Annotated in this window: 56 protein-coding genes and 2 pseudogenes; 25 read left to right on the top strand and 33 right to left on the bottom strand. The window is 63.8% G+C overall.

All coding sequences use genetic code 11. The features are described 5' to 3' along the window. Positions 1-128 (top strand): annotated as a pseudogene (locus tag BN1132_RS09550) (VOC family protein); the annotation flags it as partial. 130 nt (positions 129-258) lie between these two features. Here BN1132_RS09550 and gdhA read toward each other — a convergent pair. Then, complete coding sequence (gdhA, locus tag BN1132_RS09545; protein ID WP_042077077.1) at positions 259-1,602, bottom strand: NADP-specific glutamate dehydrogenase; 1,344 nt, start codon at positions 1,600-1,602, stop codon at positions 259-261. Positions 1,603-2,152: 550 nt separating this feature from the next. Between gdhA and rluF the strand changes: the two genes are divergently transcribed. Beyond that, the gene (gene rluF, locus BN1132_RS09540) at positions 2,153-3,136 is read left to right on the top strand and encodes a 23S rRNA pseudouridine(2604) synthase RluF (RefSeq protein WP_042077075.1); all 984 of its coding nucleotides are present in this window, start codon (positions 2,153-2,155) and stop codon (positions 3,134-3,136) included. Between the two features lie 94 nt (positions 3,137-3,230). Here the strand turns inward: rluF and BN1132_RS09535 are convergent, their stop codons facing one another. Further along, a complete protein-coding gene (locus BN1132_RS09535) occupies positions 3,231-4,469 on the bottom strand; it encodes an MFS transporter (RefSeq protein ID WP_042077073.1) in 1,239 nt (412 codons plus the stop codon). After that, positions 4,462-4,965, bottom strand: a complete 504-nt coding sequence (locus BN1132_RS09530; RefSeq protein WP_042077071.1) for a nucleoside deaminase — start codon at positions 4,963-4,965, stop codon at positions 4,462-4,464. Before BN1132_RS09530 ends, BN1132_RS09535 begins: the two co-directional genes overlap by 8 nt. 121 nt (positions 4,966-5,086) lie before the next feature. Between BN1132_RS09530 and BN1132_RS09525 the strand changes: the two genes are divergently transcribed. Next, complete coding sequence (locus BN1132_RS09525) at positions 5,087-5,929, top strand: LysR family transcriptional regulator (protein WP_042077082.1); 843 nt, start codon at positions 5,087-5,089, stop codon at positions 5,927-5,929. Between the two features lie 22 nt (positions 5,930-5,951). Here the strand turns inward: BN1132_RS09525 and BN1132_RS09520 are convergent, their stop codons facing one another. The 5 genes from BN1132_RS09520 to BN1132_RS09505 form a co-directional block, all read right to left on the bottom strand. Then, entirely contained in the window at positions 5,952-6,419 is a 468-nt protein-coding gene (locus BN1132_RS09520; protein ID WP_042077069.1) for a GyrI-like domain-containing protein, read from the bottom strand. A 19-nt stretch (positions 6,420-6,438) separates the two neighbouring features. Next, a complete protein-coding gene (gene rsmS / locus BN1132_RS19555; protein ID WP_084202766.1) occupies positions 6,439-6,594 on the bottom strand; it encodes a pleiotropic regulatory protein RsmS in 156 nt (51 codons plus the stop codon). 76 nt (positions 6,595-6,670) lie between these two features. Beyond that, entirely contained in the window at positions 6,671-7,141 is a 471-nt protein-coding gene (locus tag BN1132_RS09515; protein ID WP_042077068.1) for an acyl-CoA thioesterase, read from the bottom strand. 20 nt (positions 7,142-7,161) lie between these two features. Further along, the gene (locus BN1132_RS09510; RefSeq protein WP_042077067.1) at positions 7,162-7,464 is read right to left on the bottom strand and encodes a hypothetical protein; all 303 of its coding nucleotides are present in this window, start codon (positions 7,462-7,464) and stop codon (positions 7,162-7,164) included. Beyond that, positions 7,461-8,312: a DMT family transporter gene (locus BN1132_RS09505; RefSeq protein ID WP_042077065.1), complete on the bottom strand. Its 852-nt coding sequence runs from the start codon at positions 8,310-8,312 to the stop codon at positions 7,461-7,463. Before BN1132_RS09505 ends, BN1132_RS09510 begins: the two co-directional genes overlap by 4 nt. Before the next feature lie 62 nt (positions 8,313-8,374). Between BN1132_RS09505 and BN1132_RS09500 the strand changes: the two genes are divergently transcribed. Both BN1132_RS09500 and BN1132_RS09495 read left to right on the top strand, forming a co-directional pair. Next, a complete protein-coding gene (locus BN1132_RS09500) occupies positions 8,375-9,025 on the top strand; it encodes a tellurite resistance TerB family protein (protein WP_042077064.1) in 651 nt (216 codons plus the stop codon). Positions 9,026-9,188: 163 nt separating this feature from the next. Further along, entirely contained in the window at positions 9,189-9,647 is a 459-nt protein-coding gene (locus BN1132_RS09495) for a GNAT family N-acetyltransferase (protein ID WP_042077063.1), read from the top strand. Between the two features lie 71 nt (positions 9,648-9,718). On the opposite strand, the gene BN1132_RS09490 is transcribed toward BN1132_RS09495, so the two are convergent. The 5 genes from BN1132_RS09490 to BN1132_RS09465 all read right to left on the bottom strand — a co-directional run bounded on the left by BN1132_RS09490 (position 9,719) and on the right by BN1132_RS09465 (position 13,803). Further along, positions 9,719-10,423 (bottom strand): hypothetical protein, encoded by a 705-nt coding sequence (locus BN1132_RS09490; RefSeq protein ID WP_042077061.1) that lies wholly within the window; start codon positions 10,421-10,423, stop codon positions 9,719-9,721. Continuing rightward, the gene (locus BN1132_RS09485; RefSeq protein ID WP_042077059.1) at positions 10,408-10,950 is read right to left on the bottom strand and encodes an RNA polymerase sigma factor; all 543 of its coding nucleotides are present in this window, start codon (positions 10,948-10,950) and stop codon (positions 10,408-10,410) included. The genes BN1132_RS09490 and BN1132_RS09485 overlap by 16 nt, the downstream gene beginning before the upstream one ends. Positions 10,951-10,957: 7 nt before the next feature. Further along, positions 10,958-11,377, bottom strand: coding sequence for a COG4315 family predicted lipoprotein (locus BN1132_RS09480; RefSeq protein ID WP_052447014.1), 420 nt, complete (start codon positions 11,375-11,377; stop codon positions 10,958-10,960). 53 nt (positions 11,378-11,430) lie between these two features. Then, positions 11,431-12,237, bottom strand: a complete 807-nt coding sequence (locus BN1132_RS09470) for a substrate-binding domain-containing protein (RefSeq protein ID WP_042077056.1) — start codon at positions 12,235-12,237, stop codon at positions 11,431-11,433. A gap of 147 nt (positions 12,238-12,384) precedes the next feature. Continuing rightward, positions 12,385-13,803, bottom strand: a complete 1,419-nt coding sequence (locus BN1132_RS09465; RefSeq protein WP_042077055.1) for an aminotransferase-like domain-containing protein — start codon at positions 13,801-13,803, stop codon at positions 12,385-12,387. Positions 13,804-13,923: 120 nt separating this feature from the next. Here BN1132_RS09465 and BN1132_RS09460 point away from each other — a divergent pair, with 120 nt between their 5' ends. From BN1132_RS09460 to cydX, 3 genes are read left to right on the top strand one after another with little or no spacing between them, the layout of a single operon-like run. Beyond that, positions 13,924-15,495: a cytochrome ubiquinol oxidase subunit I gene (locus BN1132_RS09460; RefSeq protein WP_042077053.1), complete on the top strand. Its 1,572-nt coding sequence runs from the start codon at positions 13,924-13,926 to the stop codon at positions 15,493-15,495. Next, positions 15,495-16,622, top strand: coding sequence for a cytochrome d ubiquinol oxidase subunit II (cydB, locus tag BN1132_RS09455; RefSeq protein WP_042077052.1), 1,128 nt, complete (start codon positions 15,495-15,497; stop codon positions 16,620-16,622). The genes BN1132_RS09460 and cydB overlap by 1 nt, the downstream gene beginning before the upstream one ends. Positions 16,623-16,646: 24 nt before the next feature. Further along, on the top strand, positions 16,647-16,760 hold the full coding sequence (gene cydX / locus BN1132_RS09450; RefSeq protein WP_005310033.1) for a cytochrome bd-I oxidase subunit CydX: 114 nt from the start codon (positions 16,647-16,649) through the stop codon (positions 16,758-16,760). Positions 16,761-16,829: 69 nt separating this feature from the next. On the opposite strand, the gene BN1132_RS09445 is transcribed toward cydX, so the two are convergent. The 5 genes from BN1132_RS09445 to BN1132_RS09425 all read right to left on the bottom strand — a co-directional run bounded on the left by BN1132_RS09445 (position 16,830) and on the right by BN1132_RS09425 (position 20,584). Further along, entirely contained in the window at positions 16,830-18,002 is a 1,173-nt protein-coding gene (locus tag BN1132_RS09445) for an MFS transporter (RefSeq protein WP_042077050.1), read from the bottom strand. Positions 18,003-18,420: 418 nt separating this feature from the next. Next, positions 18,421-19,224, bottom strand: a complete 804-nt coding sequence (dkgB, locus tag BN1132_RS09440) for a 2,5-didehydrogluconate reductase DkgB (RefSeq protein ID WP_042077049.1) — start codon at positions 19,222-19,224, stop codon at positions 18,421-18,423. Positions 19,225-19,315: 91 nt separating this feature from the next. Then, entirely contained in the window at positions 19,316-19,606 is a 291-nt protein-coding gene (locus tag BN1132_RS09435; RefSeq protein ID WP_042077048.1) for a putative quinol monooxygenase, read from the bottom strand. 191 nt (positions 19,607-19,797) lie between these two features. Next, positions 19,798-20,157, bottom strand: coding sequence for a VOC family protein (locus BN1132_RS09430; RefSeq protein WP_042077047.1), 360 nt, complete (start codon positions 20,155-20,157; stop codon positions 19,798-19,800). Positions 20,158-20,197: 40 nt separating this feature from the next. After that, entirely contained in the window at positions 20,198-20,584 is a 387-nt protein-coding gene (locus BN1132_RS09425) for a DUF6404 family protein (RefSeq protein ID WP_042077045.1), read from the bottom strand. A gap of 190 nt (positions 20,585-20,774) precedes the next feature. Here BN1132_RS09425 and BN1132_RS09420 point away from each other — a divergent pair, with 190 nt between their 5' ends. Next, positions 20,775-21,677 carry a LysR family transcriptional regulator gene (locus BN1132_RS09420; protein WP_042077044.1) on the top strand — a complete coding sequence of 301 codons (903 nt, stop codon included), beginning with the start codon at positions 20,775-20,777 and terminating at the stop codon, positions 21,675-21,677. A 182-nt stretch (positions 21,678-21,859) separates the two neighbouring features. Here BN1132_RS09420 and glpK read toward each other — a convergent pair whose 3' ends face one another. Together glpK and BN1132_RS09410 are read right to left on the bottom strand one after the other, a co-directional pair. Next, the gene (glpK, locus tag BN1132_RS09415; protein WP_042077080.1) at positions 21,860-23,362 is read right to left on the bottom strand and encodes a glycerol kinase GlpK; all 1,503 of its coding nucleotides are present in this window, start codon (positions 23,360-23,362) and stop codon (positions 21,860-21,862) included. Between the two features lie 43 nt (positions 23,363-23,405). Then, positions 23,406-24,254: an MIP/aquaporin family protein gene (locus BN1132_RS09410; protein ID WP_042077042.1), complete on the bottom strand. Its 849-nt coding sequence runs from the start codon at positions 24,252-24,254 to the stop codon at positions 23,406-23,408. 490 nt (positions 24,255-24,744) lie between these two features. Here BN1132_RS09410 and glpT point away from each other — a divergent pair, with 490 nt between their 5' ends. The 6 genes from glpT to tyrA all read left to right on the top strand — a co-directional run bounded on the left by glpT (position 24,745) and on the right by tyrA (position 32,809). Further along, the gene (glpT, locus tag BN1132_RS09405) at positions 24,745-26,100 is read left to right on the top strand and encodes a glycerol-3-phosphate transporter (protein ID WP_042077040.1); all 1,356 of its coding nucleotides are present in this window, start codon (positions 24,745-24,747) and stop codon (positions 26,098-26,100) included. Positions 26,101-26,201: 101 nt separating this feature from the next. Next, positions 26,202-26,960: a DeoR/GlpR family transcriptional regulator gene (locus BN1132_RS09400; protein ID WP_042077039.1), complete on the top strand. Its 759-nt coding sequence runs from the start codon at positions 26,202-26,204 to the stop codon at positions 26,958-26,960. A 483-nt stretch (positions 26,961-27,443) separates the two neighbouring features. Next, positions 27,444-28,931, top strand: coding sequence for a glycerol-3-phosphate dehydrogenase (glpD, locus tag BN1132_RS09390; protein ID WP_042077036.1), 1,488 nt, complete (start codon positions 27,444-27,446; stop codon positions 28,929-28,931). Between the two features lie 101 nt (positions 28,932-29,032). After that, positions 29,033-30,112: a glycerophosphodiester phosphodiesterase gene (gene glpQ, locus BN1132_RS09385; RefSeq protein ID WP_042077034.1), complete on the top strand. Its 1,080-nt coding sequence runs from the start codon at positions 29,033-29,035 to the stop codon at positions 30,110-30,112. Positions 30,113-30,477: 365 nt separating this feature from the next. After that, positions 30,478-31,551 (top strand): 3-deoxy-7-phosphoheptulonate synthase, encoded by a 1,074-nt coding sequence (locus BN1132_RS09380; protein WP_011705545.1) that lies wholly within the window; start codon positions 30,478-30,480, stop codon positions 31,549-31,551. Between the two features lie 118 nt (positions 31,552-31,669). Then, entirely contained in the window at positions 31,670-32,809 is a 1,140-nt protein-coding gene (gene tyrA, locus BN1132_RS09375) for a bifunctional chorismate mutase/prephenate dehydrogenase (protein ID WP_042077033.1), read from the top strand. A gap of 74 nt (positions 32,810-32,883) precedes the next feature. On the opposite strand, the gene hdfR is transcribed toward tyrA, so the two are convergent. The 6 genes and pseudogenes from hdfR to BN1132_RS09345 all read right to left on the bottom strand — a co-directional run bounded on the left by hdfR (position 32,884) and on the right by BN1132_RS09345 (position 37,501). Next, positions 32,884-33,774 (bottom strand): HTH-type transcriptional regulator HdfR, encoded by an 891-nt coding sequence (gene hdfR, locus BN1132_RS09370; protein ID WP_042077031.1) that lies wholly within the window; start codon positions 33,772-33,774, stop codon positions 32,884-32,886. After that, complete coding sequence (locus tag BN1132_RS09365) at positions 33,774-34,130, bottom strand: MaoP family protein (RefSeq protein ID WP_042077029.1); 357 nt, start codon at positions 34,128-34,130, stop codon at positions 33,774-33,776. Before BN1132_RS09365 ends, hdfR begins: the two co-directional genes overlap by 1 nt. Before the next feature lie 292 nt (positions 34,131-34,422). After that, on the bottom strand, positions 34,423-34,905 hold the full coding sequence (gene eco / locus BN1132_RS09360; RefSeq protein ID WP_005328180.1) for a serine protease inhibitor ecotin: 483 nt from the start codon (positions 34,903-34,905) through the stop codon (positions 34,423-34,425). Between the two features lie 194 nt (positions 34,906-35,099). Continuing rightward, a pseudogene (locus BN1132_RS09355) lies at positions 35,100-35,298 on the bottom strand (DUF1566 domain-containing protein); the annotation flags it as partial. Positions 35,299-35,382: 84 nt separating this feature from the next. Continuing rightward, positions 35,383-37,230, bottom strand: coding sequence for a DUF3413 domain-containing protein (locus BN1132_RS09350; RefSeq protein WP_042077026.1), 1,848 nt, complete (start codon positions 37,228-37,230; stop codon positions 35,383-35,385). A 43-nt stretch (positions 37,231-37,273) separates the two neighbouring features. After that, a complete protein-coding gene (locus tag BN1132_RS09345; RefSeq protein WP_042077023.1) occupies positions 37,274-37,501 on the bottom strand; it encodes a YejL family protein in 228 nt (75 codons plus the stop codon). Positions 37,502-37,574: 73 nt separating this feature from the next. Between BN1132_RS09345 and yejK the strand changes: the two genes are divergently transcribed. The 5 genes from yejK to BN1132_RS09320 all read left to right on the top strand — a co-directional run bounded on the left by yejK (position 37,575) and on the right by BN1132_RS09320 (position 44,144). Further along, the gene (yejK, locus tag BN1132_RS09340) at positions 37,575-38,636 is read left to right on the top strand and encodes a nucleoid-associated protein YejK (protein ID WP_042077022.1); all 1,062 of its coding nucleotides are present in this window, start codon (positions 37,575-37,577) and stop codon (positions 38,634-38,636) included. Between the two features lie 396 nt (positions 38,637-39,032). Further along, positions 39,033-40,214: a maltose/maltodextrin ABC transporter substrate-binding protein MalE gene (gene malE, locus BN1132_RS09335; protein ID WP_042077020.1), complete on the top strand. Its 1,182-nt coding sequence runs from the start codon at positions 39,033-39,035 to the stop codon at positions 40,212-40,214. Positions 40,215-40,285: 71 nt separating this feature from the next. Further along, positions 40,286-41,941, top strand: coding sequence for a maltose ABC transporter permease MalF (gene malF, locus BN1132_RS09330; RefSeq protein WP_042077019.1), 1,656 nt, complete (start codon positions 40,286-40,288; stop codon positions 41,939-41,941). Between the two features lie 12 nt (positions 41,942-41,953). After that, on the top strand, positions 41,954-42,844 hold the full coding sequence (gene malG, locus BN1132_RS09325) for a maltose ABC transporter permease MalG (protein ID WP_010674251.1): 891 nt from the start codon (positions 41,954-41,956) through the stop codon (positions 42,842-42,844). Between the two features lie 163 nt (positions 42,845-43,007). Further along, positions 43,008-44,144 carry an ABC transporter ATP-binding protein gene (locus BN1132_RS09320; RefSeq protein ID WP_042077017.1) on the top strand — a complete coding sequence of 379 codons (1,137 nt, stop codon included), beginning with the start codon at positions 43,008-43,010 and terminating at the stop codon, positions 44,142-44,144. Positions 44,145-44,352: 208 nt separating this feature from the next. On the opposite strand, the gene ppk2 is transcribed toward BN1132_RS09320, so the two are convergent. Next, entirely contained in the window at positions 44,353-45,192 is an 840-nt protein-coding gene (gene ppk2, locus BN1132_RS09315; protein ID WP_042077015.1) for a polyphosphate kinase 2, read from the bottom strand. Between the two features lie 179 nt (positions 45,193-45,371). On the opposite strand from ppk2, the gene BN1132_RS09310 reads away from it, so the two are divergent. Beyond that, positions 45,372-46,181 carry an alpha/beta fold hydrolase gene (locus BN1132_RS09310; protein ID WP_042077014.1) on the top strand — a complete coding sequence of 270 codons (810 nt, stop codon included), beginning with the start codon at positions 45,372-45,374 and terminating at the stop codon, positions 46,179-46,181. A 71-nt stretch (positions 46,182-46,252) separates the two neighbouring features. On the opposite strand, the gene BN1132_RS09305 is transcribed toward BN1132_RS09310, so the two are convergent. The 3 genes from BN1132_RS09305 to BN1132_RS09295 all read right to left on the bottom strand — a co-directional run bounded on the left by BN1132_RS09305 (position 46,253) and on the right by BN1132_RS09295 (position 48,654). Continuing rightward, positions 46,253-47,062 (bottom strand): MipA/OmpV family protein, encoded by an 810-nt coding sequence (locus BN1132_RS09305; protein ID WP_042077013.1) that lies wholly within the window; start codon positions 47,060-47,062, stop codon positions 46,253-46,255. Positions 47,063-47,303: 241 nt separating this feature from the next. After that, a complete protein-coding gene (locus tag BN1132_RS09300) occupies positions 47,304-48,374 on the bottom strand; it encodes an AI-2E family transporter (protein ID WP_042077012.1) in 1,071 nt (356 codons plus the stop codon). A 22-nt stretch (positions 48,375-48,396) separates the two neighbouring features. Next, the gene (locus BN1132_RS09295; RefSeq protein ID WP_042077011.1) at positions 48,397-48,654 is read right to left on the bottom strand and encodes a sulfurtransferase TusA family protein; all 258 of its coding nucleotides are present in this window, start codon (positions 48,652-48,654) and stop codon (positions 48,397-48,399) included. A gap of 127 nt (positions 48,655-48,781) precedes the next feature. On the opposite strand from BN1132_RS09295, the gene bepA reads away from it, so the two are divergent. After that, positions 48,782-50,236 carry a beta-barrel assembly-enhancing protease gene (gene bepA, locus BN1132_RS09290; protein ID WP_244462926.1) on the top strand — a complete coding sequence of 485 codons (1,455 nt, stop codon included), beginning with the start codon at positions 48,782-48,784 and terminating at the stop codon, positions 50,234-50,236. 77 nt (positions 50,237-50,313) lie between these two features. Here the strand turns inward: bepA and BN1132_RS09285 are convergent, their stop codons facing one another. Then, on the bottom strand, positions 50,314-50,793 hold the full coding sequence (locus BN1132_RS09285) for a TlpA family protein disulfide reductase (RefSeq protein WP_042077010.1): 480 nt from the start codon (positions 50,791-50,793) through the stop codon (positions 50,314-50,316). Between the two features lie 58 nt (positions 50,794-50,851). Between BN1132_RS09285 and arsC the strand changes: the two genes are divergently transcribed. Beyond that, complete coding sequence (gene arsC / locus BN1132_RS09280; RefSeq protein ID WP_042077009.1) at positions 50,852-51,202, top strand: arsenate reductase (glutaredoxin); 351 nt, start codon at positions 50,852-50,854, stop codon at positions 51,200-51,202. Next, on the top strand, positions 51,199-51,579 hold the full coding sequence (locus tag BN1132_RS09275) for a DUF2069 domain-containing protein (protein WP_042077007.1): 381 nt from the start codon (positions 51,199-51,201) through the stop codon (positions 51,577-51,579). The genes arsC and BN1132_RS09275 overlap by 4 nt, the downstream gene beginning before the upstream one ends. A gap of 68 nt (positions 51,580-51,647) precedes the next feature. Here BN1132_RS09275 and BN1132_RS09270 read toward each other — a convergent pair whose 3' ends face one another. Next, positions 51,648-52,982, bottom strand: coding sequence for a metal-dependent hydrolase family protein (locus BN1132_RS09270; RefSeq protein WP_042077006.1), 1,335 nt, complete (start codon positions 52,980-52,982; stop codon positions 51,648-51,650). Positions 52,983-53,169: 187 nt separating this feature from the next. Beyond that, a complete protein-coding gene (locus BN1132_RS09265) occupies positions 53,170-53,784 on the bottom strand; it encodes an acyl carrier protein phosphodiesterase (protein WP_042077004.1) in 615 nt (204 codons plus the stop codon). 408 nt (positions 53,785-54,192) lie between these two features. Between BN1132_RS09265 and BN1132_RS09260 the strand changes: the two genes are divergently transcribed. Beyond that, on the top strand, positions 54,193-54,922 hold a 730-nt coding region (locus tag BN1132_RS09260), incomplete at its 3' end, for an ABC transporter substrate-binding protein (protein WP_042077003.1).

The following is a 54,922-nucleotide window of genomic DNA, read 5'->3' as shown; positions in this document are numbered from 1 at the left end:
AGCTGGCGAGCCAGGGGGTCGAGATCCTGGAGGGGCCGGTGACGAAAAGCGGCGCCTGCGGCCCCATCGAGTCAGTCTATTGCCTGGACCCGGATCGGAACCTTATCGAGATCAGCCGCTATCGCTAAGCCTCGCCGCCCAGGGCGCATGTAAGAAGGGACAGGCCAGTGACGGCTGAGTGCCTGACTCAGGATCACAGCAGACAACAACGGCAGCCTCTGGCTGCCGTTGTTGCGTTGATGCCGGGTATGGCGAGAACTAGCAGACCCCTTGCGCCAGCATGGCGTCGGCCACCTTGACGAAGCCGGCGATATTGGCGCCGCTTTCGTAGTTCACATGGTCGTCATCCTGACCGTAACGGACACAGGTGGCGTGGATGCTGGTCATGATCCCCTTGAGGCGGGCGTCCACCTCCTCCCGGGTCCAGGAGAGGCGCTGGGCATTCTGGCTCATCTCGAGGCCCGAGGTGGCAACGCCCCCGGCGTTGGCCGCCTTGCCCGGGGCGAACAGCACCCGGGCGTCGTGGAAGAGGCGGATGGCGGCGGCGCTGGAGGGCATGTTGGCCCCCTCGGCCACCAGTTGCACGCCGTTGGCGATAAGCGTTGTGGCGTCCGATGCATCCAGCTCGTTCTGGGTGGCGCAGGGGAGGGCGACGTCGGTTGCCAGGTGCCAGGGGGTGCGGCCGCTGAAGAACTCGAGCCCCATCTCGTGGGCATAATCCGCCACCCGCTTGCGCTGCTCGTTTTTAAGTTCCATCAGACGGGCCAGCTTCTCGGGGGTGAAGCCGTCCGGATCATAGACGGTGCCGCCGGAGTCGGAGGCGGTGATGACGCGGGCGCCGAGGGCCATCGCCTTCTCGATGGCGTACTGGGCCACGTTGCCCGAGCCCGATACCGAGACCCGCATGCCCGCCAGCGACTGGCCGCGATGGGCCAGCATGGCCTCCACGAAGTAGAGCAGGCCGTAGCCGGTGGCCTCCGGGCGAATGAGGCTGCCGCCAAAGGAGAGCCCCTTGCCGGTGAAGACGCACTCGGCGCTGTTGGTGAGCTTCTTCATCATGCCCGCCATGTAGCTCACCTCGCGCCCGCCCACCCCGATGTCGCCGGCCGGCACGTCGGTGTTGGCCCCCAGGTGGCGATAGAGCTCCAGCATCAGGGCCTGACAGAAGCGCATCACCTCCCCCTCGCTCTTGCCCTTGGGATCGAAATCGCTGCCCCCCTTGCCGCCGCCCATGGGCAGGGTGGTGAGGGCGTTCTTGAAGGTCTGCTCGAAGGCGAGGAACTTCAGCACCGAGAGATCCACCGAGGGGTGGAAGCGCATGCCGCCCTTGAAGGGGCCGATGGCGGAGCTGTGCTGCACCCGGTAGCCACGGTTCACCCGCACCTGACCCTGGTCATCCACCCAGCTCACCCGAAACTGCACCAGCCGTTCCGGCTCCACCAGCCGCTCCAGCAGACCGTGCTGCAGGTAGCGGGGATGGCGCTCGATAAAGGGCCAGATGGAGGTGACCACCTCGCTCACCGCCTGGATGAACTCGGGCTGGTGGGGGTTGCGGTTGGCCACCTGGGCCAGGAAGGCCTCCTGGGAGAGGGAATGGTGCATCTTTGACTCCTGTCGTGAACGATGAAAGTGGCGTCCTGCCAGAGAGGGAAGCGGTTCGTCAGCAGAGGCGGTGAGGGGAGGGGGAAAAGTCTCGCCCTGCGCCCCGGCGACCTGTCGTCTCCCGTCATCGGCGGGGCAGAGCAGATAATTCGCGATGACTAAAATCTTTTTATGCATTTTTGCTAGATAAATATCAAGTTTTAGTTCATCCCGCTCTTTGACGAGGACGAGACCGCCCTCTCTGGCGGCGGGGCGGTCAGGGCGCGCCATCCGGACATCGCCAGGGCCTGGTCGCATGCGTCAACCGGGGGTCATGACGGCAAGGGGCCGCACAGTGAGGGGGCAGATGGCCGAACAGGGGATGGGCGCCACAATCCGGCGACGGGGACCGGGCGCGGGAGGGGGCGATGTGCTACTGTAGCGGCGTTTTTTGCCGAACATGCAGGGCACGGGCCCTTTTTTCCATGGAGTTGTATGCAGACGAACCCGACCACACGCCGGCTGAGCCAGCCGATCATCCCGACAGCCCTCGCGACCCGGGAGGTGCCTCATGCTGGCCGATGAATCCATGCGCCTGAACAAATACATCAGCGAGAGCGGCATCTGCTCGCGCCGCGAGGCCGACCGCTTCATCGAGCAGGGCAACGTCTTCATCAACGGCAAGCGGGCCGGGGTGGGGGATCAGGTGTTTGCCGGGGATCTGGTCAAGGTCAATGGCCAGGTGATCGAGCCGCGGGAAGCCGACAGCCTGGTCTTCATCGCCCTCAACAAGCCGGTGGGCATCGTCAGCACCACGGAGGCGGGGGAGAAGGACAACATCGTCGACTTCGTGAACCACAGCACCCGCATCTTCCCCATCGGCCGGCTCGACAAGGACTCCCAGGGGCTCATCTTCCTCACCAACCACGGGGATCTGGTGAACAAGATCCTGCGGGCGGGCAACGATCACGAGAAAGAGTACCTGGTGACCGTGGACAAGCCGGTGACCGACGAGTTCGTCAGGGGCATGGCGGCCGGGGTGCCCATCCTCGGCACCGTCACCAGGAAGTGCAAGGTGAAGAGAGAGGCGCCGTTCGTGTTTCGCATCACCCTGGTGCAGGGGCTCAACCGCCAGATCCGCCGCATGTGCGAGCACTTCGGCTTCGAGGTGACCAAGCTTGAGCGCATCCGCATCATGAACGTCAGCCTCAAGGGGCTGCCAGTGGGGGAGTGGCGCGATCTCACCGACGACGAGCTGATCGAGCTGTTCAAGCTGATCGAGGACTCCTCCTCCGAGGCCAAACCGGCCAAGGGGGCTCAGGTTGCCAAGCCCAAGGCGGCTGCGGCCGGCACGCCGGCCCAGGTCAAGAAGCCGCGGCGCAGCGACGATCACGAGATCGGCGGTCGCCCCAATGTGCCGGGCCCCGAGGCCTTCGAGAGGAAGAGCCCCTCAGGCAAAGGCGGACAGGGCAAGGGTGCGCCCGGCAAGGGGGCCAAACCAGCCCAGGGCAAGCCGCGCACAGGGCAGGGCGGGCGCCAGAAGAAGGGGCGCTGAGCACCCCGACATCCCCCGCGTCCCCATTGAAGACACCGGCCCCTGGCCGGTGTCTTGTTTTGGGGCACAGTGACGCCAGGGCAAGGGGGTCGGATCAGGCTGGCGTGTTGTCGGGCGCCGGCATAGCCATTGTCTCCGCCTGGCTTCGAGGCAGGCGCATCGCGCCTGGGTAGTGCCGCGGGTCGAGGCGCAGCACCAGCAGGCCCATCAGCATCAGGGCGCCGAGCTGCCACTGCCAGGCGGTGGCGAAGTCACCGCTCAAGTTGTGCAGCCGGGCCGCCACCCAGGGGCCGGTGGCCGCCACCATGAAGCCGACCCCCTGCATCAGGGCGCAGAGGGCGCCGGCGCGGCGCGGGTCCGGCAGGTGATCGAGCGCAATGACCATGATGAGGGAGAAGCTCCCCCCAAGCCCGGCGCCACACAGCAGGCACCAGAGAATGGGGGCGCTGGTCGGCGCCAGCCAGAGACCGCCAAAACCCGCCAGCTGCAAGGCGATGGCGAGTGCCATCCAGGGGCGTCTGTCCAGCCGACCGGCCGCCAGCAGGGGCAGGCCGAGGCCGCTCGCGGTCTGGGCCAGGGCGAGCCAGGCCACCAGCTCGCCCCCCTGCTGGGCGCTCCAGCCCGCCGCCATGTAGGCCGGGGCCAGCCAGGCCACGACGATGCCGTAGCCGCTGTTGATGATGCCAAAGCAGGCGATGAGCAGCCAGGTGCGGGGCAGGCTGATGAGGCGCTGCTCGCCGCCGCCGGATACCGCCACCGGCGCCGCAGGCAGCCGCACCCGCCAGGCGAGCCAGCCGAGGGCCAGCAGCACCGGCAGGCTCCAGATCGCCAGCGCCCTGGACCAGTCCATATGCTCGGCGAGGCGCGGGGTGAGCACGGCCCCCAGCGCCCCGCCCCCCATCATGCAGGCGGAGAAGATCCCCATCACCAGGGGCACCTTGCGGGCGAAGCCCTGCTTGATGAGGCCGGGCAAGACCCCCTGCACCAGGGCCGAACCCAGGCCGCAGAGGGCGGCACTCGCGATGAGCAGGGCGCCGCTCGCCAGCTCGACGCGCAGGGCGCTGCCGAGGGCGAGGAGCAGCAGGGCCGCCCCGAGCAGGGGACGCGGCCCCGTGCGGCCAAGAAGCGCCGGGGTGAGCAGGACGCCGACCCCGATAAGCCAGAGCGGCAGCAGGGTGACCCAGGCCAGGGTGTCCATCCCGAGGGCCAGCCTGGCGTCTAGTTGGGGCGCCAGGGGACCGATGGCGGTGAGGAAGGGGCGCAGGTTGAGGGCGATGAGGATCACCAGCACCAGCAGGGCGCCGCTGTCAGGGGGGGTGAGGCGCTTATTCATGGGGCAGGGGGCCGTAGAGGGCCTCGGCCGGGATGGGGCTCGCCAGTTTGACGAGGGGCAGGGGCGGCGGGCAGAGCGGCAGCCTCAGCCTGTCGTAGGCGGCGCCGCTGTCAAAGCCGAAGGGGGCGGCGTCCGCGTTGTCGAAGGCGTAGTAGACCGCCTGGATGCCGTTCATCACCAGGGCGGACAGACACATGGGGCAGGGGTGGCCGCTGGCATAGACGATGGCACCGGCCAGCGGCCCCTGGCGGCTCCCTTCCCGCAGCGCTTCCAGCTCCGCGTGGCGGGTGGGGTCGCCCGCCTCCAGCATGCGGTTGACGGCGCTCGCCACCAGCCGGTTGTCCCGCACCAGCAGGGCGGCGAAGGGACGGCCTCCCTGCTGGCGGTGGGTCAGGGCCAGGTGCAGGGCCTGCTCCAGCCACTCATGATGGCTGGGGGACGAGAGGGCGGTGAGGGTGCGAAGGAGGCGGTCACCGGACTGGCTGGGGTGTGGCATGGGTCATCCTGGAAAAAGACAAGGGATGGACGCAGCCTAGAGGCTAGCCATGTCATTTGGAAATTAAATGATAAAATGACTTTCAGTGGTTTTATAAATGGAATGACCCATGGAGCGCCCCCTGCTGGATCCCCAACTGCTGCGCAGCTTCGTCGCCATCGTCGAGACAGGCAGCTTTACCCGCGCCGGCGAGCGGGTCCACCTGACCCAGTCCACCCTGAGCCAGCAGATGCGCCGCCTGGAGCAGCAGCTCGGCTGCACCCTGCTCGACCGCTCCGGTCGCCAGGTGGTGACCACGGCCCAGGGGGAGACCCTGCTCGGCCTGGCGCGCCGCATCCTGGGGCTGCTGGCCCGGGCGAGCGAGCGGGTGGGGGAGGCGAGCCTGCCCCTGCGCCTCGGGGTGCCTGAGGATTTCGCCGCGGGGGCCATGACCAGGGTGCTGGCCAGCTTTGCCCGTCAGCATCCCGAGGTGAGGCTGGAGGTGCACAGCGATCTCAGCCACGCCCTGTGGCAGGGGTTCGAGGCGGGGGAGCTGGATCTGGCCCTGATCAAGCAGGGGGGCGGGCAGGGGGAGCCCATCGCCCGCTGGCGCGAGCCGCTCGCCTGGGTCGACAGCCGGGAGTGGCCCGCCGCCGGGCGAGTGCCGCTGCCCCTGGCGGTGTTTCCGAGCGAGGGGCTCTACCGGCGCCAGATCACCGACACCCTGGATGCCGAGGGGATCCCCTGGCGCATCGCCTATGTGAGCGCCAGCCTCGCCAGCCTGCAGGGCGCGGTGAGCGCCGGGATAGGCGTCAGCCTGCTGCCCGCCCGCTTGCGGCAACCGGATCAGGTGGTGCTGACAGGCTGGCCCGAGGTGCGCCCGGTGGAGCTTGCCCTGCATCAGGGGCCTGGCACGAGCGAGCCCCTCGCCCGGCTGGGGGAGGCCCTGATGGCGCTCTGTGACGAGGTGATGGGACCGAGGTAGGCACAACCCCGGGCCCGATGGCTCAAGCCAGGGAGTGCCTCGGCACCACGGCGAGCCAGAGCTCCACCTCGCCGCTGCCGGTGGCGGCGTCAAAGTCGGCGCCGTAGCGTTCGAAGTCCGGCTTGTGGGCCGACTCCCAGCCGGAGCCGGCCAGCCAGTCGAGGGCTCCCTGCCAGGTCTGGGGCATGGTGGAGACATGGCCCAGATGGCGGAAGACCGCATAGGTCTGGGGCGTGATGCGCATCCGGCCGAGCCCGGGGGGCAGCACCTCCAGGGCGGCGACCTCCACCGCGCACATATATTCGCAGGTCGTGGGGGTCACGCCGCAGATGACGCCGTAGGCGTGCTCCCCGAGCTGGCCAGGCAGGGGCGTGAAGGCGCCGAAGTCACGCCACTGGCCGCCGAAGTCGGCGTGCTGGAACTCGTGGTGGCGGCGCAGGCCGCCAAGCAGCATGGCGCTGCCGGTCTCGAAGCGGATGGGCTCTGACATGGCGTCTCCGGTGACAGGGTCAGTGATCCCGGCCCTCCCTCAGCTTGCGCTCATAGTCCTGACGGACGATGACGAGCGCCGCCAGGGCGAGCTCGGGGGCTATCTGGTTGGTCTCAAGCAGCTCGATCAGATCGACGGCGAGCTGCACCTCGGCGGGGGCGGTTTCCAGTGACATTGTGTTCTCTCGTGGATGGGGGGCGCCATTATAGCGCCGGCGGCCCGTGAAACACGCCCCGGTTGCGGGCTTGCCCTCACAGGTGCTGGCGCATCTCCTTGTCTATCTCCTCGCGCAGGGCCATCAGCTTCCTGGCGTACTGCTGCAACTGCAGATCGCCCTCGCTCACCGGTTGCCACTGGGGGACCCGGGTCGGGTTGCCCTGCTCGTCCATGGCCACGAAGATGATGATGCAGTGGGTGGTCTTGTGGCGCTCGGGGTCGGTGGGGTGGCGGCTGTAGACATCCACCGCCAGGTGCATGCTGGTGGTGCCCGTGTGGATCACCTTGGCGTGCACCTCCACCAGCTGGCCTATCTGGATGGGACGCAGGAAGCGGATCCCCCCCACGTAGACGGTGACGGCATAGCCGCCACACCAGCCGGCGGCGCAGGCGTAGCCCGCCTGATCGATCCACTTCATCACCATGCCGCCATGGACCTTGCCGCCGAAGTTGACGTCGGCGGGCTCGGCCAGGAACTGCAGGGTCAGCTCGCGGGGTGGGGTCATGCGCTCTCCTTGTATCCGGCTCATTGCCGGTAACTCTTGCGATACGCCTCGGCCTGCTGGCAGGGAGGCAGGGTCGAAAAATCGGGCCTCTTGTTGCCCTCGCGCTGGCCGAAGCTGGCGTACTCCTGCTGGCATCGGGTTGCCTTGCCACCCGCCTTGATGCAGGCGTCGATGCGCTGCTGTCTGCCCTGCACGATCAGCTGTTGCTGGGCGTTGGCGCAGGCCCGATCCAGGCCGGCCTGATGGGTTTCCCTGTCCTGCACTGCGGCGAGCAGGCCAGTGGCGAAGGTGCAACCGAGCAGCAGTATGACAATCTTCTTCATGGTTTGTCTCCTTGCGGGGGGCGTCCCGCTATGACCAGGGCAATCCCTCCCAGGATGCCCAGGGACGACAGCAACAAGCGCCATGACCACGACTCATCCAGCCAGACGAGCCCGGCCAGGGCGGCGAGCAGGGGAACCAACAACTGGGCGCTGGCGGCCAGGGTGCGCCCCAGCTGGGGCAGCACCCGATACCAGAGGGCATAGCCCAGGCCGGAGGCGAGCGCCCCCGAGGCCAGGGCGTAGGCGATGGCGGTCGGGCTGGCGTCGAGCCGTCCCAGCAACAGGTAGATCAGGGCCGCGGGCAGGCTGGCCCGCAGGAAGTGGCCGGCGTTGGCGGCGAGGGCGTCGGCAAAGCGCGGGGCGCGCAGGGTATAGCAGGCCCAGGCGATGCCGGCGGCGATCATCAGGATCGCCCCCAGGGGATCGGGGGCCTGGATGCCGGGCAGCAGCAGCACGATCAGCCCTGCCATGGCGATCAGCAGGCCGGCCCACTGGCGAGTGGGAAGCCGCTCGCCACGCAGCAGGGGCGGGGCCAGCATGCTGAGCTGGACGGCGGCGAACAGCAGCAGGGCCCCCGTGCCTGCGGTCAGGGTCAGGTAGGCAAAGGAGAAGGCGGCGCCGTAGGTGACGAGGTAGAGGGCGCCTCCCCAGTCCCCCTGGCGGGGCGGCGGGGGGCGGCGGGCCGCACAGAGCAGGATCAGCACCAGGGCCCCGCTGGTCAGGCGCAGCAGAGTGAACAGCGCCGGATCCATGCGCTCTTCGAACAGCGCCAGACGGCAGAGCACCGAGTTGGCGGCGAACGCCACCAGGGTCAGCAGGGTCAGCAGCAACAGACGGGACGGCGGCATTTATTCACCTTGAGTTCAGTGGCGGCGAACCAGCATGAAACACTATGCAACGAGGAGGGGCTATGAAACAAATACTCGATCAACTGCTGAGCAGCGGCAAGGGCTGGCTCGACGACGGTGGTGACACGCGCAAGGCCCAGATGAAGGGCATGGCCCAGGGCGGGCTGGCCGCCGGGGCCATGGCGCTGCTGCTTGGCAACAAGAAGATGCGCAAGTACGGCACCAAGGTGGCGGCGGTGGGCGGCGCGGCGGCCCTGGGTGGCCTGGCCTACAAGCTCTATCAGGACTGGCAGGCCCAGCAGTCCGCCCCGGCTCAGCCCACCCATCCCCTCGACACCCTGCAGGGCAATGCGCTGGATGCCCGCGCCGCCCTCCTGGTGCGCGCCATGGTGGCGGCGGCCCGGGCCGACGGCCACATCGACGCCGCCGAGCGCCAGAAGATCCAGGCGTACCTGACCGAGCAGGGGGAGCGGGATGCGGCTCGCTGGATCGACGCCGAGCTGGCCCGCCCCCTCGATCCCCACGTCCTGGCGCGGGAGGTGACCGACATGGAGCTGGCGACCGAGGTCTACCTCGCCTCCCTGCTCGCCATCGAGGTGGATCACTTCATGGAGCGCGGTTATCTGGACGAGCTGGCTCGGGCATTGAAGCTCGATGACAACCTCAAGGGCAGCATAGAGCGGCAGGTGGCCCAGCTGAACGGGCCGGGTTGAGCCGCGCCATCGTGTTGACGACCAGGCCCCATCGCGGGGCCTGGTCGTTTTCTGCGGGCGGCTTGCTGGTTGCCGGTGCAAGCCAGTAAGATGCGGGTTCAGGCCAAAGGGTGACGGATGAGACTCTATCATCCCCGCCGGCCCACCATGCAAGGAGCATCAGGTGAACATTCGCAAGGCCAATGAACAGGATATCGACGCCATTCTCGAGCTGAACCGGCAGATAGGAGAGATCCACTTCGAGCAGGCCCCACAGGTGTTTCGCCCCCCATCCCCCGAGGAGCGCACCTTCTTGCTCGACGCCATCGCCGCCGAAGGCCGGCTGTTTTGCGTGGCGGTGGTGGCGGGCAAGGTGGCGGGCTTTCTGACCGCGCGCATCGACATCAACGAGACCATCCCTTTTCTCAGCAAGCAGCCCATTTGCCGCATCAGCACCGTGGTGGTCGATGAGGGGCATCGCTCCCAAGGCATCGGCAAGGCGCTGATCGCCCATTGTGACGGCTGGGGCAAGGCCCGGGGCGCGAGTCAGCTGCGCCTGGAGGTGATGTCGTTCAACACGCGGGCCAAGGCACTTTACGAATCCCTGGGTTTTACCCGCCAGTCGGAGATTTACGCCCGATAAGCCGGGGAGCCGCGCGATGAACAAGGCCCCGCCATGGGGCCTTGTTGCTGTCGCAGGGGCTGCGCTCGTGCTCAGCTCTCCGCCGGCCAGGGGCCGAGCTCGATGCAGTGGCCGCGATAGAGCGGGCGCTCGCTCCCCTTCGCCATCACCAGCAGCTCGCTGCTCTGCTTGAGCTGTTTCCATTCGGTCGGGCTCATCAATCGGCCCGCCATGACCTCCCCGAGGGGGGCCAGGGGCACCAGCTTGGCGGACTCTTTGTCGCGCATCCAGAGCATGGCGTCGGTGGGCAGGCGCAGCGGGCTCGCCTGGTTCTGTTGCAGGCGGATGCTGGACTGGCCCGGCCGCTTGCCCTGATAGGCCACCAGCACGAAGGGGGCTTCCTCATTGGCAGATGACATCATGGCCAGGTAGCGCACCGGCTGGATGGGGGCGGAGGGCCAGGGGAGCAGCGGCTGCAGCCACAGCCCGAGCAGCAGGGAGGCGGCCATGGCGAGCGGCCACCACAGGCGATGGGGCCTGGGTTTGGGAGAGATCCCCTGCTCTATGTTACGCCAGACGCTGCGGGGCAGGGGCGGGGCGGGCTGGGGTTGATGCAGCAGGGGATCCAGATGTTGTTGCCACTGCTCGATCCACTGCCACCAGTCGGGGTCGCGGGCCATCAGCCGGCTCATCCTGCCCTGCACCCGCGGGCTCAGGGTGCCCAGCACATATTCGCCGGCGAGCCGCTCGCGCAGGGCGGGATCCCGGTAGCGTTGGGGGGTCACTGGGTCAGACATAGCTTGAGCTCCTCCAGTCCGCGCCGGATCCAGGACTTGACGGTGCAAAGCGGGGTCTGGGTGTGGGTGACGATCTCCTGGTGGCTCAGGCCGTGGCGATAGGCGAGTACGATGGCGTTGCGCTTGTCGGCACAGAGCCGCCCGAGGCAGTGCTCGAGGGAGAAAGAGGGGGCAAGCCCCTCTGTGTCTCCTGGCCGGGTCTCCTGGCTGGTTCTCTCCTCCCAGGACTCCTCCAGCGGGGTCTCCCCGTGGCGCTTCTTCGCCCGCAGGGCGTCGATGGCCAGATTGCGCATGCACTGGCAGAGCCAGGCCCAGGGGTAGTCGACGGGATGGGCGCCCTGACCGTGCCAGATCTTCAAAAAGCCCTCCTGCAATATGTCCGCGGCCCATTGCCTGTCTTTCAGCAGGCCATAGAGCATGGCGTACAGGGGCTGGCCCGTCAGCTGGTAGAGGGCTTCAAACGCCTGCTTGTCCCTCTGCTTGCTGCGGGCGAGCAGGTGGGCGAGCTGCTGGTTGTCGATGTTCACTCAGACCTCATAGTTGGACGCGGTGCCAGACATGCTTCACGCCATCCCCGCGGCTCTGGCCGGGCTGCTCATCCTTGATCCAGCGATAGAGCGGCTGGCCACGGTAGCTCCACTGATAGCGGCCGTCGTCGCGCAGGACCAGGCCGATCCCGGCGTCTGCGGCCTTGCCGACCCCCGCCTTGACCTGCTCCGCGCTGGCCAATGCGGGCGGCCACTTCTCGGCGCACTCAGCATAACAGGTTGATTTTCCTTGGGCATCCTTGTCGAAGCGGTAGAGGCTGAAGCCCTTGGCATCGACCAGATAGGCCTTGCCGTTCTCCGTCATCCGGGCGATGGGCAGCTGCTCGGCGCCGCTCAGGGGCTGGGTGTCCAGGGCACAGGCCGAGGCGAGGGGCAGGCAGGCGAGGCTGATGAGGAACTTGTTCATGGCGTTCTCCTTGGGTTTGTTGGCGATGGTCTTTGGGTTATGGGAGGTCAGGGTTAACGGGTCCAACCATCCTGGGCGAAGAAGGGCTCGCCCTTGGGGCTGTCGATGAAGTCGAGGAAGCGCTGGGCGCCGGCATCCGCGCCCTGCGCCTTGCTGATCAGCAGGCCGCGATAGACGCGGCGCTCCGGCTCGATCTCGACGAAGTCGGCCTTGTCCTGGTGGTTCAGGGGCCAGTGCACCCAGGTGATCCAGGCATCGGCCTGCTGATTGGTGAAGGCCCGGAAACTGGCGCCGCTGCCCTGCTCGAAGGCGACGATGTTGCGCCTGAGCTTCTGCACATCGGCCAGCTTGCCCTTGCGGCCGGCCACGTCTTCCCAGAGGCCGGTGCCCGAGGTGTTGTAGTTGCCGAGCCCCTCGGTCACCACCACCTTGAGGGGGCGGTTGATCAGATCCTCCACCCCCGTGATCTGCGCCGGGTTGCCCTTCTGCACCGCGATGACGCTGCGGCGCAGGTAGTAGGCGTGGGCGCTCTGGGGGTCGAGGAAGGGGTAGCTTCGCAGGTAGGCGGACATGGATTGCTCGGCCCCGGCGAAGATGAGATCCGCATCCTTGACGGCCCTGTCGCGCCAGCCATGTTCGGGGCCGGCGGTGACCTCGACCGGGATCCCGGTCTCCTGCTGGAAGGCCGCGGCCGCCCGTTTCAGGGCGGTGTCCGGGCCACCGGGGCCATAGAGGCGGATCACGCCGTCGTCGGCCTGATGGACGGGGTCGGTCTGGGCAGACTGGGGGAGGGTGGCGGCCTGCAGCGGCTGGATGAGGGCCGAGCAGAGCAGGGCGAGCCAGAGGGGGTGGGATTTCATCGTGTCTCCTTGATTGAGGTTCAAGCAAGAGACGCAGGAGGGAGGCGATTGGATGCAGCCGAGCAGAAAAAAATCGGGCGCCGTCGAGCCGGGGCAGCCGAAGTCGACGGCGAGCCAGCCTCGCAGGCGGGCTCAGAGGCATGGTGGCTAGCCCTGGCCGGTGCCGAGCTGCTGGTGGATCAGCTCCGCCAGTCTGGCAAGCGCCGCCTCCAGCGCCGGGCTCCAGGGATGGGAGCTGTTCAGGCGCAGGCAGTGGTTGTGCTGGCCCTGGCTCGAAAACAGCGCCCCCGGCGCGAGCGAAAAGCCGCAGGCGAGCGCCTGTGTGTGCAGGGCCCGGCTGTCTAGGCGGTGATCGAACTCCAGCCAGAGGAAGTAGCCGCCATCCGGGGCGCTGATCCTCGCCTCGGGGAAGAGGCGCAGCAGGGCGGCCCGCATCTGCTGCTGGCGCTGGGCCAGGGTATGGCGCAGGCGGCGAAAGTGGGCGTCCACCCCCCCCTGGCGCAGCATGTCGGCGAGCGCGAGCTGGCTCGGCACATTGGTGGAGAGGGTCGATATGAGCTGCAGCCGCTGGATGCGCTCGGCATGGGCCCCTGCCACCACCCAGCCGACCCGAAAGCCCGGCGCCAGACATTTGGAAAACGAGCCGCACAGCAGGCTCTCTCCCCGCGCATCCCAGCACTTGAGGGGGCGGGGGCGCTCGCGGCCAAAGTAGAGCTCGGCGTAGACGTCGTCCTCCACCAGGGGCACCCGGTGTGCGTTGAGCAGTTGCATCAGCGCCTGCTTGTGGCCATCCGGCATGGTATGACCCAGCGGGTGCTGGACGTTGCCCATCATCCAGCACGCCTTGATGGGGCGCTCGGCGAGCGCCTGGGCCAGCAGCGCGAGATCGATGCCGACCCCGGGGCGCACCGGGATCTCCACCACGTTGAGCTTGAGCCGCTCGATGGCCTGCAGGGCGCCGTAGAAGGTGGGTGACTCCACCACCACCCAGTCTCCCGGCTCGGTCAGCACCTGCAGGCTGAGGGAGAGCGCCTCCATGGCGCCGGTGGTGATGATGATCTCTTGGGGGTCGACCGCCAGGCCGTCGTCCGCGTAGCGGCGGGCGATGGCCCGGCGCAGGATCTCGTTGCCGGGGGGGAGGTCCGCCACCGTGCTGAAGGGATCGAGCCGGCGCATGCAGCTCCCCAGGGCCCGGCCGAGCTGGGGGTGGGGGAAGAGGGCGGGATCCGCCACCGCCATGCCCAGCGGCACCAGCTCCCGTGACTTGCTCGCCTGCAGCACCTCGAACACCAGATCGTTGATGTCCACAGATCCGCTGTAGCGGGCCTGCCGGGGGGCGCTGATGCGCTGGGGGGAGGCGGCGGCCTTGACGTAGTAGCCGGACTGGGGCCGGGCCAGCACCAGGCCGCGGCTCTCCAGCAGCTGATAGGCCTGCAGCACCGTCATGGGGCTCAGGTTGTGGGTCTTGCAGCTCTGGCGGATGGAGGGGATGCGCTCCCCCGCTCGCCAGACGCCGCTCTCTATCTGTTGCTGCAGCTGATCTGCCAGTTGGCCGTAGCGGGACATGGTGGGCTCAAACTGTTATAGGTGGATTTCACTATAACTGCATCTGTTATAGGTGTCATGGCGCGTGTTGTACTGAACGGGCGAAAACCTGCCTGTTAAATGCAACATAGAGAGTCATGCATGATAAGCCTGGATGATGTGGTCAGCCTCTCCCGAATACAGTTCGGCGCGACGGCGATGTTCCACTTTCTGTTTGTGCCCCTCACCCTGGGGCTGTCCTGGATCCTGGTGATCGCCGAGTCGGCCTACGTGATGACCGGCAAGGTGATCTACAAGGACATCACCCGCTTCTGGGGCAAGCTGTTCGGCATCAACTTCGTGATGGGGGTGACCACCGGGATCACCCTGGAGTTCCAGTTCGGCACCAACTGGGCCTACTACTCCCACTACGTCGGCGACATCTTCGGCACCCCGCTGGCGGTGGAGGGGCTGATGGCCTTCTTCCTCGAATCCACCCTGGTGGGCCTCTTCTTCTTCGGCTGGGACAAGCTCTCCCGGGGTCAGCACCTGCTGGTGACCGCGCTGGTGGCGCTCGGTTCCAACCTCTCCGCGCTCTGGATCCTCATCGCCAACGGCTGGATGCAGAACCCGGTCGGCGCCGAGTTCAACCCCATGACGATGCGCATGGAGCTGACCGACGTGGCGGCGGTGATCTTCAACCCGGTGGCCCAGGTCAAGTTCGTGCACACGGTGGCGGCGGGCTACGTGGCCGCCTCCCTGTTCGTGATGGGGGTGAGCAGCTGGTATCTGCTGCGCCGCATGGAGGTGCGCTTCGCCCTGCGATCCTTCGCCATCGCCTCGGGCTTCGGCCTCGCCGCCATCCTCTCGGTCATCGTGCTCGGGGACGAGTCGGGCTATCGCACCGGCGAGGTGCAGAAGGTGAAGCTCGCCGCCATCGAGGCGGAGTGGCACACCGAGCCTGCCCCTGCCTCCTTCACCCTGTTCGGCCTGCCGGATCAGAGCGCCGAGACCACCCACGCCGCGGTCAAGATCCCCTATCTGATGGGCATCATCGCCACCCGCTCCCTGGATGAGCAGGTGACCGGCCTCAAGGATCTGAAAGCGCAGCACGAGAAACGCATCCGCAGCGGCATGCTGGCGTACGACGCCCTGGAGGCGCTGCGCTCAGACGGGAGCAATGCCGAGGCCAGGGCCACCTTCGAGCGCCACCGCGCCGATCTCGGCTACGGCCTGCTGCTGACCCCCCATGCCAAGGAGATTGGCAAGGCGGACGAGGCGGCCATCGCCAAGGCTGTCGATGACTCCATTCCCCAGGTGGCGCCGCTGTTCTGGAGCTTCCGGCTGATGGTGGGCATAGGGGTGGTGTTGCTGGCGCTCTTTGCCGCCGCCTTCCTGCAACTGTGCCGGGGCCGGCTGGTGCAATCGACCCGACTGCTCAAGGCCTTGTTCTGGAGCATACCGCTGCCCTGGATTGCCATCGAGGCGGGCTGGTTCGTGGCCGAGTTCGGTCGCCAGCCCTGGACCATCAGCGAGGTGCTGCCGGTCTCGGCCTCCGTCTCCCTGCTGCAACCGGGCCAGCTCTGGTTCAGCCTGATCGCCATCTTCCTCATCTACAGCACGCTGCTGGTGGTGGAGCTGTTCTTGTTGCGTCACGTGATCCGCAAAGGGCCCGCCAGCCTGCAGACGGGTCGTTATCAAGGTGAAGTGTTGAAAAACGGGAGTCCCGTCTGATGGATTACGAAACCCTGAAACTCGTCTGGTGGGGGCTGGTACTCTTCCTGCTCATCGGCTTCGTGGTGATGGATGGCTTCGATCTCGGGGTCGGCATGCTGTTGCCCGTGGTGGCCAAGGACGATGAGGAGCGGCGGGTGCTGCTCAACAGCGTGGGCCCGGTGTGGGAGGGCAACCAGGTGTGGCTCATCGCCGGTGCCGGCACCCTGTTCGCCGCCTGGCCCCTGGTCTATGCCGCCTCCTTCTCGGCGCTCTACGTGCCCTTCATGTTCCTGCTGTTCGGCCTCTTCCTGCGCCCGGTCGGTTTTGACTATCGCAGCAAGCTGCCGGATCCCCAGTGGCGCCGCTGGTGGGACCGGGCCCTGGTGGTTGGCGCCCTGCTGCCGACCCTGGTGTTTGGCGCGACCCTCGGCTTCTTGCTGCAAGGCTTGCCGTTTCGCTTCGACTCGGCCCTTCGCATCCACTATGGTGCCTTCGAGTTCAACTGGCCCCTGCTCTTCACCTGCATGGGCACGGCGCTGGCCCTGCTGATGCTCCACGGCGCCAGCTTCCTGCAGTGCAAGACTCAAGGGGTAATAGCGGCGCGCTGCGCCCGCCACAGCCGCTGGCTCGGCCCCCTGGCAAGCGCCCTGTTTGCCCTCGGCGGCTTCTGGCTCAGCCAGATGCGCGGCTACCAGATAGCCGAGATGGGGGATCTCAACAGCGCCCTGACCCCCCTGATGAAGCAGGTGACGACGGCGCCGGATGGCTGGTTTGGCAACTTCATGGCGCACCCCGTGCTCTGGACCGTGCCGGCCCTTGGCCTCTTGCTGCCGCTCTTGAGCGCGCTGGCAAGCGCCCTTGGCTGGGCGCGGCTGGCCATAGTCGCCAGCGGCGGTGCCTGCGCCGCCATGATGTTGACCATCGCCATCGCCCTGTTCCCCTTCGTGCTGCCCTCGTCCCTGGATCCGTCGAGCAGCCTGACCCTGTGGGACGGCACCTCCAGCGAGCGTACCCTGCTTATCATGCTGGGCATCGTCGGCGTGCTGATGCCCATCAACATCGGTTACACCCTCTGGGTCTACTGGGTGGCGCGGGGCAAGATGAGCACCGAGCAGGTACGCGAACACGGCCATAGCCTCTACTGACACGGGAATTGAGGAGTCTTCGATATGTGGTATTTCACCTGGATACTGGGGCTGGGGTTTGCGCTGCTGTGCGGCCTGGTCAATCTGCTCTGGCTGGAGGCGCGCTGGGCCGCGGATGAGGATCTCAAGGAGTCTTGAGCCGCGCCATCTTGCCAATGAAAAAGGCCGACACTGGGTGTCGGCCTTCTCGTTCTTTTGCGTGGCGGATCAGATTGCCGGCGCCAGTCTGGCTTCGCGCTTCTCGCTGGCATGGGTCAGGCCATAGGCCAGCAGCACTATGAGGGCGCCGATCCAGGGGGTGTGCATCAACCCCAGGTGCTCCACCACGAAGCCGCCTACCACGGAGCCGAGCGCTATGCCGACGTTGAAGGCGGCGATGTTGAGGCCGGAGGCCACGTCCACGGCGTTCGGGGTGTGCTGCTCGGCCTGTTTCACCACCAGCACCTGCAGGCCGGGCACGTTGCCGAAGGCGAAGGCGCCCCACACCAGCACGGTGAGCACCGCCAGCACCGGATGGGGCGCGGTGAAGGTGAGCATCAGCAGCACCAGGGCGAGACCGGCAAACAGCAGCTTGAGGGCGGGCAGCGGGCCCATCTTGTCCGCGAGCTTGCCGCCCCAGATGTTGCCGACCGCCACGGAGACGCCGTAGACCAGCAGGATCAGGCTCACCGCGTTGGCATCGAAGCCGCTCACCTGCTGCAGGATGGGGGCGAGGAAGGTAAAGGCCGTGAAGGCACCGCCGTAACCCAGCGCCGTCTTGGCATAGACCAGCAGCAAGGGCTTCCTGGTCAGCACGGCGAGCTGCTCACTCAGGCTGGCGGAAGCCCCCTTGGGCAGGTTGCCCGGGATCAGCAGCAGGCTGCCGGCCATGGCGATGACCCCGAGTGCGCTCACCACCAGGAAGGTCTCGCGCCAGCCGAACTGCTGGCCAATCCAGGTGCCGAGCGGTACGCCGGTCACCAGCGCCACGGTCAGGCCGCTGAACATGATGGCGATGGCGCTCGCCGCCTTCTCCTTGGGCACCAGGCCGGTGGCTATGGTGCTGCCCACCGAGAAGAAGACCCCGTGGGCCAGACCGGTCAGCACCCGGGCGACGATCAGGCTCTCATAGCCGGGGGCCTGCCAGGCAAGCAGGTTGCCGGCGGTGAAGAGCGCCATCAGCCCCACCAGCAGCCACTTGCGCGGCACCTTGCCGGTGAGCGCCGTCAGCACGGGAGCGCCGATGGCGACCCCCAAGGCATAGAGGCTGACCAACAGGCCCGCCGAGGGCAGCGAGACGTGCAGTTGGTCGGCGATGGTGGGGATGAGCCCCACGATCACGAATTCGGTGGTGCCGATCGCAAAGGCACTCAGGGTGAGGGCAAACAACGCCAGTGGCATAACAACTCCTTGGATAGTGGCTCCCGACGGGAGAATGGCGCCAGTATGCCGATGGGCTTTGTTGGTAAAAATGATGGTAACGTCAAATTACTTTTGTGTAATCAGCAGCAATGGTTCCATAGCAGGAGGAGTGGCTGAGGCAACGTGGCAAAAGCTGGTCGTAGCGTGCGAGGTGGGTGCAGAGACAAGGCGCACGGCGGCAACCCGTGCAGAGCGAGCCGGGACAAAGAGGAAAGAGGTAAGAGTTAAGGAGTAAAGGGTTGAGGGAAGGCTCTGGGGGAGAGCTTGGACGGCCGTGGCGCGATGTTGGAGACAAAAAAGCGGGAGGCATTGTGCCTCCCGCTGGTGCCGAAGAATGTCATTGAGCCTTATTTGCTCCCTTCTCCCCTTGCGGGAGAAGGGTTGGGGATGAGGGGGATCAATCCCAATTCGGTGCAAAGTCCGGGTTGGCGCAGCGCTCGCCTCTGTCCAGGGTGGCGATGGCCGCCATTTCCTCGGCGCTGAGTTGCACCTTGAGGGCGGCCAGGTTGGCGGCGAGGTTCTCCCGCTTGGTGGAGCTCGGGATCACCGTCATGCCCTGGGCCAGCAGCCAGGCCAGCGACACCTGAGCCGCCGAGACACCGTGGCGCTTGCCGATCTCCATCAGGAGCGGCTCGGCGAGCACCTTGCCATAGGCCAGCGGCATATAGGCGGTGATGGCGATGCCCTGCTCCTGGCAGAATTTCACCACCTTGCGGTTTTGCAGCAGGGGGTGGATCTCCACCTGCTGGTGGGTGATGGCGCCCGGCCCCAGGATCTCGATAGCCTGCTTGAGCTGGGCCACGGTGAAGTTAGAGACCCCGATCTCCCGGGTCAGGCCTTGTGCCTTGGCCTCGGCGAGCTGCTCCAGATAGACCGCCATCGGCACCTCATCCTGGGGGGAGGGCCAGTGAATGAGCGCCAGGTCCAGATAGTCGGTGCGCAGTTTTTCCAGGCTCAGCTCCAGGCTCGGGATCACCTTGCCCGGACCGAACTCGCTGGTCCACACCTTGGTGGTCAGGTAGATATCCTGGCGGGGGACGCCGCTTTCGCTCATCAGCTGGCCCACTTCGGCCTCGTTGTCATAGATCTGGGCGGTATCGATATGGCGATAGCCGAGCGCCAGCCCCTGGAGCAGGGAGTCACGCAGGGGCTGATCTTTCAGGCGGAAGGTTCCAAGACCCAGGTTGGGCATCTTCATCATTATTCAATTCCTCAGGTTATTGTTTTTTACGCTCAATCTTGTGCCAACCCGGCCCGCGCCTATGGCGGACAGGGGAGGGGCCGCAGGGACATCAGACGCGCCGGTAGCGGCTCACGACCCGGCTGGCAAACCAGGGGGAGGCCAGGCTGGCAAAGGCGATAAAGTGGAGCTGCTGCTGGTGGACGAGCAGGGCGGCCTCGCTCTCCCACTCCTCGTGCAGCATCCAGCCGTGGGGGCTCTCCAGGCTCTGGTGCAACTGGTAGCGCAGACATCCCGGCTCTTGCAGGGTAGCCGCAATCAAGGGGTCCAAGGCGGCGCGAAACCGGTCAGAAAATTCGGGTTTGGCGTCAAGCTGGGCAATCACGATCACGGGGAACGGCATCTGAACCTCCTTGCAATTTCGGGGGCCAGTATGCCCGCCGCAGACTGGGGGATACAGGGCAGCAGTTGCAAAACACTATTGAGGTGAGTGCAGCAATGGGAGAGAGAAGAGACCGGCGGGCAGCCGGCGCCGGGGAAAGGTTCAAATGTAAAGCAGAGAGCAGGGTGGGCTGGGGTGCCCACCTCTCGCCATCAGGCCGCCGGTTCGGACCAGACCGCAAACTCATTGCCGCTGGGCTCGACAAAGTGGAAGCGGCGGCCCCCAGGGAAATCAAACAGCGGGCGGTTGATGATGCCGCCATGGTGCTGCACCTTGGCCTGGGTTGCCTCGATATCGGCGCTGTAGAACACCAGCAGGGCCCCGCCCTGGGCGCTCTGGCTGCACAGATCGGCGCGGTAGAAGCCACCGTCCAGCCCTTCTCCCTCGAAGGCGCAGTAGTCGGGGCCGTAGTCGGCGAACTGCCAGCCAAAGGCAGCGGTGAAGAAGGCCTGGGTGGCGGCGAGATCCCTGGCCGCAAACTCCACATAATTCAGTTTTTCATGGGCTTTCATAAGGTACCGCTCCCTGCTGATAAGTGAGGCCGGGTGTCATCTATCTGGGCTGCCAGCGTTTTTGCGTGCGGATCGTGGAGTGGGGCAAGGCGTCCCAGGGCGTCAGCTTGAGCTGCTTGCGCCGAAACCAGAGCCAGGTCGCCATCAGCAGACCGAACCCTATGCCGAACAGGGCGCTCTGGCGCAGGGCGAAGGTCGGGCTCACCTCATCCTGCCAGCCGAGGTACCACATCAACACCCCCCAGATGGCACCTGTCGGCAGACCAAAGGCAAGCAGGTTGACCATAAAACGTTCATAGTGGGGCGGTCTTAGCCGCAGGCCCAGCCTGCGCAGCAGTCTGAGCAAGGGGGGATTGTAGTTGGCGTGCCACACGCCTTTGCTTTCAAGCTCCTGGTGGGCTGCCCCCAACCGCTCTGCGAAGTTCATGATGTTCATCCTTGCGATGGTTTGGCGCCATACGATGCCAATTTTCGGCATTGTAACCACAAGGCCGGGAGCAAAACAGGCGGTTGCTCACGTTATGCGGACGGCAAGATCCGTCTCTGGTGACACCTGCCTTGCCAACTCCAGGCCATTTCGCCTATAAAGGCCCATTACTCTTGCCAGGATGACAACAATGAAGACCCATTCCGATGAACTGACCCTGTTTGTGGCCGTGGTGGAGGCGGGCAGCTTTCGCCAGGCGGCGGAGAACCTCGGCATGGACAATTCGGTGGTGAGCCGCGGCATCAAGCGCCTCGAAGAGAAGCTCGCCACCGTGCTGCTCAATCGCACTACCCGCCGGGTCAGTCTGACCGAGGAGGGGAGCTGGTTCTATCAACGGGCGGTGAAGATCCTGACCGAGATGAGCGAGGCGGAGGGGCTGCTGCTGATGCGCCGGGAGCAGCCGGAGGGCGTGCTGCGGGTCGATGCCGCCACCCCCTTCATCCTGCACCGACTGGTGCCCATCATCGGCGAGTTTCGCCGCCGTTACCCCGGTATCGAGCTGCAACTGCACAGCTCCGAGGGTTTTATCAACCTGATGGAGCGGCGGGTGGACATGGCCATTCGCATCGGCGAGCTGACCGACTCCTCCCTGCGGGCCCTGCCGCTCGGGCGTTCCAAGCTGCGGCTGCTGGCCTCGCCCGGCTATCTGGCGGCGCGCGGCACCCCGCGCCAGCCGGCGGATCTGCTGGCGGATCACGAGCTGCTCGGCTTTTTGCACCCCGATCACCTGAACCACTGGCCGCTGCTCAGCAGCGAACAGGGGGACCGCTTCGCCATCACCCCGACGCTCAGGGCCAGCAGCGGCGAGACATTGCGTCAGCTGGCGCTGGCGGGGCAGGGGATCGTCTGCCTGTCGGACTTCATGACGGGGGATGATCGGGCGAGCGGCGCCCTGGTGGAGGTGCTTGCCCGCAGCAACAGCGGTGCCTCGCGCCCCATCAATGCGGTCTTCTATTCCGATGCCCAGCGGGACATCCGGCTGCGGGTCTGGCTCGATTTTCTGAAGGAGCAGCTCGGCGCCGAGGCGTTATAGAGGGCATGCCGACAGTTCCAACCCCCTCCACGAGGGGGAGGGGTCATTTTTTTCCCCCCCTTGGCAAGGGGAGGGCTGGGGTCGGGGGCGGTCAGAACAATCGCGCTTGCCAATAAGAAAGAGGCCGACATCGCTGTCGGCCTCTTCAGTTTTTTCATCTCAAGGATGCACCGGTTGCCCGATCAATCCTCCTCGGCCCAGCGGCGTGAGCGTTCCACCGCCTTTTTCCAGCCGTTGTAACGCTTGGCGCGATCGTCGCGGTCCATCTGCGGGATGAACTCGCGGTCCACGCTGAACTTGTCTTCCAGCTCTTCCGAGCTCTTCCAGAAGCCGACGGCCAGGCCAGCCAGGAAGGCGGCGCCCATGGCGGTGGTCTCGATACGGGTCGGACGCACCACGGGGGTGTGCATCATGTCGGCCTGGAACTGCATCAGGAAGTCGTTGGCCACGGCGCCGCCGTCCACCTTGAGGGCCGCCAGCTTGATGCCGGAGTCCTGCTGCATGGCATCCAGCACGTCGCGGCTCTGGTAGGCGATGGATTCCAGCGCCGCACGGATGATGTGGTTGCGGTTCGCGCCCCGGGTCAGGCCGACCATGGTGCCGCGAGCATACGGATCCCAGTAGGGGGCACCCAGACCGACGAAGGCCGGTACCAGGTAGACGCCGTTGGTGTCGCCCACCTTGGAGGCGAAGTAGTCGGTGTCGCGGGCATCGTGGATGATCTTGAGCTCGTCACGCAGCCACTGGATGGTGGCGCCGCCCATAAACACGGCACCCTCGAGGGCATAATTCACTTCCCCTTTCGGACCGATGGCAACCGTGGTCAGCAGGCCGTTGCTGGAGCGAACCGGCTCGGTGCCGGTGTTCATCAGCATGAAGCAGCCGGTGCCGTAGGTGTTCTTGGCCATGCCCTTCTCGAAGCAGAGCTGACCGAACAGGGCAGACTGCTGGTCACCGGCGATGCCGGCGATGGGGATGCGGGCGCCGCCACCACGGGTGGTGTAGCCATACACCTCGGAGGAGGGCTTCACTTCCGGCAGCATGGACATGGGGATGCCCAGCTCGTCCAGCATGCGCTGATCCCACTTCAGATCGCGGATGTTGTAGAGCATGGTGCGCGACGCGTTGGTCGGGTCGGTGACGTGCACCTCGCCGTTGGTCATCTTCCACACCAGCCAGGTGTCGATGGTGCCGAACAGCAGCTCGCCGTTCATCGCCTTCTCGCGGGCTCCTTCCACGTTGTCCAGGATCCACTTCACCTTGGTGCCGGAGAAGTAGGCGTCCAGCACCAGGCCGGTGTTCTCGCGCACATACTCTTCCAGGCCGCGGGCCTTGAGCTCCTCGCAGATGGCGGCGGTGCGGCGGCACTGCCATACGATGGCATTGTAGATGGGCTTGCCGGTGGCCTTTTCCCAGACGACTGTGGTCTCACGCTGGTTGGTGATGCCGATGGCGGCGATCTGCTCGCTGTGCAGGCCGCTCTTGGCCAGCACCTCGGTGAAGACGGAGGACTGGGTCGCCCAGATCTCCATGGGGTCGTGCTCAACCCAGCCCGCCTTGGGGTAGTGCTGGGTGAATTCGCGCTGGGAGGTCGCGACTATGTTGGCATCCTGATCGAAGACGATGGCACGGGAGGAGGTGGTTCCTTGATCCAGCGCGACGACATATTTCTTTTCAGCAGACATGATGTTCTCCACGTTCTTATTTTCCACGTTGGGGGGACCGCTCTCAGGCGGCGGCCTCTTCTTTATTGGACAGCTTGGCGGCGTCGATGGTGGCGACGCGGTTGCCCGGGACGCAGGGAGCCAGCACTTTCACATAGAGGGCGGTACCAAGCTGGGCGCCGACGATGGGGCCGAGGATGGGAACCCAGAAGTAGGGGTTGTCACGACCGCCGGTCAGGGCCACGTCACCCCAGCCTGCGACGAAGGCGAACAGCTTGGGACCAAAATCACGGGCCGGGTTCATGGCAAAGCCGGTCAAGGGGCCGAGGGAGGCGCCGATCACCGCGATCAGGATACCGATCAGCAGGGCGGCGGCGAAGCCCTTGGGGGCGCCGTTGTTGTTGTCACCCAGCGCCATGATGCCCAGCATCAGCACGGCGGTGATCACCAGCTCGACCGCGAACGCCTGCATGTTGGAGAGCAGGGCATTGGGGTAGGTGGAGAAGATGCCGGCGGTGCCGAGGCTCTCGACGCTGCCGCGCACCACGTTGTGGGTCAGCTCCCACTGGGTGAACAGGTTGCTGTAGAGGGCGTAGACCAGGGCGGCGGAGGCGAAGGCCCCGGCTATCTGGGCGATGATGAAGGGCACCACCTTGCGCTTGTCGAAGCCGCAGAAGGTCATCAGGGCCAGGGTCACGGCAGGGTTGAGGTGGGCACCGGAGATGCCACCGGTCACATAGATGGCGATGGCGACACCCAGGCCCCAGGTAATGGAGATTTCCCATTGCCCGAAGTTGGCGCCAGCCAGCACCAGGGCGGCCACGCAGCCGACGCCGAAGAAGATCAGCAGGCCGGTGCCGATAAACTCGGCGAGGCACTCGCCAAGCAGGGTATTGGGTCTTTGTATGCTCATAGTTGTTATTCCTTATATCCACCCACAGTAGGTTTGATGTTCCGTTTCGTTATCTTGCATTCCCATTTATTGCGTCCGAAAACGTTTCTTCTTGTTGTTTGAGTCTGCGCAAACGTTATGCTCGTTTGCGCTCGTTCTTGGACGAGTGAGAAAATAAACCTTCTGTGCCAATTCACCAGACCCCCGCCACCGGAAATGTGGGCAAGATCCCATTCATTGCTAAGAAAATGTGACGAAAAGCAACTCTCAGGGTCTTAAATACTCCTTAGTGGGTATCCTAAACCCTTGTTCCACGCGGTCTGGCCGTCGATGCGCGATCACTCACGGGGTGATTTATTTTGTAATAAAACTGCAATAATTCCGTCTGCATCACAGATTAAATGTTCACAAATGAGCACAATCAGCTCGCTTGCGAATCAGGACTCATCTGGTCGCCAGCTTGACCGGGGCACCCTCAACCGCCCATGACAACAATAAAAGGAAGCAGAACATGCTTAGTCTCTTCAGGCCTGCACCCCATATCGACAGGCTACCGGCCGACAAGATAGATCCCTTCTACAAGCGCCTGCGCTGGCAGGTGTTCTTCGGGATCTTCTTCGGCTATGCCGGCTACTACCTGGTACGGAAAAACTTCAGCCTAGCGATGCCCTACCTCATCGAGCAGGGTTTCTCCCGCGGCGATCTGGGTCTGGCCCTCTCCGGGGTCTCCATCGCCTACGGCCTCTCCAAGTTCCTGATGGGGAACGTGTCGGACAGATCCAACGCCCGTTACTTCCTCTCCGCCGGCCTGCTGCTGTCGGCCGGCATCATGTTTATGATGGGCACCATGCACTGGGCCACCTCCAGCATCGCCATCATGTTCGTGCTGCTGTTCCTGAACGGCTGGGCACAGGGCATGGGCTGGCCGCCCTGCGGCCGCACCATGGTGCACTGGTGGTCACAGAAGGAGCGGGGGGAGATCGTCTCGGTCTGGAACGTGGCCCACAACGTGGGCGGCGGCATGATAGGCCCGCTGTTCATCCTCGGCATGGGCTGGTTCAACGACTGGCGCAGCGCCTTCTACGTGCCGGCGGCGGCGGCGGCGGCCATCGCGGTGATCGCCTTCTTCGTGATGCGCGACACCCCGCAATCGGTCGGTCTACCCCCCATCGAGGAGTACAAGAACGACTATCCGAAGGATTACAACGAGAGCCACGAGCAGGAGTTCTCCGCCAAGGAGATCTTCATGAAGTACGTGCTGCACAACAAGCTGCTCTGGTACATCGCCATCGCCAATGCCTTCGTCTATCTCATCCGTTACGGCGTGCTGGACTGGGCGCCCACCTACCTGAAAGAGGCGAAGGATTTCAGCGTGGATCACTCCTCCTGGGCCTACTTCCTCTATGAGTGGGCGGGGATCCCGGGCACCCTGCTGTGCGGCTGGATCTCGGACAAGATGTTCAAGGGCCGCCGCGCCCCGGCCGGCATCCTGTTCATGGTGCTGGTGACCCTGGCGGTGCTGGTCTACTGGTTCAACCCGGCGGGCAACCCGACCATCGACATGATGGCCCTGGTCGCCATCGGCTTCCTCATCTACGGCCCCGTCATGCTGATCGGCCTCTACGCCCTGGAGCTTGCGCCGAAGAAGGCGGCCGGCACAGCGGCGGGTTTCACCGGGCTGTTCGGTTATCTGGGCGGCGCGGTCGCGGCCAACGCCATGCTGGGCTATACCGTCGACCACTTCGGCTGGGACGGTGGCTTCATGGTGCTGACCATCTCCTGCGTGCTCTCCATCGTGCTGCTGGCCATGACCCTCAAGCACGAGAACATCTCGATCGCGCACAAGGCCGCTGCCGATAAGGCATAAAACGTGATCCTGCCCTTATCGATTGGAAAAGGGATAGGGTACACTGCCAAAGGCCCCGCACCTGCCGGGGCCTTTTTTCGTCTCATCTGCGGAGTGCAAGCGTGAAGCAAACCCAACGACATCTGGAGATCCTGGACGTCCTGACCCGGCAGGGTTTCGTCTCGACCGACGATCTGGTGACCCATTTTGACGTCAGCCCCCAGACCATTCGCCGGGATCTGAACGATCTCGCCGAACAGAACAAGATCCGGCGCCATCACGGCGGGGCCTCATTGCATTCGAGCACCGTCAACACCGCCTACAGCGCCCGCAAGGTGATGCAGCTCAAGGAGAAGGAGCGCATCGCCCGGGAGGTGGCCGCCAACATCCCCGACGGTTCGTCCCTCTTCATCGACATCGGCACCACCACCGAGGCCATCGCCCGTGCCCTGCTGGATCACCGGGAGCTGCGCATCGTCACCAACAACCTGAACGTGGCCAGCATCCTCACCGCCAAGGATGACTTCACCGTCATCATCGCCGGGGGCGAGATCCGCAACCGGGATGGCGGCATCGTGGGGGAGGCGACCCGCGACTTCATCGGCCAGTTCCGCATGGACTACGGCGTCATCGGTATCTCGGGCATCGACAGCGACGGCTCATTGCTCGATTTCGACTACCACGAGGTGAAGATCGCCCAGGCCATCATCGCCCATTCCCGCCAGGTGTTCCTGGCCGCCGACCACACCAAGTTCGGCCGCAACGCCATGGTCAACCTCGGCAACCTCAGCCAGATCCACGCCCTGTTCACGGATCAGGAGCCGCCGGAGAAGCTGATGCGCCTGATGTCCCAGCATCAGATCGCCTGCCATATCTGCTGATATTTCCACTGCTCTAGCATCAGGCCGCCCTGTGGCGGCCGCTTTTCTTTCTGCACACCCCGGTCTGCGGCGTCTCCTTTAGAGCGCCAAAGAGGCCAGTTCCAGGCGCTGAATTCCATACCTTGAGCCCCCTGGCTCTGCACCAGCACATCTGGAGCCAGTTCCCCCGACACCAGGCGCTTGACCCAGACGCCCGGTGGCATGCCCCATGAGGGCTTTCACGCCATCGCGTCCATCGCCTTGCCTCGTGCACGTTCCCTCCCATCCGGGACCCTTTGCCCGCCTCCCTGCCCGGGACTGGTGTTTCCGGTAACCCGTCCGGCTTGCCAGACCGTCACCGACTGGCAGCATTTTTAGCATTGTGAAAACAATCGCGATCACATTTCTCTCACGAAATGTTCGTTTATTGGTTTTTCATGTTCTAATATGAGCGAAATCAAACATTGCTGTCATGGCAAACACAAAATAAGAAAGTAGGTGAACATGAGCGAACATTATGATCTGGTCGTCGTCGGCGGCGGCATCAACGGGGTCGGCATCGCGGCAGATGCGGCGGGGCGGGGGCTGAAGGTGGCGCTGTTCGAGGCGAGCGATCTCGCCTCTGCCACCTCGTCCAACTCCAGCAAGCTGATCCACGGCGGCCTGCGCTATCTCGAACATTACGAATTCCGGCTGGTGAAAGAGGCGCTGGCGGAGCGGGAGGTGCTGCTCGGCATGGCACCCCACATCGCCCGTCCCATGCGTTTTCGCCTGCCCCATCGGCCGCACCTGCGCCCGGCCTGGATGATCCGTGCCGGCCTCTTTCTCTATGACAACCTGGCCAAGCGCGACAAGCTCAAGGGGAGCTGCGGTCTGCGCTTCCTGCCGCAGGACGGTCTCAAGAGCGGTATCCACAAGGGCTTTGAATACTCGGACGCCTGGGTCGACGACGCCCGCCTGGTGGTGCTCAATGCCATGCTGGCGCGGGACAAAGGCGCCGATGTGCAGACCCGCACCCGCTGCGTCAAGGCGGTGCGCGGCTCCAAGCACTGGACCCTGACGCTCGAGCGGGAAGGGGGCGAGCAGTTCACCGTCAGCTGCCGCGGTCTGGTCAATGCGGCGGGCCCCTGGGTCAAGACCTTCTATGACGAGAGCCTGCACGAGAAGTCCCCCCGCGGCATTCGCCTCATCAAGGGGAGCCACATGATAGTGCCGCGCATCCACGAGCGCGAAGAGGCCTACATACTGCAAAACGAGGACAACCGCATCGTCTTCGTCATCCCCTATCAGCAGGATTACTCCCTCATCGGCACCACGGACGTGGAGCACAAGGGGAGCCCGCGGGAGGCGAAGATCAGCAGCGCCGAGATCGACTACCTGTGCAAGGTGGTCAACGCCCACTTCACCAGGCAGATAAGCCCGGCCGACGTGGTCTGGACCTACGCCGGGGTGCGCCCCCTGTGTGACGACGAATCCGATTCGCCTCAGGCGGTGACCCGGGACTACACCCTCGAGCTCAGTGGCGAGTCCGACGGGGCGCCGCTCCTGTCGGTGTTTGGCGGCAAGCTCACCACCTACCGCAAGCTGGCCCAGGCCGCCTGCAACAAGCTCAAGCCCTGGTTCAGCCAGATGGGAGAGGACTGGACCGCCTCCTGCCGGTTGCCCGGTGGCGAGTTCGACTGCTCGGTGCGCGAACTGGCGCGCGCCTTTGCGCTGGAGTTCGACTGGCTCGATGATCGCAGCGCCCTGCGCATCGCCGAGGCCTATGGCGCCCATGCCCGCCTCTGGCTGAAGGAGGAGCGCGGTCAGCACTTTGGCGCCGGGCTGTATGAGGCGGAAGTGCGCTACCTTATCGAGCGGGAGTGGGCCTGCAGCCTGGAAGACATCCTGTGGCGCCGCAGCAAGCTGGGGCTGCGCCTGTCCGAATCCGAACAGCAGCAGCTCGGCGCCTGGCTGCTCGAACACCACCACGCCCTGCCCAAGGCCAGCTGATGACAACGGCGGGCGGCCTTTGCCGTCCGCCGTCAAACTGCAATAAACCTCTGCTATAACAATCACCTACACCAAATAAACAATAACAAAGAGAACCCTTGATGAAACAAACTCACCGTACCCTGGTGGCCCTTGGCCTCGGGGCCGCCTTGGCGCTGCCCGCGCTGGCCTCTGACGAAGGCAAAATCGTCATCGCCCACCGTGGCGCCTCCGGCTACCTGCCGGAACACACCCTGGAATCCAAGGCCCTGGCCTATGGCATGGGCGCCGACTATCTGGAGCAGGATCTGGTGATGACCAAGGATGACCAGCTGGTGGTGATGCACGATCACTTCCTCGACGGCATCACGGATGTGGCCGAGCGCTTCCCCGGCCGGGCCCGCCCGGATGGTCGTTACTATGTGGTGGATTTCACCCTGGACGAGGTGCGCTCCCTGCGCATGACCGAGCCGTTCCAGCTGGTGGACGGCAAGCAGGTGCCCGTCTATCCGGCGCGCTTCCCGCTCTGGAAGTCCAGCTTCAAGATCCATACCTTCCAGGAAGAGATCGAGATGATCCAGGGGCTCAACAAGAGCACCGGCAAGAACATCGGTATCTACCCGGAGATAAAAGCCCCCTGGTTGTTCCGCCACGAGGGCAAGGACATCTCCAGGGCGGTGCTGAAGGTACTGAAGGAGTACGGCTACACCGGCAAGAACGACAAGGTCTATCTGCAGTGTTTCGATGCCAACGAGCTCAAGCGCATCAACGGCGAGCTGATGCCCGCCATGGGCATGGATCTCAAGCTGGTGCAGCTGATGGCCGAGACCGACTGGAACGAAACCATGGTCTACGACGCCAAGGGCAAGGCGACTCCCTACGACTACGACTGGATGTTCAAGCCGGGGGCCATGAAGACCATCGCTACCTATGCCGAGGGGATAGGTCCCTGGAAACCCATGGTGGTGACCGAGCCGGGTACTCCTGGCAAGCCTGTCTTCACCGGCATGGTGAAAGAGGCCCACGCGGCCGGCCTCAAGGTGCATCCTTATACATTCCGTCAGGATGAGGGGCAGATCCCTGCCTATGCGAAAGACTTCACCGATCTGCTCAACATCTTCCTCTACCAGGCCGATGTGGATGGGGTGTTCAGCGACTTCCCCGACAAGGCGGTCGAGGCTATCAAGGCCCACGGCAAATAATAAAAGAAGAGCAACACGGGAACGCAAGCGGGGCCAGGTGCCCCGCTTTTTTTTTGTGCCCGGTGTCATCGCCGGGATGAGGGGCGGTGAGAGGGGGCAGAGAGGGAGAATGTTGAAAATGGATGGGTGTAATTAAATATTTACAATTTGGCGCTTCTCAGGCCCCGCGAGTCGCTACTTTTGAGTTGTCTCACCCTGCATCCTTGGTCATTTATCCATCTATCAGCGTGAAGAGACGCTAGTTTCACTTGATTGTTTGTTTTTAATTGGTAAGGTGAGGGCGGTTGCGTAACAAAGTGCTGACTTGTGTAAATAAAAATGAACAGTCGGCGCAGTTGGCTTGAAACAGTAGAGAGAATGAGAAAATGCAAAGAGACCCCCTGAACAACATCCATATCCAGTCCGAACAAGTGATGATTACGCCTGCCCAGCTCAAGGAGAAACTGCCCATCTCCGATCGCGCGCTGGCATTCGTGCAAGGGGCCCGCAATACCATCGCCGACATCATCCACCGTCGCGATCACCGCTTGCTGGTGATCTGTGGTCCCTGCTCCATCCACGACATGGACGCCGCCAAAGAGTACGCAACCAGACTCAAAGCGCTGCATGACGCCTATCAGGACTCTCTCTACATTGTCATGCGGGTCTACTTTGAGAAGCCGCGCACCACGGTCGGCTGGAAGGGCTTTATCAACGATCCTAACCTGGACGGCACCTTCGACGTGGAGCTTGGACTGCACCGCGCCCGCGAGCTGCTCTGCTGGCTGGCCGAGTTGGAGCTGCCGCTGGCCACCGAGGCGCTCGACCCCATCAGCCCGCAATACCTGGCGGAGCTCTTCTCCTGGTCGGCCATAGGTGCCCGCACCACCGAATCCCAGACCCACAGGGAGATGGCCTCCGGCCTCTCCATGCCGGTCGGCTTCAAGAACGGCACCGACGGCAACCTGGGCACTGCCATCAATGCGCTGCAGGCGGCCTCCAGCCCCCACGCCTTCATGGGGATCAACCAGCAGGGCCAGGTCGCGCTGCTGCAGACCCAGGGCAATCCGGATGGTCATGTGATCCTGCGCGGCGGCAAGCACCCGAACTACGACTCGGTCAATGTGTCGCTGGCGGAAGAGGCGCTGGAGAAGGCGGGCTTGCTGCCCGGCCTGGTGGTGGATTGCAGCCACGGCAACTCCAGCAAGGATCACCGGCTGCAGCCCAAGGTGGCCGACAACGTCATCCACCAGATCCAGGAGGGCAACCGCTCCATCATAGGGGTGATGCTCGAATCCAACCTGTTCGAAGGCAACCAGTCCAGCGAGCAGCCCAAGTGCGAGATGCGCTACGGCGTCTCCATCACCGATGCCTGCATCGACTGGGAGACCACGGACGCGCTGCTGGCCCGTTGCCACAGCCAGCTGGCGGCGCCACTTTTGGCCAGAACCAAGGCATAAGCCGTGGTATCTTGTCATCACTGATTGAACAATCGAGGTGTCACCGGCCGAGGCGGTGACACCTCGTTGCCTCTTGAATCACAGGGCGTCGCTGCGGGCGGCGCCGCAGGGACCGGACATGGCTGAAGAGTTGAATGCCCTCAGGGACAAAATAGATGCGGTGGACAAGCAGCTGATTGATTTGCTGGCCGCCCGTCTCACCCTGGTGGGGGAAGTGGGGGAAGTGAAGAGCCGACACGGCCTGCCCATCTATGCGCCGGATCGGGAGGCGAGCATGCTGGCCCGCCGCCGCGCGGAGGCAGAACTCCTGGGGGTGCCGGGAGATCTCATTGAAGACGTGCTGCGCCGGGTGATGCGCGAGTCCTATATTCTGGAGTCCGCCAGCGACAAGGAGCACCACTTCAAGTGCATGAAGCCGGAGCTCGGCAAGGTGGTGATCATCGGGGGTCAGGGCCAGCTTGGTCGCCTGTTTGGCAATCTGTTCAGCCTCTCGGGCTACCGGGTCGAGACCCTGGGTCAGGCGGACTGGCCGCGCGCAGACGAGATCCTGCACGGCGCCGGGTTGGTGATGGTGGCCGTGCCCATCGACGTCACCTGCCAGGTGATCGACCGGCTCGGCAACCTGCCGGCGGACTGCCTGCTGGTGGACGTGACCAGCGTGAAGGCGGCGCCGCTCGAGCACATGCTGGCGGTACACCAGGGGCCGGTACTGGGGTTGCACCCCATGTTCGGGCCGGACGTGGCGAGCCTCGCCAAGCAGGTGATCGTCTGCTGTCAGGGGCGCGAGCCCGCCGCCAGCCAGTGGCTGCTGGATCAGATGATCATCTGGGGGGCACGGCTGCAGCAGGTGGAGGCCAGGGCCCACGACGAGGCGATGACCTTTATCCAGGCGCTGCGCCACTTTGCCACCTTCGCCTACGGCTGGCACCTCTCCCGCGAGCAGGCCAACATCGATCGCCTGCTGGCGTTGAGCTCCCCCATCTACCGGCTGGAGCTGGCCATGGTGGGACGGCTGTTCGCCCAGGATCCCCACCTCTACGCCGACATCATACTGTCGTCGCCGCAGAATCTGGCGATGATCCGCCGCTACTACCAGAACTTCGGCGAGGCGCTGGGGCTGCTGGAGCGGGGGGATCGGGAGGGCTTTATCGAGGCGTTCAGCCAGGTCTCCGGCTTCTTCGGCGAGCGGGCGGACGAGTTTTTGCGCGAGAGCCGCACCCTGTTGGCGCAGGCCAACGATCGTCGCCATCACGGCTGAGTGCGCTGCATATTATGCAAAAGGGGCCCTTGGGCCCCTTTTCTCATGCTGCTGGCAGCATATCCGGCATCCCATCAGACGGTGATGGCCGGCTCGGCGGCGGGCAGGCGCAGATCGGCGTCATCCCAGCCAAGCGGCAGGGTGAGCAGCTGATCGATGAGCTCCCGGCGATCGGATTTCTCCAGATAGGCGAGGTAGAGCGGGCGGCTCAGGGCCTGTCCTCCCTCCACCAGATGCAGCTTCCCCTGCTCCAGGAAGGGGCTCACCATGCGCCTTGGCAGGTAGGCGGCCCCGCCGTTGGCCAGCACGAACTGCAGCGCCATGCTGGCGGAGCTCGAGTGCAGCACCGGGGTCTTCTGCAGGCTCTGCAGCCGGCTCGACGGTGGCTCGAAGCTGGTGCCCCAGTCGAGGTGGATATGGGGCATCTGCATCAGGCTGTCGGCGCTGGCGGCCGGCTCCCGGCTCACCAGCTCGAACACTAGCTCGCCGATGGGGTGCAGGGCGATCTCGTCGATCTTGGTCGGCTCGGAGAGCAGGGCGAGATCGAGGGAGCGCTCCAGCAACTGGCGGCACAGGTGTTCGCGGGAGGCGGTCTCGAGGCGCACCGCGAGGCCGGGGGCCAGGGCATAGACATGGTTGAGCCAGTCGTTGAAATCGAGCTCCCAGAAGATGGCGGGGGCACCGATGGCGAGCTGCTGGCTGAAACCGGGGGAGAGGGCCACGTCCTGCTTGGCGCGGCCCAGGGTATGCAAGATGGCGTCTGCATAGGGCAGCAGACGCTCACCGGAGGCGGTCAGGCGAATGTTGTTGCGGTGACGGGCAAACAGACTGACCCCGAGTTGCTGCTCGAGCTGGCGGATCCGGAAGCTCACCGCCGACTGGGTCAGGTAGAGATTCTCAGCCGCCCGGCCGAAGTGGCGGGTCTTGCTGACCTCGATGAAGGTCCGAAGCAGCTCGGTATCCATTAATCGAGGGACTCGTCGCTGCCGCCACCACCGCCCTCAAAGCTGCCGCCCGCATCTTCATTGGCGCCACCTGCGACTGTGCACAGACGGTGCACGCGCTTGGGACCAATGACCTTCAGGTACTTGAACCACACCTTGGCGTGGGGATTGCTTCCGGCCGCGCCGGACTTGACCTGTTCGATGAAGGCACTTTCTACGTCATCACGCGGGGCCTGGTTGCCCTGATAGAGCGCCAGCATCACGGTGCCATATTTTTCCAGACTGTCCGCTTCGGCCACGGTGAATTCGCCACTGCGACGCAGGCCACGGGGAAAATGTTTGAAGTCGTTGAAACGCTTGTCTGATTCGAAGCTCATAGTGCTCTTGTTCTGGTTAGTTTGACCTTTGCGGGCAAGTATCATCAGGCCGTCGCAGAGTGCAAAATCAATTTTCTTACTATATTAATAAATATCTTTTATCGAAAAGGGTTTGTCGCATCCCGAGTGGGCATTTTGCGGTGAGCTGCACAAAAAATCCTGAAAAATAGTGGAGTTATGTCAGTTTTTATACAGGAAAAAGCGGTTCTGACAGGGTAAAAACAGAAAAAATAAGGCGCCATACGGCGCCTTTTGTCTCTTCATGACGGAGCTGAACCTGAGTGCCCTGAACTCACTCAATCATGGCTGGCTGGGCCAGGTTGTCGGCACGCCACAGACGATAGCGCACCTCATACTCCTGGGGCACATAGATGACGAAGGGCAGTTTGGAGTTGTAGTTCACGAAGAAGCCCTGACCGTAGATCTGGACGAAGCTCTCCTTCTTCTGACCATCCGGGCAGGCCATCAGGGTGCTGACGGGGCCGGAGACCTGACCCAGGGTCAGGTAGTTGTAGCCCCAGCCCTTGACGCTGTGCTGTTCCAGGTTGCCGGCGAAGCGCGGCAGGTTGCAGTCGACCAGCATCTTCTTGCCGACTTGCAGTTCGACCATCATGTCGGCTTCGTTCTCGACTTCCGGCAGACGGATCACGACACGTTCCTGGTTCACTTCGGCGGCGGGGAACATGCTGATATCAAATTTTTTCGGTTCGGCGGCGAAGGCGTGGCCACCCAACAACAAGGCGCCCAGCAGGCTAAAACGCAACACGGTTTTCATCTGTACCTCATGGGATTGGTTCAACGCCGCTAGACTAACCGCTCTGCGGGTTTCATGCCAGCGCTCCGGGGTGCAAAACCTGTCTGAACCGGCATGCAGTGACGCAATTTGATGCTTTTTTGACGGCCAGGGTCATACCGTCGCCATCCGCCACCTATCCAGCTGGGATCTGAAAGAGCCCCAATCATGGATGTTTACCTCACCAGCAGGACTTGTTTGGCCCAAGCGCCGAGGGTGCGCAGGCCGACGGAGGCGCTAGTGATGTCGAGATAGGTCACCGTCTTGCCGGCGGGGAAGGGGGTGGACGACCCGAGATAGACGCAGCCGTCGTTCACCGCCTTGCCGTCCCCGGCCATGGCCGCGAGGGAAGATGATCTCGTTCAATGCGGGTTGTTAGCAGGTTGCCTTCGTCGCCACCGCGTGCTGGCAATAAAAAGCCCGCCAAAGGGGCGGGCTCGCTCAGGTGGCTTGCACCGGTCAGGGGGCGCGATAGAAGCGGTTCAGCTCGTTCATCACCTGGATCAGGGTGCCCATGTCCGGGGTACCGTGCTTGATGGGACGATAGGTGTCGCGGTCCAGCAGCTCGAAATCCCCCTGCTTGTTGAACTGGGTGATGGTGTTGCCCTGATAGATGGCGAAATCGTTCTGATCCCCCGCCAGCAGCCAGTTGCGCGGGCTGGCATCGAACAGGCTGCGCCCCGTGCTGTAGTCGCGGGGCGGATTGCGTACCCCCAGCATGCCCTTCATCAGGGTTGGCACCAGATCCAGGTGGCTGCTCGCCTGCTCCTGGATCTTGCTCTCGGTGCCCGGCCAGGCCAGCACCATGGGCACCTGCACCTGATAGGGGGAGTAGTTGCTGCCATAGCCCCAGCTGTTGCTCTGGGTCTCGTTGAACTCCTGACCGTGATTGGAGGTGACCACGACTATGGTCTGCTCGCCGAGCCCCTGCTGCTGCAGTTGCGAGAGCATCTGTTCGAGCAGCTGGTCGGTGTAGAACACCGCGTTCTTGTAGCGATTCTCCAGCTTCTGCAGATTCTCTGGCCTGTAGGCGGTGGCCGGGTTGAACCGGGTCAGCTCGGGCTGGAAGGGGCCCTTGATGCTGGCGGGCACCTGATAGTCCCCCGGGCTCGACAGATAGACCAGGGAGAACCAGGGTCTGTCCGCCGTGCGGTTGTGGAGCCACTGCTGCCAGTCGTCGATCAGCAGGCGGTCGTCGGTCTGGCGCGAGACGAAGACCTGCTTGCGCAGGCCGGCGAGCAGGCTCTGCTGATACTGCTTGGCATCTTCCAGCGCGCCGAACAGGCCGAACTGGTAGTCTTGGCGCAGCATCTCGTCGAACAGCACGGGCGGACGCTTGTCGGTGCGAATGTCGCCGTAATAGTGGCCGGGCAGGCCATAGAAGAGGCTGAACATCCCCATGGCCTCATCGTTGCCGCCGCTCATGTGGTTGCGGAAGCTGATGTGCTGATCCGCATAGCGCTGCAGATTGGGCATGTTGATGTTGTTGAGCATGTCCGCCCGCAGGGAATCGACCACCACCACCAGCAGGTTCTTGTGATCGCCCGGGGCGTTCACGCTGAGGGGGCGCAGCGGATAGAGCAGCCGGTGCTCCGCGCTCCCCTGATCCTCGGCCTTTTTCTCATACTGCTCGAGATCCAGCCAGCCATGCTTGGCCAGGAAGCTCCTGGCGGTCATGGGGTAGGAGAGGGGGAAGTTGGCCCGCTGCATGGTGATGGGCTGATACAGGGTGGCATCCGCCCAGCTGTTGACCAGGTGGGTCAGGATGAAGCAGACCAGCAGGGCCAGCCCCACCTGATTGCCGTACTGACGGCGCTTGCGCTTGTTGATCTTGCGCCATACATAGGCCGACAGCAGCAGTTGCAGCAGGAAGATGGTGGGCACGGCGACGAAGATGATGCTCCAGATAGAGCCCTCTTCGGTCTGCGCCTGATCCAGCAGCAGTTGCCACACCTGGCCGTTCAAGTGGAACTTGAACAGCTGGAACACCTGGGTGTCGATGAGCAGCAGCACCAGCGCCAGGGTGGCGATGATGGCCGAGATGAAGCGCAGCGGCTTCTCTCTTGGCAGGATGAAGCTCAAGGGGAAGATGGTCAGCAGATAGGTGACGAAGCTCAGGAACGAGAAATGGCCTATCCAGCTGATGATGAGATAAGTGACGCCGAGCGTGGTCGACGGCCAGCTGATGGAACCCAGGTAGCGGGTCGCGATCAGCATGGCCAGGATGATGTTGAAGAAGGAGAACCAATGCCCCCAGGTGATCAGGCGAGAGACATTATCACGATAGGGGTTGCCGGTTTCGACCATAATGATCCATCTGCTTGAAAAACATCAAAGAATGCGAAGAAACTCAATGCGCATCGCGGCGATGGTCCACCGAGGCGGTGAGCGCCTGAACGAACTTCTCGGTGATCGCCTGGCGCTGGGCCGGAGCCATGCCGTTGATGATGTTGGTGGTCAGGTTGCCAAGCACCATCAGACTGAGATCCACCGGCGCCTTGTGTTTCTCCAGGGCGGTGATCAGGTCGTTCATCAGGGCGTCAAACTGCTCGTTATTGTACTTTGATACGATGGGCATAATCTTGGGTTCATCTCGGTTCAAAGCGCCTTATAATACTTCACCCTTTCGGCTAACACTATGGCTTTGTGACATGAGTCTCGATATCGACAAGATCATTCTTCACTCCCTGCGGCCCGGCAACGATGGCCAGCCCCACGCCGATACCCGCAGCCAGACCCTGCCTGCCGACGAGGCGGTGCAGGGGCTGATGGCTGAACTGCATCGCATCTACAACGGCAAGGGGGGCAAGGGCTTTGGCTTCTTCGTCGACCCCGAGGCCGCCGTCGCCGAGCTGGCCGAGGGCATCGATGCCCCCAAGCAGCCCTCTCCCGCCTTTCGCATCGCCCTGGAGCAACTGCTGGCCGAGCAGACCGAGTTCGTTCCCTTCTCCGTCAACCTGACCCAGATGCTGGTCAAACAGCTGGTGGAGCACGCCCTGGATGAGCAGGGGGTGTTGCTCATCGCCAAATACAACTATGTGGGGGTCGACTATCTGATGGTGGCCCTGCTGGAGGGCAAGGAGAGCGTCACTGTCAGCGAGGCGCTGGAGCTGCGCCACATCCAGTATCTGGACATCGGCAAGCTCAACCTGGTGGCTCGCATCGATCTCACCGAATGGAAGACCCAGCCGGAGTCGCGTCGCTACATCACCTTCAGCAAGGGGCGGGTTGGCCGCAAACTGGGGGATTTCTTCATGGATCTGCTGGGTGCCCGAGAGGGCATGGATGCCAAGGTGCAGAATAAGGGCCTGCTGCAGGCGGTAGACGACTATTGCGACAGCCGCCAGCTCGAGCCGGCCGAGCGCAACGACTACAAGAAGCAGGTCTTCAAATATTGCACCGAGCAGGCCAGCGCCGGCGAAGAGATCGAGATCAGGGAGTTGTCGGCAGAGCTCTCCTCAAAAGAGGCGGGAGAGGGCGACCTCGATTTCTACAGCTTCATCGGCCAGGAATACGAGCTGGAGGAGCGCTTCCCGGCGGACAGGTCCACCCTGCGCGGGTTGACCAAGTTCGTCGGCTCGGGTGGCGGCCTGACCCTGAGCTTCGAGCAGAAATTGCTGAACAGCCGGATCTTCTACGATCCCCAGACAGATACCCTGACCATCAGGGGGGTACCGCCCAACCTCAAGGATCAGCTGCTGCGCCAGTCGTAATGTGATCCACCCATCATTTTTTGCAAAAAGGCACCGGAGTCCGCTCCGGTGCCTTTTTATTTAAGGGGGTGATGAAGCTGGAAACCGTTGCAGTACTTTTGTTAACACATTAAACAAAATAATCGGGGTGAAAGGGTTTTCAGTGGGATGAAATCCCTTTCATTGGTGTAAATTTATTTCTTTTCGGTAATTTTATTTCCGTATCTTGGCAAAAATATGGGGGGAACTCTCGTTAAGTCGCTGAAATAAGAAAATGTTTTCATAACTTTCTGGAAGAAAATACGTAATTGCATTTCAAAAATGCGAGGCGTGTCATGTGAGGCATTGAACGCTTGGGATAATATTCATCTCGCACACAATGCTCTTACAGCGCGGAACTAATACAAGGAAAGGCTCATGAAAAAGAAATTGCTGTCATCCCTGATCGGTCTGGCTACCCTGGGCGTGGCTTGCTCTGCCACTGCTGCGATTGATGAAGGTCAGCTGACCATCTGGATCAACGGTGACAAGGGCTACAACGGCCTGGCCGAAGTCGGCAAGAAGTTCGAAGCCGAGACCGGCATCAAGGTGACCGTGGCTCACCCGGATCAGGTTGAAGTGAAATTCCAGCAAGCCGCCGCTACCGGCAACGGCCCGGACATCTTCTTCTGGGCTCACGACCGTTACGGTGAGTGGGTCAAGTCCGGTCTGCTGGTGCCCGTGACCCCGAACGCCGCCACCAAGGCCAAGTTCGAGCAGTTCGCCTGGGATGCCATGACCGTCGATGGCAAGACTTACGGCTATCCGGTCGCGGTCGAAGCCGTCAGCCTGATTTACAACAAGGATCTGTTGCCCAACCCGCCGAAGACCTTCGAAGAGATCGCCAAGATCGACGAAGAGCTGAAGAAAAATGGCAAGCGCGCCATCATGTGGGCCTATGATACCCCCTACTTCAGCTATCCCCTGGTGGCTGCCAACGGTGGTTATGCCTTCAAGAAGACCGCTACCGGTTATGACGTGAAAGACACCGGCGTGGCCAACGCGGGTGCCAAGGCCGGTGTCGGCTACATCTCCGAGATGATCAAGTCCGGTCACCTGGAGAAGGGTATCGACTACGGTGTCATGGATGCCAAGTTCAACAAGGGCGAAGTGGCCATGATGATCAACGGTCCCTGGGCCTGGAGCAACCTGGACAAGAGCGGCATCAAGTACGGCGTAGCGCCGCTGCCGACCCTGAAGGGTAACCCGGCCAAGGCCTTCGTCGGCGTCCTCGGTGCCACCATCAACGCCGCCAGCCCGAACAAGGATCTGGCCATCGAGTTCCTGGAAAACTACCTGCTGACCGATGCCGGTCTGGCGCCGGTCAACGCCGACAAGCCGCTGGGTGCCGTGGCCCTGAAGTCCTTCCAGAAGACCCTGGAAGCGGACCCCAACATCAAGGCCACCATGCAGAACGCCCAGAACGGTGAGCCGATGCCGTCCGTGCCCGAGATGAGCCGTTTCTGGTCCTCCTTCGAAACAGCCCTCAAGAACGTCACCTCTGGTCGTCAGAGCGTTGACGAAGCCCTGGATACCGCTGCCAAGCGTATCGTCCAGTAAGCACGTATCAGGGAGGCCTTCGGGCCTCCCACTCTCTCCAATCTCTCTTGGCGCAATAAAGGTTAATTGGCATGGAAGTAGTACCTTCTATCGAATCCTATGCCGGTCCGAAGAAAGACAAGTACGTCTGGCTGAAGTGGACCATGGCGGCACTGATCGCAGTGCTTAATGGTTATGCGGCCGTGATGATGTATGCCAGTGGCGAGTGGGTCTTTGCCCTGCTCGATCTGGTGGTCGTTTCCGTCGGTCTCTATGTCTTCATGAACAAGAAGACCTATGCCCACCGCTATATTTTCCCCGGTGTGGCAGGCATGGTTGTTTTTATCATCTTCCCTCTTGCCTACACGATCGGCATCGCCTTCACCAACTATTCGGGATCCAACCTGCTCTCCCTCGAACAGGCTCGGGATTACCATCTGAAAAAGACCTATAAGGTGGCGGGCGGTGAATTCGATTTCACCCTCTTGGGTGGTGAGAACAATCAGTTTCAGCTGCTGCTGCAACAGGACGACCAATCCTTTATCAGTCAACCCCTTACTCTGTCGAACAACAAGGCACGTGAACTGGCTGTCCGCGAGGGCCGGGTTCATGACGAGCCACAGGTTGTTCAGTTGCAGCCCCTCAACGGGGAGGCCATCGACCAGGTGGCGCCCATCCGGGCCATCGTCGATCATCGCACTCACCTGAGTGCCCTGGATCTGGTGCTGCCCGATGGCAACATCCACCTGACCCTGAGCAGCCTGCGCAAGTTTGCCGCCCAGAAGCAGCTCTATACCCAGCTGGTGGACGGCGTCGTGCTCAAGTCCGGCGTCATGATCAAGGACAGCAACCTGCTGCGTGACAACCAGAGCGGCGAGCTGATGCTGCCCAACGGCGACACCGGCTTCTACCAGTACATAGACGCGGAAGGTCACTTCGTCGGCAAGGGCATAGCCCCGGGTTTCGTGGTGAGCGTGGGGTGGAAGAACTTCATGCGCATCATGACGGATCCGGGCATCCAGGGTCCCTTCATGCAGATCTTCGTCTGGACCGTGATCTTCTCCGCCTGCTCGGTCGCCTTCACCCTGGCCATCGGCATGGTGCTGGCGTGTCTGGTGCAGTGGGAGCAGCTCAAGGGCCGTGGCTTCTACCGGGTCATGCTGATCCTGCCCTATGCGATACCGGCGTTCATCTCCATCCTGGTGTTCAAGGGCTTGTTCAACCAGAACTTCGGCGAGATCAACCTGTTCTTGGAAGCGGCGTTCGGCATCAAGCCTGACTGGTACACCAACCCCTTCCTGGCCAAGGTGATGATCCTCATCGTCAACACCTGGCTCGGCTACCCCTACATGATGATCCTCTGCATGGGCCTGCTCAAGGCCATCCCGGAAGATCTCTATGAGGCGTCCGCCATGGACGGTGCAGGTCCGGTACAGAACTTCTTCAAGATCACGGTACCGCTCTTGATGAAGCCGCTGACCCCCCTGCTGATCGCATCCTTTGCCTTCAACTTCAACAACTTCGTGCTTATCCAGTTGTTGACGAACGGGGCGCCGGACATCATCGGGGCCACCACGCCGGCCGGGACCACCGACTTGCTGGTGAGCTACACCTACCGGATCGCGTTCCAGGGCTCGGGTGGTCAGGACTACGGTCTGGCCAGTGCCATCGCCACCGCCATCTTCCTCATCGTGGGTGCGCTGGCCTTGCTCAACCTGAAATTGTCCAAAGCCGACAAGCAACTGTAAGGAGGCTTCAACATGGCAATCGTACAACCCAAATCAGTGAAATACCGGGTGTGGGCAACCCACCTGGTGATGTGGGGCTTCCTGGCACTGATCATCTTCCCGCTGATCATGGTCATCGCCATCTCGTTCCGTAACGGCAACTTCTCGGTGGGGGAGATCATCCCCACCAATCCGACCCTGGATCACTGGAAGCTGGCGCTCGGCATGTCCATCACCAACGCCGACGGCAGCATCACGCCGCCGCCGTTCCCGGTGCTGACCTGGTTGTGGAACTCCATCAAGGTCGCGGGCATTACCGCCCTGATGATAGTGGTGCTCTCCACCACCTGTGCCTACGCCTTCGCCCGCCTGCGTTTTCGTGGCAAGTCCACCATCCTGCAGGGCATGCTGATCTTCCAGATGTTCCCGGCGGTGCTGGCCCTGGTGGCCATCTATGCCCTGTTCAACAAGATCGGTGACTACATTCCCTGGCTCGGGCTCAACACCCATGGCGGCCTGATCCTGGCCTACATGGGGGGCATCGCCCTCCACGTCTGGACCATCAAGGGCTACTTCGAGACCATCGACTCCTCCCTGGAGGAAGCGGCGGCCATCGATGGTGCCACCCCGTGGCAGGCGTTCAGGCTGATCCTGCTGCCCCTGTCGGTGCCCATCCTGGCGGTGGTGTTCATCCTGGCCTTCATCGGTTCCATTACCGAGGTGCCCATGGCCTCCATCCTGCTGCAGGATGTGAACAACCTGACCCTGGCGGTCGGTGCCCAGCAGTACCTCTATCCGCAGAACTACCTGTGGGGTGACTTCGCGGCGGCCGCCGTGCTGTCAGGCTTCCCCATCACAGTCGTGTTCCTGCTGGCGCAGCGCTGGTTAGTCGGTGGCCTCACCGCCGGTGGTGTGAAAGGTTAAGTGGCGCCACGCTGCCTGCACCAAGGTGTTCCTGCTGGTCTACCTCAGGGCTGGCTGGTGGGCGGTCTGACCGCAGGCGGTGTGAAAGGTTAACGGTTAATGGCCGGGGGAGCCGACTCCCCCCGCCATCACGATTTGCAAAGATTCAAGAGCGGAGCTCGACATGGCTGAAGTAGTACTCAACAACGTTCGCAAAAATTACGACCCGGCTGTCCACAAGGACACCCTGCGCAGCATCAACCTCGACATCAAGGAAGGGGAGTTCATCGTCTTCGTCGGCCCGTCCGGCTGCGGCAAGTCCACCCTGCTGCGGATGATCGCGGGTCTGGAAGACATCACCAGCGGCGAGCTGACTATAGGCGGTCGCTACATGAACGACGTGCCGCCGGTGGAGCGCAACGTGGGCATGGTGTTCCAGTCTTACGCCCTCTACCCGCACATGAACATCTACGAGAACATGGCCTTCGGCCTCAAGCTCAAGAAGATGGACAAGGAGAGCATCCACAAGCGGGTGATGCGCGCCGCCGAGATCCTGGGGTTGGAGCCGCTCTTGGAGCGCAAGCCCAAGGCCCTCTCCGGCGGTCAGCGCCAGCGGGTCGCCATCGGCCGCAGCATAGTGCAGCAGCCCCAGGTGTTCCTGTTTGACGAACCGCTCTCCAACCTGGATGCGGCCCTGCGGGTCAAGATGCGCATCGAGATCGCCAAGCTGCACAAGGAGCTCAACTCCACCATCATCTACGTGACCCACGATCAGGTGGAGGCCATGACCCTGGCCAACCGCATCGTGGTGCTGAGCCCGCTCAAGGGCGAGGCGGCCACCAACCTGGAGCAGTTCGGCACCCCCCTTGAGCTCTACCACAACCCGGACAACAAGTTCGTGGCGGGCTTCATCGGCTCCCCCAAGATGAACTTCCTGGCGGGCGAGCTGGTGGAGATCGGCGAGCGGGAAGCCGTGGTCAAGCTGACCACGGGTGACAGCGTGCGGGTGCGGGTGGATGCCCGCCGCGGCGCCGTGGGCGACAAGGTGGAGCTGGGCATTCGTCCCGAGCACCTGGTGCCGCTGGGCCATGCCCATGCCGACAGCCGGGTGAGCGGCGTGGTGCAGGTGGCCGAGCACCTGGGAGCGGAGTCCTTCGTCTACATGGACGTGGGTGGCCACGACTTCACCGTCAAGGCGAGTTCCGACGTGGACGTGGCCACCGGCCAGGAGTACAGCGTCGGCATTCCGGCCGAGGCCTGTTACCTGTTCGATGCCAGGGAACAGGCGTTCCCGCGCACCGCCAAATATATCCGCACCTGATCGCGGTCAGGATGCCGAGGTTTTCCTTTCTTCATGTTCAATGCCTTTTGCCGGTCGCAAGACCGGCTTTTTATTGCCTGCCGTTCGGGACTGGTGGGGGCGGGTCAGCGGGTTTGGCTGGCCTGGGCTGGAGAGAGGAGGGCGTTGATGCCCCTGGTCTTGATGGGAAATGCCCAGGGGCTCGCCCGGCGGGTCGGGCGGCACCTGGTCACGCCTCCTTTCTCGCCTCTTTCCCGGCGTCGAACCCGGCGGTGACGTCAGGTACGAAGTGCTGGCTGGAGAGAGGGGGGCGTTCATAACCCTCGGTCTTGATGGGGGGCAGCTTGATGGGCTCGTAGTGGATCGCCTCGTAGGGCACCTTGCCGAGCAGGTGGGAGATGCAGTTGAGGCGGGCACGGCGCTTGTCGTCCGCCTCCACCACGAACCAGGGACTGTCTTGCGTGTCCGTGTAGGTGAACATGTCGTCCTTGGCGCGGGAGTATTCCACCCAGCGGGAGCGGGACTGCAGGTCCATGGGGCTGAACTTCCAGCGCTTGATGGGGGTGTTGATCCGCTCCTTGAAGCGCTTCTCCTGCTCCTCGTCGCTGACCGAGAACCAGTACTTGATGAGGGTGATGCCGGCTCGGATCAGCATCCGCTCGAATTCGGGGCAGGCGCGCAGGAATTCACGGTACTCGTCGTCGCTGCAAAAGCCCATCACCCGCTCGACCCCGGCCCGGTTGTACCAGGAGCGGTCGAACAGCACCATCTCGCCGGCGGCGGGCAGGTGGGCCACGTAGCGCTGGAAATACCACTGGGTGCGCTCCCGATCCGATGGCGCGGGCAGGGCGGTGACCCGGCAGACCCGGGGGTTGAGGGGCTCGGTGATCGCCTTGATGACGCCCCCCTTGCCGGCGGCATCCCGCCCCTCGAACAGCACCACGACTTTCAGCCCCTCCTGCTTGACCCACTCCTGCAGCTTGACCAGCTCCTCCTGCAGGTGGGCGAGGTGGTGCTCGTAGCTCTTCTTGTCCAGACGGGGGCGCTTCTTGCTCTTCTCCTTGGCCATCGGCCTCTCCTTGATGAGTCCTTTTGTGAGTCACTCCAGCTTGCACCAGGCCGACCCCCTCTGCCAAGGGAGGCGTGATACACTGCCGCCCCGTCAGCCGCTGGCAATAGAAAAACATGACGCCATTGATGGCGATTTGCACAGCCGTCTCATCATCTCAGTTGGCAACAGGAGAAAACATGAAGCAGTTTATGGAGGTAGCGGGTCGCCGGATGGCCTATCTGGACGAGGGGCAGGGCCCGGTGCTGCTGCTGGGCCACAGCTACTTGTGGGACAGCGCCATGTGGGCGCCGCAAGTGAAGGCCCTCAAGGGGCAGTATCGCTGCATCGTGCCCGAGCTCTGGGGCCATGGGGATTCCGATGCCACGCCGGACGGCCCCTGCACCCTGGCGACCCTGGCCCGGGATCATCTGGCCTTGCTCGACGCCCTCGGTGTCGACAACTTCGTGCTGGTAGGGCTCTCCATCGGCGGCATGTGGGGGGTGGAGCTGGCGCGCATGGCGCCCGGGCGCATCAAGGGGCTGGTGCTGATGGACAGCTTCGTCGGCCTCGAGCCCCAGATCACCTGCGAGCGCTACCTCGCCATGCTGGCCGCCATCGAGCAGTTGGGGAGCATACCCGCCCCCATCGTCGAGCAGGTGGCGCCGCTCTTCTTTGCCCATCAACCCGATGCTGCCCTGATGGACGGCTTCAAGGGGCGGCTCGCCGCCTGGCCGGCTGACAAGGTGGCGAGCCTGGTGGCGGTGGGGCGCGCCTTCGTGACCCGGGAGGATCGCATCGACTGGCTGGAGGAGATGGCGCTGCCCGCGCTGGTGATGACAGGCTGCGAGGACAAGGCCCGACCTGTGCTGGAAGGTTACCTGATGGCCGAGGTGCTGGGCTGTTCCTTCAGGGAGATCCCGGTCGCCGGCCATATCTCGACCCTGGAGAACCCGGCGTTCGTCAACCGGGCGCTGGCCGAGTTTCTGGGCGCGATCGGAACGTGGTGACGGCCCGTCAATGACAAAGAAGGGAGCCTTGGGCTCCCTTCTTGTTGGTTGGCTTCGCCAGCCGAGCAGGGTTACCAGATATAGCCGATGCCGAAGCCCGCGTAGAGCTCGCCATCGTGCTGGACTATGGGGCTGTTGGCGATGTCTTTGTCGTAGCGCTCGTAGTTGGCGGCAAACATGCCGATCCAGTGGGGGCTGAAACGGTAGCTGGTGATGATGGCGGCCATGGGGGAGAGGGTGGTGCCCGTGTCCCACTCGGCGCGATGGGCCCTGGCCTCGCTGCCCGAGACGCCGCCGAAGTAGTAGTTCGCCATCTTGTCGCTGCGGATCATCACCCCCATGCCGGGCATGATGAGCAGCTTGTCGCGAATGATGGGAAAGTCGGCCCACAGCAGCCACTCCTGGCCGTTGCTGGTCCCGGTCACGTCCGTGCTGATGCGGGTGCTGAGCAGGGCGTAGGGGGTGATGAGGCTGGCGCCGACGCCCCCCTCCAGCTCCCACTCGCGCTCCTCCATGCCCGCGAGCTCGGGGGCATCGTCGGGATCCAGGTTGCCGAATCGCACCCGGCCATAGCCGTAGGCGGCGAAGTTCTCCTCCTTGTGGAAGTAGTAGCGGGCCCTGTCCCCGAGGAACATGAACCGATCGCCGAAGTAGACGGCGCCCGGCACCGCGAGGGCGGTGTCGTCCTGCCCCTGGTAGCGGGCATCCCCGCCGATGACGGCGCCGCCCAGCACCAGCCCCTTGGGCACAGGGCTGGTGGGGCTGTCCTGCACGAAGATGTCGAGGGAGCCGAGATCGATCTCGGCCCGGACGGGGACGGTGAACAGCAGGGCCAGCAGACAGCCGAGGGGCGCGTGGCGCAGGGCGCGAACAGGGGGCATGGAGAGATCCTTTGAATCTGGGCTGGAACGGGGCAGAGAATACTGCCCCCGGATGCCGTCAGTGAAGCCTGTTTTCATTGTGAATTCAAGTTGATAGCAAAAAAATGACGCTCAGGTCCTGGGATGGCGCGAGGAGGCGTCCATTGACCCCGAGAGTCGTCCTGCGTGGCGGCAACCAAGGTGGCGAAGGGGAATAGAGAGGGACCTGGATAAGAAAGAGAGGCTTGCGCCTCTCTCTGCATCAGGGGGTGGGACGGGGCTGATCGTCCCGCTTGGGCCAGGCGTTGAGCACGGCTTTCACCAGGGTCGCCAGGGGGATGGCGAAGAAGACCCCCCAGAAGCCCCACAGGCCGCCAAACACCAGCACGGCAACGATGATGGCCACCGGGTGCAGGTTGACCGCCTCGGAGAAGAGCAGGGGCACCAGCAGGTTGCCGTCCAGGGCCTGAATGACCAGATAGGCCACCATCAGCCAGGCGAAGTCGGGGGTCAGGCCCCACTGGAACAGGGCCACCATGGCGACGGGCACGGTCACCGCCACCGCCCCTATGTAGGGGATGAGCACGGAGAAGCCGACCGCCACCGCCAGCAGCACCGAGTAGCGCAGCCCCATCAGGGCGAAGGGGATGTAAGTGGCCACCCCGACGATGAGGATCTCGATCACCTTGCCGCGAATGTAGTTGATGATCTGGTCATTCATCTCCACCCAGACCCGGTTGACCAGGGTGCGGTTGCGGGGCAGGAAGCGGCGCAGGCCGCCCATCAGCACCTGCTTGTCCTTGAGCATGAAGAACACCATCAGCGGCACCAGGATGGCGTAGATGAGGATGGCCACCACGTTGATGAGGGAGCTGAGGGAGGCGCTCACCAACTGCTCGCCCCCGGTCAGGATGCGCTGGCGGATGTTGTCGATGATGGTCTCGACCAGGCTGACGTCGATGATCTCGGGGTATTTTTCCGGCAGGGTGCGCACATAGTCCTGGGCATGGGCCAGCATGGACGGCGCCTCCTTGGCCAGGTTGACGCCCTGGCTCACCAGCGTGGGGATGAGGCCCAGCAGCATCATGGTGGTCACCGTGATGAACAGCAGCAGCACCAGACTGGTGGCCAGGGGGCGGGAGAGCCCGGTGCGCTGCAGGCGGCTGACCGGCCACTCCAGCAGGTAGGCCATCACCAGCGCCACCAGGAGCGGTGCCAGCAGATCGCCGAACAGCCAGAGCACCGCGAAGCAGAACACCAGCAGAAGGAAGAGGGTGACGGCATCCGGGTCGGAAAAACGGGTCTGATACCAGCGCTTCAATACATCTAACATCGAGGCTTCCTTGAATGACGGGTCATGGCAGGGAGGCGCCGCCCGATGCCGATGGCGGCATCCCGGCGACCACGAGCAGCAGGGAGAGGCGGGTGGCGGACTCCTCCAGTGGCCGGACGTCGTGACCCTGGCGGCGCAGATAGGCAGGAATGTCTTGCCTTGAGCCGGGATCTCCCAGAAGAATGAGCAGGGATTGACCGGGCCGAGCCTGGCGCAGCCAGAGCTTGAGCCGAATGAGGGGCTCGGGACAACGCCAGGGGGTCAGGTCGAGCTGTTCCATGGGAATTCCATCGCGTGCGTGGCCGTCATTATGGCCGTGATGGCAGGATGAAACAACGCTTGTGGGCCTTGAATGGCAAGGGTATTCTGCCGATGCCCGGTAGGGTCTGATTGGAGATAGAGATAACGTGGCACGTTTTTCCCCCCTGATAGCATCGCTTCCCCTGCTGGTCTCCCTGATGGGAGCGACCTTCCACGCCCAGGGGAGCAACCAGTTGCCCGACATCGGGACCGCCGGGGTCGCCGCCCTGCCCATCGAGCAGGAGGTGCGCTATGGCAACGCCTTCATGCGCTTCGCCCGGGCGGGCCTGCCCATCATCGACGATCCCGTGCTGAACGAATACATCGACGATCTGGGTCAGCGACTGCTCACCAACGCCGACGGGGTGCGTTTCCCCTTTACCTTCTTCCTCGTCAACGATCCCAGCATCAACGCGGCCGCCTTCCTCGGTGGCCGGGTCAAGGTGCACACCGGCCTCTTCCTCTACGCGGAGAGCGAGAGCGAGCTGGCCTCTGTCCTGGCCCACGAAATCACCCACGTGACCCAGCGCCACATCGCCCGCTATATGGAGGCCCAGGCGAGCAGCTCCGCCATGACCCTGGCCGGCCTGGTGGGCTCCATCGCGCTCGCGGTGATCAACCCCACCGCCGGCATCGCCGCCCTGCAGACCACCTTGGGCCTGTCGATGCAGTCGGCCATCAACTACACCCGGGACAACGAATACGAGGCGGATCGCATCGGCATGAAGACGCTGTATGACGCCGGGTTCGATCCCATGGGCATGGCGAACTTCTTTCAGAAACTGGCGGCGGAGTACCGCTTCGCCAGCAAGCCGCCCGAGATGCTGCTGACCCACCCCCTGCCCGAGACCCGGATCAGCGAGGCCCGTGCCCGTGCCGGCAGCTATGGCCGCCGCGCCCTCGCCCCCAGCCTCGACTTCTGGCTGGCCAAGGTGCGCATCCAGGTGCGCTATGGCACCGAGACCCCCCAGGGGCTGCTCACCTACTTCGACAGCCGCCTGCAGAAGGGGGATTACCCCGTCAAAGACGCCGCCCTCTATGGCAAGGCGCTGGCCCTGCTGCAGCTCAAACGCACCGACGAGGCCGACGCCCTGATGCAGGAGCTGGCCACCCGCCATCCGGAGGATCTCTTCGTGGTGGACGCCCTGACCGACATCGATCTCGCCAAGGGGCGCAGTGCCCAGGCCATCGCCAGGCTGGAGCGCTTCCGCACCCGGATGCCGGACAACGAGGTGGTGGTGGTCAACCTCGGCAACGCCTATCTGGAGGGGGGGAACTATCAGAAGTCCATCGCCATCCTGGACCCCTATGCCCGGGAGCACGACGAGAACAGCCTGGCCTGGAGCCTGCTGTCGGACGCCTACCGCAAGGCGGGCAGGATGACGGACCTGCACATGGCGCGGGCGGAGACCCTCTCCCTGCGCGGGGACTACCAGGCGGCCATCGACGAGCTGATCGTGGCCCGCGGCACCACCAGCGACAAGTTGACCCTGGCCCGCATCGAGGCGCGCATCACCCAGCTGGAGCGGGCCAAGAAGGATCTGGACAGCCTCAAGGGGTAAATGCTCGTCCGCCATCCGTGAAACGGGGTGCCCCAGAGATGGGGCACCCCGTTTCGTTGCCGGGCTCGGCGCGCCGCTCAGGGAAGCGCCGCGACCCGCGTGGTGAGGGCGGCCAGCCTGGCCTCATCGAGTTCTCCCACCAGGGTCTCCAGCAGGCGCCCCTCGCCATCGAGCAGGTAGCTGGTGGGCAGTGCCCCCGGCCTTGGGAAGGGGAGGCGGGACTCGTCCTCGGGGATCAGCAGGGGCACGGCTATCCCGTGGCGCCGGGCCAGCGCGGTCAGCTCGGCGGGGGAGGCGGGATCATAGTTGATGGCGATCACCCCAATTTGCCCCTCCCGGTGCAAGGCCGCGAGCAGGGGCATCTCCCGCAGGCAGGGGGCGCACCAGGGGGCGAAGTAGTTGACCAGCAGCGGCTTGCCGGCAAAGTCGGACAGGCTCACGGCCTGCCCGGTGGCATCGGTGAAGCGCGGGGCTGGCGAGCAGGCCGCCAGCAAGGCCGCCACAATCAGCCAACAGATCCGTTTCATTTCCATATCCTTCCCGCTTACCCTGCCCATCGGTTTCCCCTACAATAGCGCCACTTGTCGTCCCATCTTGCAATATCAGGGAGTTACCATGAGCGAGACCCAAATCTATCACAATCCGCGCTGCTCCAAGAGCCGTGAAACCCTGGCGCTGCTGGAACAGCACGGGGTTGCCCCCGAGGTGGTGCTCTATCTGGAGCAGGCGCCGAGCGAGGATGAGATCCGCACCCTGCTGAGCCAGCTGGGCTTCACCGATCCCCGCCAGCTGATGCGCACCAAGGAAGATCTCTACAAGGAGCTGGGACTGGCCGAGCAAGCGGGTGATGCCCTGATCGCCGCCATGCACCAGCATCCCAAGCTCATCGAGCGCCCCATCGTCATCAGGAACGGCCAGGCCCGCATCGGCCGCCCGCCCGAGCAGGTGCTGGAGATCCTCAAGTGAGCACCCGCTTCGCCCGCCTGCTGACCCTAACCGGCTTCTTCGGCCTGCTGGCCTGGGTCCTGCTCTGGCACCTGTGGCTCTCGCCTCACCCGGGGCTCGCTCCCTGGCTGCTGCCGGTGATCTGGACGGTGCCGCTGCTCTTCCCCTTGAAGGGCATAGTGCAGGGCAACCCCTACACCCATGCCTGGGGCAACTTCGTGCTGATGCCCTACTTCCTCCACGCCCTGACGCTCATCACCACGGACGAGGGGGAGCGCTGGCTCGCGGTGGTGGAGCTGATCTTCACCACCCTGGCCTTCGTGGGCACCATCTATTACGCCCGGCTGCGGGGCCGGGAGCTGGGTCTCAGCATTCGCAAGAAGAAGGAGGAGCGCTGAGCCGCTCTACCGCTGGCCGTTCGGCAGCAAAAAAAGGCCCCTGATGGGGCCTTTTCTGTCCAGAGGGGTCAGAGCGTATTCTTGTAGATCTTGCCGTCCTTCATGATCACTTTGAAGCGGTTGGCCGGATCGGCCACCAGGGCGAGATCCTTGAGCGGGTCACCGTCGATCAGCAGCAGATCGGCCAGCGCCCCGGTCTCCACTACCCCCAGCCTGCCCGGGTAGGGATTGCGCGGGCCCGAGAGGGCCAGCAGCTCGGCGTTGTCATGGGTGGCCATCTTCAACACCTCGGCCGGGGTATACCAGGTGCCCATCTTGGCCAGCATGGTGCCCTGATCGGCCGCGGCCTGGGCGCTGAACAGGGCGTCGGTACCGAATGCGGTCTTGATGCCGAACTTCTTGGCCATGGCATAGGCGTGGTCTGTGCCCTTGTACATCTCAAGCTGCTTCAGACGGTTGGCCGAGCCCTCCGGGAAGGGGGACTTGCGATCGTCGGTGAAGGGCTGCAGGCTCCACCAGACCCCCTTCTCGGCCATCAGCCTGGCGGTATCCTCGTCGAGCATCTGACCGTGGTCGATGCACTTGACGCCAGCCTCGATGGCCTGGCGCACCGCCTTCGGGGTATAGGCGTGCACGGTCACATAGGTGCCCCAGTTGTCGGCGGCCTCCACGGCGGCACGGATCTCCGGCACCGTGTACTGGGTCACGTCGATGGGATCATAGTTGGAGGCCACACCACCACCTGCCATCACCTTGATCTGGGAGGCGCCGAGGGCCAGCTGCTCGCGGGTGCGCTGGCGCACCGCATCCGGGCTGTCGGCGACCATGGCCGCGTTGGCCCGTTCGCCGAAGGAGTATTGCCCTTCCAGCGCCGGCAGCTCGTTGGGCAGACGGAAGTCGCCGTGGCCCCCCGACTGGGAGATCATGGCGCCGGCGGGCCAGATACGGGGGCCGTCGATGAGCCCCATGTCGATCCCCTTCTTGAGGCCGAACACGGGGCCGCCGAGATCGCGGGCACTGGTGAAGCCGCGCATCAGCATGTCATGGGCGGCCCTGGTCGCCGCCACCGTGGTGAAGGTGACGTCGTTGGTCAGCACGGCGATCTGCGGCAGGGTGGCAAACATCAGGTGGGTATGGGCATCGATGAGGCCCGGCATCAGGGTCTTGCCCTGGCCATCGATGCGCTGCACCTCTCCCCCCACCTTGATGCCGCCCCGGCTGATCTGGGTGATCAGGTTGCCTTCCACCAGGACGGAGGAGGGGGCGCTGAGGGCGCCTCCCTTGCCATCGAAGATGCGTACGTTGTCGAACAAGATGGCGGGGCGAGCCGCTTCGGCGGCGTGAACGGCGCCGCCGATCAGGAGGGCGCCGCACAGGGCGCTACGGAATAATCGCGATGACATGAAGAGGTCTCCTTGGGTCTTGAGGGCGCTGAGTCTGGCCCAGCCGTGCCCGCTCGGTCTGAGTCCGGGCGAAGCGGTATCGCCAGTCTCCTCCCTTTTGGGGTGTCATAAAAGACCCAATCTGATCCATCACCCGTTTCACTCCTCGTCCCGTCCGCGTCTTCAGCCACGGGGGCCGGGCCGCAACCTAGGGAACCTGGTGCTCCCCGGTGGTGCGGTGCGCGGCGATCTGCTCCTCGCAAAAGCGCATCAATTCGGGATAGAAGCGCAGGAAGGCGTGTTCCGCCTCGGCCCAGCGCGCCTGGTCCAGGGTCAGCAGCGCGTCCCCGAGCGGCATGGGGCGCCGCAGGCGGCGACCTATGCCGTCGAGGGCCTGACCCAGCCCCGCCCTGTGCTGGTAGGAGGCGATCCAGTCCTGCTCGGCCATGCGTCTGAGGGCCGGCGGCAGTCCCTGTGGCAGGCGGTGATGGTCCGCCAGAAGTTGACCATAGCTCTGGTGCAGGAAGCGGGGCAGGGGCTGCGGGCTGAATTGCCGCCAATGCAGGCTGAGCCAGTGGTCGTAGAGCATGTCCACCAGGATGCCGCCGAAACGGCGCCAGGGGGCCTCGAAGCCGGTGACCGCCGCCCGGTGGGCGGGGTGGGTGTCGGTGAAGGCATCTATCTTGCGGTGAAGCCAGATCCCCTCATCGAAGTGGGGGGCGAGGCCAGATGGCAGCGGCCCCTTGACGAAGTCCCCCAGCAGGTTGCCGGTGAGGGAGCTCTGGGTATGGGCCGCCAGATGAAGATGGGCCAGAAAGTTCATGGGCTGCGGCTCGCGTGCCAGGGTGGAGTGGGTGATCCGAGCCTAACGGATGCCGGCCGGATTGACCATGGGCAGGATTTTTCATCGCGCCGTCAGCGCCCCCTTGCGGGGCAAATTTGGGGCGTGGTAAGGTGCATGTCATCTTTGTCACAGGACGCGACAAATCACCATGATGCGCAAAGCCAGAGGCTTTTTTCTGGCCTTCTACTTCAAGCCTTTCTATCTCTCCGAGTGGTTCGACGAATAAGTCGAGGCCCCGGAGCAGTTCATTGACGCCAGCCAATCGAATGATGCCCATGGCGGCGTAATCCTGCTCATCTGCAATTTGCCGTTTTTTGGCCATCGCTTGCCCGCGCTTGCGATGCCGTGACCGCGCCTGTGCGCTTTCTATGTAATGGAGTACTCATGATGAAGACCACACTGACCCTGTCAGCCCTGTTTGCTGCCTGCCTGCTGGCCACCCCCGTCACCGCCAAGGAGTGGAAGACGGTGCGCTTCGGCGTGGAGGGGGCCTATCCTCCCTTCTCCTGGACCGACGCGTCGGGGGAGATAAAAGGCTTCGATATCGATCTGGCCAACGCCCTGTGCCAGCAGATGGCCGTCAAGTGCGAGCTGGTGGCCCAGGACTGGGACGGCATGATCCCGGCGCTGCTGTCGCGCAAATACGACGGTATCATCGCCGCCATGTCGATCACCGACGAGCGGCGCAAGAAGGTCGACTTCACCGAGAAATATGCCCGCATCCCGAACCGCTTCGTGGCGGCCAAGGGCACCGAGCTGACGCTGACGCCGGAGGGCATGGCGGGCAAGCGCATCGGGGTGCAGCGTGCCACCACCCACGACAAGTACCTGACCGACAACTTTGGCTCCAACGTCACCATAGTGCGCTATGGCAGCGCCGATGAGGCCTATCTCGATCTGAAGGCGGGTCGGGTGCTGGCCCTGCTGGCCGATGCCTCAGCCATCGATCAGGGGCTGCTCAGCAAGGAGGGGGGCGACAAGTTCGAGTATGTGGGGCCGGCCCTGACTGACCGCCAGTGGTTTGGCGACGGCATGGGGATCGCGGTGCGCAAGGGGGATCAGGATCTCAGGGCCAAGCTGAACGAGGCGATCAAGGCCCTGCGCGCCAACGGCAAGT

This window comes from Aeromonas sanarellii (assembly GCF_000820085.1).
GTDB classification, from domain to species: Bacteria; Pseudomonadota; Gammaproteobacteria; order Enterobacterales; family Aeromonadaceae; genus Aeromonas; species Aeromonas sanarellii.
The sequence above is the reverse complement of the archived record's forward strand: the minus strand, read 5'-3'. Positions and strand labels throughout refer to the sequence as shown.

What these genes read in the sequence shown, in the direction of transcription:
- yejK (WP_042077022.1), top strand. Translation starts at nt 37,575, where the DNA reads ATGAGTCTCGATATCGACAAGATCATTCTTCACTCCCTGCGGCCCGGC.
- ppk2 (WP_042077015.1), bottom strand. Translation starts at nt 45,192, where the DNA reads ATGGCCAAGGAGAAGAGCAAGAAGCGCCCCCGTCTGGACAAGAAGAGC.
- rsmS (WP_084202766.1), bottom strand. Translation starts at nt 6,594, where the DNA reads ATGTCACTGGAAACCGCCCCCGCCGAGGTGCAGCTCGCCGTCGATCTG.
- BN1132_RS09380 (WP_011705545.1), top strand. Translation starts at nt 30,478, where the DNA reads ATGCAAAGAGACCCCCTGAACAACATCCATATCCAGTCCGAACAAGTG.
- BN1132_RS09305 (WP_042077013.1), bottom strand. Translation starts at nt 47,062, where the DNA reads ATGCCCCCTGTTCGCGCCCTGCGCCACGCGCCCCTCGGCTGTCTGCTG.
- malG (WP_010674251.1), top strand. Translation starts at nt 41,954, where the DNA reads ATGGCAATCGTACAACCCAAATCAGTGAAATACCGGGTGTGGGCAACC.
- BN1132_RS09285 (WP_042077010.1), bottom strand. Translation starts at nt 50,793, where the DNA reads ATGGGCAGGGTAAGCGGGAAGGATATGGAAATGAAACGGATCTGTTGG.
- hdfR (WP_042077031.1), bottom strand. Translation starts at nt 33,774, where the DNA reads ATGGATACCGAGCTGCTTCGGACCTTCATCGAGGTCAGCAAGACCCGC.
- BN1132_RS09270 (WP_042077006.1), bottom strand. Translation starts at nt 52,982, where the DNA reads ATGTCATCGCGATTATTCCGTAGCGCCCTGTGCGGCGCCCTCCTGATC.
- BN1132_RS09300 (WP_042077012.1), bottom strand. Translation starts at nt 48,374, where the DNA reads ATGTTAGATGTATTGAAGCGCTGGTATCAGACCCGTTTTTCCGACCCG.
- BN1132_RS09420 (WP_042077044.1), top strand. Translation starts at nt 20,775, where the DNA reads ATGAAGACCCATTCCGATGAACTGACCCTGTTTGTGGCCGTGGTGGAG.
- dkgB (WP_042077049.1), bottom strand. Translation starts at nt 19,224, where the DNA reads ATGATGAAGATGCCCAACCTGGGTCTTGGAACCTTCCGCCTGAAAGAT.
- BN1132_RS09510 (WP_042077067.1), bottom strand. Translation starts at nt 7,464, where the DNA reads ATGAAGAAGATTGTCATACTGCTGCTCGGTTGCACCTTCGCCACTGGC.
- BN1132_RS09265 (WP_042077004.1), bottom strand. Translation starts at nt 53,784, where the DNA reads ATGAACTTTCTGGCCCATCTTCATCTGGCGGCCCATACCCAGAGCTCC.
- BN1132_RS09500 (WP_042077064.1), top strand. Translation starts at nt 8,375, where the DNA reads ATGAAACAAATACTCGATCAACTGCTGAGCAGCGGCAAGGGCTGGCTC.
- eco (WP_005328180.1), bottom strand. Translation starts at nt 34,905, where the DNA reads ATGAAAACCGTGTTGCGTTTTAGCCTGCTGGGCGCCTTGTTGTTGGGT.
- tyrA (WP_042077033.1), top strand. Translation starts at nt 31,670, where the DNA reads ATGGCTGAAGAGTTGAATGCCCTCAGGGACAAAATAGATGCGGTGGAC.
- BN1132_RS09310 (WP_042077014.1), top strand. Translation starts at nt 45,372, where the DNA reads ATGAAGCAGTTTATGGAGGTAGCGGGTCGCCGGATGGCCTATCTGGAC.
- BN1132_RS09445 (WP_042077050.1), bottom strand. Translation starts at nt 18,002, where the DNA reads ATGCCACTGGCGTTGTTTGCCCTCACCCTGAGTGCCTTTGCGATCGGC.
- BN1132_RS09430 (WP_042077047.1), bottom strand. Translation starts at nt 20,157, where the DNA reads ATGAAAGCCCATGAAAAACTGAATTATGTGGAGTTTGCGGCCAGGGAT.
- malE (WP_042077020.1), top strand. Translation starts at nt 39,033, where the DNA reads ATGAAAAAGAAATTGCTGTCATCCCTGATCGGTCTGGCTACCCTGGGC.
- BN1132_RS09505 (WP_042077065.1), bottom strand. Translation starts at nt 8,312, where the DNA reads ATGCCGCCGTCCCGTCTGTTGCTGCTGACCCTGCTGACCCTGGTGGCG.
- BN1132_RS09295 (WP_042077011.1), bottom strand. Translation starts at nt 48,654, where the DNA reads ATGGAACAGCTCGACCTGACCCCCTGGCGTTGTCCCGAGCCCCTCATT.
- arsC (WP_042077009.1), top strand. Translation starts at nt 50,852, where the DNA reads ATGAGCGAGACCCAAATCTATCACAATCCGCGCTGCTCCAAGAGCCGT.
- glpQ (WP_042077034.1), top strand. Translation starts at nt 29,033, where the DNA reads ATGAAACAAACTCACCGTACCCTGGTGGCCCTTGGCCTCGGGGCCGCC.
- BN1132_RS09410 (WP_042077042.1), bottom strand. Translation starts at nt 24,254, where the DNA reads ATGAGCATACAAAGACCCAATACCCTGCTTGGCGAGTGCCTCGCCGAG.
- cydX (WP_005310033.1), top strand. Translation starts at nt 16,647, where the DNA reads ATGTGGTATTTCACCTGGATACTGGGGCTGGGGTTTGCGCTGCTGTGC.
- glpT (WP_042077040.1), top strand. Translation starts at nt 24,745, where the DNA reads ATGCTTAGTCTCTTCAGGCCTGCACCCCATATCGACAGGCTACCGGCC.
- BN1132_RS09480 (WP_052447014.1), bottom strand. Translation starts at nt 11,377, where the DNA reads ATGAACAAGTTCCTCATCAGCCTCGCCTGCCTGCCCCTCGCCTCGGCC.
- BN1132_RS09435 (WP_042077048.1), bottom strand. Translation starts at nt 19,606, where the DNA reads ATGCCGTTCCCCGTGATCGTGATTGCCCAGCTTGACGCCAAACCCGAA.
- BN1132_RS09350 (WP_042077026.1), bottom strand. Translation starts at nt 37,230, where the DNA reads ATGGTCGAAACCGGCAACCCCTATCGTGATAATGTCTCTCGCCTGATC.
- rluF (WP_042077075.1), top strand. Translation starts at nt 2,153, where the DNA reads ATGCTGGCCGATGAATCCATGCGCCTGAACAAATACATCAGCGAGAGC.
- BN1132_RS09425 (WP_042077045.1), bottom strand. Translation starts at nt 20,584, where the DNA reads ATGAACTTCGCAGAGCGGTTGGGGGCAGCCCACCAGGAGCTTGAAAGC.
- BN1132_RS09515 (WP_042077068.1), bottom strand. Translation starts at nt 7,141, where the DNA reads ATGACCCCACCCCGCGAGCTGACCCTGCAGTTCCTGGCCGAGCCCGCC.
- BN1132_RS09470 (WP_042077056.1), bottom strand. Translation starts at nt 12,237, where the DNA reads ATGAAATCCCACCCCCTCTGGCTCGCCCTGCTCTGCTCGGCCCTCATC.
- glpD (WP_042077036.1), top strand. Translation starts at nt 27,444, where the DNA reads ATGAGCGAACATTATGATCTGGTCGTCGTCGGCGGCGGCATCAACGGG.
- glpK (WP_042077080.1), bottom strand. Translation starts at nt 23,362, where the DNA reads ATGTCTGCTGAAAAGAAATATGTCGTCGCGCTGGATCAAGGAACCACC.
- BN1132_RS09345 (WP_042077023.1), bottom strand. Translation starts at nt 37,501, where the DNA reads ATGCCCATCGTATCAAAGTACAATAACGAGCAGTTTGACGCCCTGATG.
- BN1132_RS09365 (WP_042077029.1), bottom strand. Translation starts at nt 34,130, where the DNA reads ATGAGCTTCGAATCAGACAAGCGTTTCAACGACTTCAAACATTTTCCC.
- BN1132_RS09530 (WP_042077071.1), bottom strand. Translation starts at nt 4,965, where the DNA reads ATGCCACACCCCAGCCAGTCCGGTGACCGCCTCCTTCGCACCCTCACC.
- BN1132_RS09320 (WP_042077017.1), top strand. Translation starts at nt 43,008, where the DNA reads ATGGCTGAAGTAGTACTCAACAACGTTCGCAAAAATTACGACCCGGCT.
- BN1132_RS09490 (WP_042077061.1), bottom strand. Translation starts at nt 10,423, where the DNA reads ATGTCTGACCCAGTGACCCCCCAACGCTACCGGGATCCCGCCCTGCGC.
- BN1132_RS09520 (WP_042077069.1), bottom strand. Translation starts at nt 6,419, where the DNA reads ATGTCAGAGCCCATCCGCTTCGAGACCGGCAGCGCCATGCTGCTTGGC.
- malF (WP_042077019.1), top strand. Translation starts at nt 40,286, where the DNA reads ATGGAAGTAGTACCTTCTATCGAATCCTATGCCGGTCCGAAGAAAGAC.
- gdhA (WP_042077077.1), bottom strand. Translation starts at nt 1,602, where the DNA reads ATGCACCATTCCCTCTCCCAGGAGGCCTTCCTGGCCCAGGTGGCCAAC.
- cydB (WP_042077052.1), top strand. Translation starts at nt 15,495, where the DNA reads ATGGATTACGAAACCCTGAAACTCGTCTGGTGGGGGCTGGTACTCTTC.
- BN1132_RS09535 (WP_042077073.1), bottom strand. Translation starts at nt 4,469, where the DNA reads ATGAATAAGCGCCTCACCCCCCCTGACAGCGGCGCCCTGCTGGTGCTG.
- BN1132_RS09460 (WP_042077053.1), top strand. Translation starts at nt 13,924, where the DNA reads ATGATAAGCCTGGATGATGTGGTCAGCCTCTCCCGAATACAGTTCGGC.
- BN1132_RS09465 (WP_042077055.1), bottom strand. Translation starts at nt 13,803, where the DNA reads ATGTCCCGCTACGGCCAACTGGCAGATCAGCTGCAGCAACAGATAGAG.